At 66.8% G+C, this 54,443-nt stretch carries 58 protein-coding genes (1 of these 58 running past the window's edge); 24 read left to right on the forward strand and 34 right to left on the reverse strand.

Annotation, left to right across the window (positions count from 1 at the left end; translation table 11 throughout):
• Positions 1-335 (reverse strand): Crp/Fnr family transcriptional regulator (locus tag AC3A35_RS25785; RefSeq protein ID WP_487439405.1); only part of this gene is annotated, 335 nt, incomplete at its 3' end.
• 419 nt (positions 336-754) lie between these two features.
• On the opposite strand from AC3A35_RS25785, the gene AC3A35_RS25790 reads away from it, so the two are divergent.
• The gene (locus AC3A35_RS25790) at positions 755-1,063 is read left to right on the forward strand and encodes an IS3 family transposase (protein ID WP_487439462.1); all 309 of its coding nucleotides are present in this window, start codon (positions 755-757) and stop codon (positions 1,061-1,063) included.
• A gap of 401 nt (positions 1,064-1,464) precedes the next feature.
• On the opposite strand, the gene gshA is transcribed toward AC3A35_RS25790, so the two are convergent.
• The 7 genes from gshA to AC3A35_RS25825 form a co-directional block, all read right to left on the reverse strand.
• The gene (gene gshA, locus AC3A35_RS25795) at positions 1,465-3,057 is read right to left on the reverse strand and encodes a glutamate--cysteine ligase (RefSeq protein ID WP_487439406.1); all 1,593 of its coding nucleotides are present in this window, start codon (positions 3,055-3,057) and stop codon (positions 1,465-1,467) included.
• Positions 3,058-3,136: 79 nt separating this feature from the next.
• A complete protein-coding gene (locus AC3A35_RS25800) occupies positions 3,137-3,958 on the reverse strand; it encodes a hypothetical protein (RefSeq protein ID WP_487439407.1) in 822 nt (273 codons plus the stop codon).
• Between the two features lie 71 nt (positions 3,959-4,029).
• Entirely contained in the window at positions 4,030-4,644 is a 615-nt protein-coding gene (locus AC3A35_RS25805) for a glutathione S-transferase family protein (RefSeq protein WP_487439408.1), read from the reverse strand.
• 135 nt (positions 4,645-4,779) lie between these two features.
• Positions 4,780-5,745, reverse strand: a complete 966-nt coding sequence (locus tag AC3A35_RS25810) for a PDR/VanB family oxidoreductase (RefSeq protein WP_487439409.1) — start codon at positions 5,743-5,745, stop codon at positions 4,780-4,782.
• A 70-nt stretch (positions 5,746-5,815) separates the two neighbouring features.
• A complete protein-coding gene (locus AC3A35_RS25815; protein WP_487439410.1) occupies positions 5,816-6,886 on the reverse strand; it encodes a Rieske 2Fe-2S domain-containing protein in 1,071 nt (356 codons plus the stop codon).
• Between the two features lie 34 nt (positions 6,887-6,920).
• Positions 6,921-7,952, reverse strand: coding sequence for a TRAP transporter substrate-binding protein (locus AC3A35_RS25820; RefSeq protein ID WP_487439411.1), 1,032 nt, complete (start codon positions 7,950-7,952; stop codon positions 6,921-6,923).
• Between the two features lie 54 nt (positions 7,953-8,006).
• Positions 8,007-8,765, reverse strand: a complete 759-nt coding sequence (locus AC3A35_RS25825; RefSeq protein ID WP_487439412.1) for a GntR family transcriptional regulator — start codon at positions 8,763-8,765, stop codon at positions 8,007-8,009.
• A 546-nt stretch (positions 8,766-9,311) separates the two neighbouring features.
• On the opposite strand from AC3A35_RS25825, the gene AC3A35_RS25830 reads away from it, so the two are divergent.
• On the forward strand, positions 9,312-10,346 hold the full coding sequence (locus AC3A35_RS25830; RefSeq protein WP_487439413.1) for a porin: 1,035 nt from the start codon (positions 9,312-9,314) through the stop codon (positions 10,344-10,346).
• Positions 10,347-10,469: 123 nt separating this feature from the next.
• Positions 10,470-12,086, forward strand: coding sequence for an MFS transporter (locus tag AC3A35_RS25835; RefSeq protein WP_487439414.1), 1,617 nt, complete (start codon positions 10,470-10,472; stop codon positions 12,084-12,086).
• Between the two features lie 50 nt (positions 12,087-12,136).
• Here AC3A35_RS25835 and AC3A35_RS25840 read toward each other — a convergent pair whose 3' ends face one another.
• Positions 12,137-12,691 (reverse strand): hemerythrin domain-containing protein, encoded by a 555-nt coding sequence (locus AC3A35_RS25840; protein WP_487439415.1) that lies wholly within the window; start codon positions 12,689-12,691, stop codon positions 12,137-12,139.
• Positions 12,692-12,862: 171 nt separating this feature from the next.
• A complete protein-coding gene (locus AC3A35_RS25845) occupies positions 12,863-13,807 on the reverse strand; it encodes a LysR family transcriptional regulator (protein ID WP_487439416.1) in 945 nt (314 codons plus the stop codon).
• A 223-nt stretch (positions 13,808-14,030) separates the two neighbouring features.
• Between AC3A35_RS25845 and AC3A35_RS25850 the strand changes: the two genes are divergently transcribed.
• The 7 genes from AC3A35_RS25850 to hppD all read left to right on the forward strand — a co-directional run bounded on the left by AC3A35_RS25850 (position 14,031) and on the right by hppD (position 21,291).
• Positions 14,031-14,984 carry a hydroxymethylglutaryl-CoA lyase gene (locus tag AC3A35_RS25850; RefSeq protein ID WP_487439417.1) on the forward strand — a complete coding sequence of 318 codons (954 nt, stop codon included), beginning with the start codon at positions 14,031-14,033 and terminating at the stop codon, positions 14,982-14,984.
• A gap of 7 nt (positions 14,985-14,991) precedes the next feature.
• Positions 14,992-16,158, forward strand: coding sequence for a CaiB/BaiF CoA transferase family protein (locus AC3A35_RS25855; protein WP_487439418.1), 1,167 nt, complete (start codon positions 14,992-14,994; stop codon positions 16,156-16,158).
• Between the two features lie 84 nt (positions 16,159-16,242).
• Positions 16,243-17,232 (forward strand): TRAP transporter substrate-binding protein DctP, encoded by a 990-nt coding sequence (gene dctP / locus AC3A35_RS25860; protein WP_487439419.1) that lies wholly within the window; start codon positions 16,243-16,245, stop codon positions 17,230-17,232.
• Between the two features lie 97 nt (positions 17,233-17,329).
• Complete coding sequence (locus AC3A35_RS25865; RefSeq protein WP_487439420.1) at positions 17,330-17,914, forward strand: TRAP transporter small permease; 585 nt, start codon at positions 17,330-17,332, stop codon at positions 17,912-17,914.
• Complete coding sequence (locus tag AC3A35_RS25870; RefSeq protein ID WP_487439421.1) at positions 17,911-19,200, forward strand: TRAP transporter large permease; 1,290 nt, start codon at positions 17,911-17,913, stop codon at positions 19,198-19,200. Before AC3A35_RS25865 ends, AC3A35_RS25870 begins: the two co-directional genes overlap by 4 nt.
• 19 nt (positions 19,201-19,219) lie before the next feature.
• Positions 19,220-19,888 (forward strand): gamma carbonic anhydrase family protein, encoded by a 669-nt coding sequence (locus AC3A35_RS25875; RefSeq protein ID WP_487439422.1) that lies wholly within the window; start codon positions 19,220-19,222, stop codon positions 19,886-19,888.
• A 317-nt stretch (positions 19,889-20,205) separates the two neighbouring features.
• Positions 20,206-21,291, forward strand: coding sequence for a 4-hydroxyphenylpyruvate dioxygenase (gene hppD / locus AC3A35_RS25880; protein WP_487439423.1), 1,086 nt, complete (start codon positions 20,206-20,208; stop codon positions 21,289-21,291).
• A 270-nt stretch (positions 21,292-21,561) separates the two neighbouring features.
• Here the strand turns inward: hppD and AC3A35_RS25885 are convergent, their stop codons facing one another.
• The 5 genes from AC3A35_RS25885 to AC3A35_RS25905 form a co-directional block, all read right to left on the reverse strand.
• Positions 21,562-22,536 (reverse strand): 2-dehydropantoate 2-reductase, encoded by a 975-nt coding sequence (locus tag AC3A35_RS25885; RefSeq protein ID WP_487439424.1) that lies wholly within the window; start codon positions 22,534-22,536, stop codon positions 21,562-21,564.
• Positions 22,537-22,581: 45 nt separating this feature from the next.
• Positions 22,582-23,352 (reverse strand): class II aldolase/adducin family protein, encoded by a 771-nt coding sequence (locus tag AC3A35_RS25890; RefSeq protein WP_487439425.1) that lies wholly within the window; start codon positions 23,350-23,352, stop codon positions 22,582-22,584.
• Positions 23,353-23,428: 76 nt separating this feature from the next.
• Positions 23,429-24,460 carry a TRAP transporter substrate-binding protein gene (locus AC3A35_RS25895; RefSeq protein ID WP_487439426.1) on the reverse strand — a complete coding sequence of 344 codons (1,032 nt, stop codon included), beginning with the start codon at positions 24,458-24,460 and terminating at the stop codon, positions 23,429-23,431.
• A gap of 186 nt (positions 24,461-24,646) precedes the next feature.
• Entirely contained in the window at positions 24,647-25,690 is a 1,044-nt protein-coding gene (locus AC3A35_RS25900; protein WP_487439427.1) for an AraC family transcriptional regulator, read from the reverse strand.
• A gap of 142 nt (positions 25,691-25,832) precedes the next feature.
• Complete coding sequence (locus tag AC3A35_RS25905; protein ID WP_487439428.1) at positions 25,833-26,726, reverse strand: LysR family transcriptional regulator; 894 nt, start codon at positions 26,724-26,726, stop codon at positions 25,833-25,835.
• Positions 26,727-26,842: 116 nt separating this feature from the next.
• Between AC3A35_RS25905 and AC3A35_RS25910 the strand changes: the two genes are divergently transcribed.
• Both AC3A35_RS25910 and AC3A35_RS25915 read left to right on the forward strand, forming a co-directional pair.
• Positions 26,843-27,706: an MBL fold metallo-hydrolase gene (locus tag AC3A35_RS25910; RefSeq protein WP_487439429.1), complete on the forward strand. Its 864-nt coding sequence runs from the start codon at positions 26,843-26,845 to the stop codon at positions 27,704-27,706.
• A 75-nt stretch (positions 27,707-27,781) separates the two neighbouring features.
• Positions 27,782-28,444 (forward strand): DsbA family protein, encoded by a 663-nt coding sequence (locus AC3A35_RS25915; RefSeq protein ID WP_487439430.1) that lies wholly within the window; start codon positions 27,782-27,784, stop codon positions 28,442-28,444.
• A gap of 49 nt (positions 28,445-28,493) precedes the next feature.
• Here AC3A35_RS25915 and gabD read toward each other — a convergent pair whose 3' ends face one another.
• The 11 genes from gabD to AC3A35_RS25970 all read right to left on the reverse strand — a co-directional run bounded on the left by gabD (position 28,494) and on the right by AC3A35_RS25970 (position 38,892).
• Complete coding sequence (gabD, locus tag AC3A35_RS25920; RefSeq protein WP_487439431.1) at positions 28,494-29,948, reverse strand: NADP-dependent succinate-semialdehyde dehydrogenase; 1,455 nt, start codon at positions 29,946-29,948, stop codon at positions 28,494-28,496.
• 33 nt (positions 29,949-29,981) lie between these two features.
• Entirely contained in the window at positions 29,982-30,779 is a 798-nt protein-coding gene (locus tag AC3A35_RS25925; protein WP_487439432.1) for an aldolase/citrate lyase family protein, read from the reverse strand.
• 10 nt (positions 30,780-30,789) lie between these two features.
• A complete protein-coding gene (gene hpaH, locus AC3A35_RS25930) occupies positions 30,790-31,593 on the reverse strand; it encodes a 2-oxo-hept-4-ene-1,7-dioate hydratase (RefSeq protein WP_487439433.1) in 804 nt (267 codons plus the stop codon).
• A gap of 23 nt (positions 31,594-31,616) precedes the next feature.
• Positions 31,617-32,003: a hypothetical protein gene (locus AC3A35_RS25935; RefSeq protein ID WP_487439434.1), complete on the reverse strand. Its 387-nt coding sequence runs from the start codon at positions 32,001-32,003 to the stop codon at positions 31,617-31,619.
• 52 nt (positions 32,004-32,055) lie between these two features.
• The gene (gene hpaD, locus AC3A35_RS25940) at positions 32,056-32,904 is read right to left on the reverse strand and encodes a 3,4-dihydroxyphenylacetate 2,3-dioxygenase (protein WP_487439435.1); all 849 of its coding nucleotides are present in this window, start codon (positions 32,902-32,904) and stop codon (positions 32,056-32,058) included.
• Between the two features lie 112 nt (positions 32,905-33,016).
• Positions 33,017-34,477, reverse strand: a complete 1,461-nt coding sequence (hpaE, locus tag AC3A35_RS25945) for a 5-carboxymethyl-2-hydroxymuconate semialdehyde dehydrogenase (RefSeq protein ID WP_487439436.1) — start codon at positions 34,475-34,477, stop codon at positions 33,017-33,019.
• Positions 34,474-35,259 (reverse strand): fumarylacetoacetate hydrolase family protein, encoded by a 786-nt coding sequence (locus tag AC3A35_RS25950; protein ID WP_487439437.1) that lies wholly within the window; start codon positions 35,257-35,259, stop codon positions 34,474-34,476. Before AC3A35_RS25950 ends, hpaE begins: the two co-directional genes overlap by 4 nt.
• A complete protein-coding gene (locus AC3A35_RS25955) occupies positions 35,256-35,960 on the reverse strand; it encodes a fumarylacetoacetate hydrolase family protein (RefSeq protein WP_487439438.1) in 705 nt (234 codons plus the stop codon). Before AC3A35_RS25955 ends, AC3A35_RS25950 begins: the two co-directional genes overlap by 4 nt.
• A 33-nt stretch (positions 35,961-35,993) precedes the next feature.
• A complete protein-coding gene (locus tag AC3A35_RS25960) occupies positions 35,994-37,325 on the reverse strand; it encodes a TRAP transporter large permease (RefSeq protein WP_487439439.1) in 1,332 nt (443 codons plus the stop codon).
• Complete coding sequence (locus AC3A35_RS25965) at positions 37,322-37,879, reverse strand: TRAP transporter small permease (RefSeq protein WP_487439440.1); 558 nt, start codon at positions 37,877-37,879, stop codon at positions 37,322-37,324. The genes AC3A35_RS25960 and AC3A35_RS25965 overlap by 4 nt, the downstream gene beginning before the upstream one ends.
• Entirely contained in the window at positions 37,876-38,892 is a 1,017-nt protein-coding gene (locus AC3A35_RS25970) for a TRAP transporter substrate-binding protein (RefSeq protein ID WP_487439441.1), read from the reverse strand. Before AC3A35_RS25970 ends, AC3A35_RS25965 begins: the two co-directional genes overlap by 4 nt.
• A 168-nt stretch (positions 38,893-39,060) precedes the next feature.
• Here AC3A35_RS25970 and hpaR point away from each other — a divergent pair, with 168 nt between their 5' ends.
• Positions 39,061-39,636, forward strand: a complete 576-nt coding sequence (gene hpaR, locus AC3A35_RS25975; RefSeq protein ID WP_487439442.1) for a homoprotocatechuate degradation operon regulator HpaR — start codon at positions 39,061-39,063, stop codon at positions 39,634-39,636.
• Between the two features lie 174 nt (positions 39,637-39,810).
• On the opposite strand, the gene AC3A35_RS25980 is transcribed toward hpaR, so the two are convergent.
• Complete coding sequence (locus AC3A35_RS25980) at positions 39,811-40,275, reverse strand: helix-turn-helix domain-containing protein (protein ID WP_487439443.1); 465 nt, start codon at positions 40,273-40,275, stop codon at positions 39,811-39,813.
• Between the two features lie 304 nt (positions 40,276-40,579).
• Between AC3A35_RS25980 and AC3A35_RS25985 the strand changes: the two genes are divergently transcribed.
• A complete protein-coding gene (locus AC3A35_RS25985; protein ID WP_487439444.1) occupies positions 40,580-40,792 on the forward strand; it encodes a hypothetical protein in 213 nt (70 codons plus the stop codon).
• A 91-nt stretch (positions 40,793-40,883) separates the two neighbouring features.
• On the opposite strand, the gene AC3A35_RS25990 is transcribed toward AC3A35_RS25985, so the two are convergent.
• From AC3A35_RS25990 to AC3A35_RS26005, 4 genes are all read right to left on the reverse strand, one after another.
• On the reverse strand, positions 40,884-41,327 hold the full coding sequence (locus AC3A35_RS25990) for a PRC-barrel domain-containing protein (RefSeq protein WP_487439445.1): 444 nt from the start codon (positions 41,325-41,327) through the stop codon (positions 40,884-40,886).
• A 105-nt stretch (positions 41,328-41,432) separates the two neighbouring features.
• Entirely contained in the window at positions 41,433-41,816 is a 384-nt protein-coding gene (locus AC3A35_RS25995; protein WP_487439446.1) for a BON domain-containing protein, read from the reverse strand.
• A 782-nt stretch (positions 41,817-42,598) separates the two neighbouring features.
• Positions 42,599-43,132: a hypothetical protein gene (locus tag AC3A35_RS26000; protein WP_487439447.1), complete on the reverse strand. Its 534-nt coding sequence runs from the start codon at positions 43,130-43,132 to the stop codon at positions 42,599-42,601.
• Between the two features lie 178 nt (positions 43,133-43,310).
• Entirely contained in the window at positions 43,311-43,904 is a 594-nt protein-coding gene (locus AC3A35_RS26005) for an acyloxyacyl hydrolase (RefSeq protein WP_487439448.1), read from the reverse strand.
• Between the two features lie 313 nt (positions 43,905-44,217).
• On the opposite strand from AC3A35_RS26005, the gene AC3A35_RS26010 reads away from it, so the two are divergent.
• Positions 44,218-44,640, forward strand: a complete 423-nt coding sequence (locus AC3A35_RS26010; protein ID WP_487439449.1) for a hypothetical protein — start codon at positions 44,218-44,220, stop codon at positions 44,638-44,640.
• Between the two features lie 64 nt (positions 44,641-44,704).
• Positions 44,705-45,100 carry a HemJ family protein gene (locus AC3A35_RS26015; protein ID WP_487439450.1) on the forward strand — a complete coding sequence of 132 codons (396 nt, stop codon included), beginning with the start codon at positions 44,705-44,707 and terminating at the stop codon, positions 45,098-45,100.
• Here the strand turns inward: AC3A35_RS26015 and AC3A35_RS26020 are convergent.
• Positions 45,097-45,666 carry a DUF2231 domain-containing protein gene (locus AC3A35_RS26020; protein ID WP_487439451.1) on the reverse strand — a complete coding sequence of 190 codons (570 nt, stop codon included), beginning with the start codon at positions 45,664-45,666 and terminating at the stop codon, positions 45,097-45,099. The two genes, AC3A35_RS26015 and AC3A35_RS26020, sit on opposite strands and share 4 nt — an antisense overlap.
• A 111-nt stretch (positions 45,667-45,777) precedes the next feature.
• Between AC3A35_RS26020 and AC3A35_RS26025 the strand changes: the two genes are divergently transcribed.
• A complete protein-coding gene (locus tag AC3A35_RS26025; RefSeq protein WP_487439452.1) occupies positions 45,778-46,599 on the forward strand; it encodes a cytochrome c oxidase assembly protein in 822 nt (273 codons plus the stop codon).
• Between the two features lie 123 nt (positions 46,600-46,722).
• Here the strand turns inward: AC3A35_RS26025 and AC3A35_RS26030 are convergent, their stop codons facing one another.
• Positions 46,723-47,193 carry a hypothetical protein gene (locus AC3A35_RS26030; RefSeq protein ID WP_487439453.1) on the reverse strand — a complete coding sequence of 157 codons (471 nt, stop codon included), beginning with the start codon at positions 47,191-47,193 and terminating at the stop codon, positions 46,723-46,725.
• Between the two features lie 38 nt (positions 47,194-47,231).
• On the opposite strand from AC3A35_RS26030, the gene AC3A35_RS26035 reads away from it, so the two are divergent.
• The 6 genes from AC3A35_RS26035 (at position 47,232) to AC3A35_RS26060 (ending at position 52,154) form a co-directional block, all read left to right on the forward strand.
• The gene (locus AC3A35_RS26035) at positions 47,232-47,405 is read left to right on the forward strand and encodes a DUF1328 domain-containing protein (protein ID WP_487439454.1); all 174 of its coding nucleotides are present in this window, start codon (positions 47,232-47,234) and stop codon (positions 47,403-47,405) included.
• Between the two features lie 294 nt (positions 47,406-47,699).
• Entirely contained in the window at positions 47,700-48,104 is a 405-nt protein-coding gene (locus AC3A35_RS26040; protein WP_487439455.1) for a TraR/DksA family transcriptional regulator, read from the forward strand.
• Between the two features lie 7 nt (positions 48,105-48,111).
• On the forward strand, positions 48,112-49,545 hold the full coding sequence (locus tag AC3A35_RS26045) for a cytochrome ubiquinol oxidase subunit I (RefSeq protein WP_487439456.1): 1,434 nt from the start codon (positions 48,112-48,114) through the stop codon (positions 49,543-49,545).
• A 10-nt stretch (positions 49,546-49,555) separates the two neighbouring features.
• Positions 49,556-50,578: a cytochrome d ubiquinol oxidase subunit II gene (locus tag AC3A35_RS26050; RefSeq protein WP_487439457.1), complete on the forward strand. Its 1,023-nt coding sequence runs from the start codon at positions 49,556-49,558 to the stop codon at positions 50,576-50,578.
• 355 nt (positions 50,579-50,933) lie between these two features.
• Positions 50,934-51,539 (forward strand): NAD(P)H:quinone oxidoreductase, encoded by a 606-nt coding sequence (wrbA, locus tag AC3A35_RS26055; protein ID WP_487439458.1) that lies wholly within the window; start codon positions 50,934-50,936, stop codon positions 51,537-51,539.
• 168 nt (positions 51,540-51,707) lie between these two features.
• The gene (locus AC3A35_RS26060; RefSeq protein ID WP_487439459.1) at positions 51,708-52,154 is read left to right on the forward strand and encodes a CBS domain-containing protein; all 447 of its coding nucleotides are present in this window, start codon (positions 51,708-51,710) and stop codon (positions 52,152-52,154) included.
• A 221-nt stretch (positions 52,155-52,375) separates the two neighbouring features.
• Here AC3A35_RS26060 and AC3A35_RS26065 read toward each other — a convergent pair whose 3' ends face one another.
• Positions 52,376-53,515, reverse strand: a complete 1,140-nt coding sequence (locus AC3A35_RS26065; RefSeq protein ID WP_487439463.1) for an MFS transporter — start codon at positions 53,513-53,515, stop codon at positions 52,376-52,378.
• Positions 53,516-53,691: 176 nt separating this feature from the next.
• Between AC3A35_RS26065 and AC3A35_RS26070 the strand changes: the two genes are divergently transcribed.
• Positions 53,692-54,443, forward strand: partial view of a LysR substrate-binding domain-containing protein gene (locus tag AC3A35_RS26070; RefSeq protein WP_487439460.1) — the 5' portion only. Its footprint extends 169 nt past the window's final position; 752 of the gene's 921 nt are visible here — the first part of the coding sequence; the start codon lies at positions 53,692-53,694; its stop codon lies beyond the right edge, outside the window.

The raw sequence follows: 54,443 nt of genomic DNA on the forward strand, positions 1-54,443 counted from the left end.
TCCTTCAGAATTCGCCCCGAAAGCCGGTAGGCCTGCCCGGCACATTGCACCACGGCCCGGCTGGGGGTGCTGTCACCCCCCATGAACAGCGACACTCCGACCATGCCGTCCCGGCCGACCACCGCGAACTCGGCCGAGGCACCGTCCTCCAGGACGTAAAACAGCGAGATAACTGCATCCGTGGGGAAGTAGACGTGATGCACCGGGACGCATGAGTCGTAAAGCGTCTCGCCCGATGACAACGAAACCCGTTCCAGATGCGGGAGAATACGCGCGCAGTCCCGTGCCGGCAGTGAGGCGAGAAGCTGGTTCTGTTGCGGGTCGGTAGAAGGCACGGGCAATCTCCATGTCATGATCAAGAGCGAGTCAGCTCGTCAGTGTGGATGATTCGAAAAGCATATGCATCGTGATGCTTGACAGGACGCTGCAATCCCCCTACCGCCGGAATTGCAGCGTTATGTTAAGCCTAAGCGCCTCCGGTCAAGCTGCAAACCGGAACACCAGGTCGGTCCTGAACTGGTGCCGGCAGCTACACGATGCGAGCGTTGCAGGCTGAACCTGACCAACATTACTCTCCAGCCCGGAAGAAGCACGGCGAATGCCACAAGGATCCCACTCCATGGTCGCTGCGAACGCAACGTCAAGGCTTATCGTCGACCAACTCCGGCTACGCTGCCCGAGTTGTAATCATTTAATTCATGCTAGTCCAGCGCGCAAAAACTAAATAGGTTCCCGCGAATCGTATTTGATCTGAATCAAACGAAATGGCAGACCGGCCGGTCTTCAGAGTTTCTTCGCCAGTCTCGACTGCGAACTGCTCGACCGGCGCAGTTTCAAGGCCAAGACGGAGGCACGGCTGGCGGGCTTCACCTGGATCGAGGGCTGGTACAACCCAAGCCGCCGTCATTGCGCCCTCGGCAATCTTTCCCCAATGAACTTCGAGGAGAAAAACGACGCCCACATCGCTGCAGCGCCTTGCCCCGAACACAGGTTACCCACCGCGCCGCTCGCCTCCACCATTCAGACTCGAAATGACGAACGACAGCAGCGAAGCGCATTGTAGCCCTTCGGTACACGGGAGCTGAACGGCCGTTCCAGCCGATTATGTAGATGCCTCGATTATGTGGAACTCCACATAAGGCCGATCAGCCGTCCGTGGCGGGCTGAAGCCCGCCCTACGAAAAACGTCGCCGTCGACGGGGTGTGACGGGCCGGTCTCGCTGATCAGAAGGTGAGGGTCTCGATGGTGGCTCGGCAGGTGACAGCGTTGAGCGGTCGTTCAGCTGACCGCTTCGGCCAGCAGGTCAACTGCTGCTGATGGCCGACAGGGTGAGTCGCGGCGCGCGCAGGAAGCAGTCGTTCGGGTCCTGCTCCGGTAGGACCATGGCTGTCTTGGAGCACAAGTCTCGCAGGGCATTCGCGGCCCGGAGCCGTCGATCGAGATCCTCCCTGCAGCAAAAGTGATTAGTGCTCGGTCTCCGTTTCCGTCCCGGTCGCCGCCATATAGCGGGCCACATACTCGCCGAAACTGCCCCGCTGCTCGCGCTCCAGTTGCTCCTGAGCGGCCAGCGAGGTCCGGGCGGCCTGATCGAAGGCCGCCTCGCGCTCGGCATCCAGCGGGCGGTCTCGAAACCACTCGGCATGGCGCTCGGATTGGTGCCGGGCGAAGGCGAAGAAGCTCAGCTTGTGCTCACTCAGGCTCTCCAGTACGCGTGCTGAAGGGGTGAGGCGGGCGTCCTCCAGTTTGGCTCGCTGACTGGCCAGGGCCAGTCCATGCAGGTCGCCGCCGTGGGCCAGATCCAGCTGTTGGGCGCAGGCTTCGATGCGATCCAGCAACTGCAGACCCCAGTCCTTCAGCCCGACCGGCTGTCCCTGGCGGTTGAGTTGCAGGTCGGGCCTGCGTCCCTCCTTGACCGTCAGCGCAAGATTGGTCTTGCAGTCGCGGCATTCGGTGGCCGACAGGCTGGGGCTGTCTTCCAGCGCGCAGTAGAGCAGGAAGGCGTCGAGGAAGCGGGCGGCGGTCAGGTCGATGCCCAGCGGCAGGAAGGGGTCGATGTCCAGGCAGCGCACCTCGACGTACTGTATGCCGCGCGCGCCCAGGGCCTGGATCGGCCGTTCGCCGCTGTTCGCCACACGCTTGGGGCGGATGGTCGAGTAGTACTCGTTTTCGATCTGCAGCACATTGGTGTTGAGCTGCAGCCACTCGCCGTCGCGCTGGGTGCCGATCGCCTGATAGGGTGGATAAGGCGTGGATACTGCCTGGCGAAGGCTGGCCAGGTAACTGTCGAGGCGGTCGTAACAGGGGGTGAGGCTGGCCTGTGCGTTATTCTGGTAGCCGAGATCGCTCATCCGCAGGCTGGTTGCCCAGGGCAGGTACAGCGTGTCGTCACCGAGCGTATCGAGGTCATGCTCGCGCCCCTTGAGGAAGCTCGCGGACACCGCCGGCGAGGCGCCGAACAAATACATCAGCAGCCAGCTGTAGCGCCGGAAGTTGCGGATCAGCGAGATGTAGCACGCCGACTGCCAGGCTTGCGCCGGGAGGCTGTCGCCGTTGTCCTCCCGCAGCAGCGGCCACAGCGCCTCGGGCAGGGAGAAGTTGTAGTGGATGCCGGAGATGCATTGCATGGCCTTGCCATAGCGCAACGCGAGACCTTTGCGGTAGACGTGCTTGAGCCGGCCGATATGGCTGGTGCCGTATTCGGCGATGGGGATGGTCGCCTCGTCTGGCAGGTGGCACGGCATCGAGTGGGTCCACAGCAGCTCGTCGCCGAGGCGGGCGTAGGTGAAGCGGTGGATGGCATCGAGCTCGTCCAGTGTCTGCGCGGGGTCTTCCAGGGCGTCGGTGATGAACTCCAGCAGCGCCTCGGAATAGTCGGTGGTGATGTGCGCATGGGTCAGCGCCGAGCCCAGTGCTCGCGGGTGTGGCGTCAGCGCCAGATCGCCGGCGGGATCGACGCGCAGGCTTTCTTTCTCGATTCCGTGTCGGCAGTGGCGCAGCAGGTCGTACGGTGCTGCACGCTCGAGCAGGAGCAGGCGGCGGAAAAGTGGATCGCTCAAGGCTTGGTTTCCTGATTTGACAGTGACTGCGCGAAATCTTCGAAGTCAGTTGATTCTACGGGGTCGCCCTTGCAGATTCTCAGCCGCGGGGGCCGAACTCTGCGTCGACCTCGTCCTGATTGTCGGCGGCCCATGCAAGAGCACGCTCGGCGTTATCGATGCGCCGATCCAGCAGGTGCCCATCGGCGGCAAGAAGCGCGGCAGCCTCCCCAAAGGCCTTGGCCACATTGGTCAGGGTTTGCACCGCACCGCTTCGGTTGGCGGCCAGCGCTGCATCGAAGGCGGCTTCGTCCAGCACCAGCTGGCCGTCCGCGGTAAAGCTCACGCCCATATCGGTCAGGCCCTGGGCGATACCGCCGTTGCCGACGCCGTGAACGATCGAGCCCACTTCCCGGCGCAGGGAGTAGCGGGCCACCTCGCCGGCCTGGTTGTCGTCGAGCAGGGCGCCGTGCTCGAAGTAGGGGTCGAACTCCGCATCCCAGTCGTTGTAGCGCGTGATGAAATCCTGCAGTGCGGCCTTGATCTCGCCGTTGCTGTCGGCGGTGCCGAAACGTCCCAGCCCCTGGCTGGCCGTGCCCAATTCGGCCATGCGGGCGCTCAGCTGTGTCAGTACCTCGGCTTCGTCACCGATTTCCGCGACACGGGCGTTGTAGTGCCTCAGAAAGGTGGTATTGCTCGCCTGCAGCTGGGCCAGCACGGAGTTCATTCGCGAAGCCTCGCCTACCGACAGGCTATCGGCACCGCTGCTGCCGGCCGCCGCGCCGGGCAAGAGGGCGCTTCTGGCGTTCAGCAGTGCGTTCAGGAAGTCGGTGTTGCCGGCACTGTTTCGTCCGGCCGCTGTGCCCCCCGTGGTCAGGGTGGTAAGCGCGTTGAGGCGGAAGGCGGCGAGGTCGATGTTCATGGCGGGCTCCGCGAAAAGAGGGATCATGCTTCAGTCTGGCCGCCGGCATTCACCAGCGGCGACCTTGATCACTACGCGCCGTGCGTCTGGTAATACTGCGCGATGGCAGGCATCCCGCCGATCCGGTCGAGGTAGGCCCCGAGCTTGGGCGCCACAGTCTCGATCAGGTCGGTTGGAATGTGATCCAGCTTGCCGGAGCCGAGCCAGCGCAGCATGACAAAGGCCTTGAGGTCGGCGACGGTCAGGCGATGATCCGCAAGGAACTCGCCACCGTGGGCTTCGAGCTGGTTCTGCAGCCAGCGCAAATACCGCGGCAAAGTTTCCGCCACCAGGGCCTCGCGGGCGTTCTTCAGCGCGTCACCGGTCATTCCGAAGGTCGCGCCGAGCTTCGTGTTGACGTCCTCCAGCGCGCCCAGCACTTCGTCGCAGAACAGGGCCTGCAGGGCGTCTTCGGGATAGAGTCCGGCCAGCTTGCCGGCATAGCAGGTGATCGCGTCGCTCTGGGTGACCTGCACGTCATCGATGTGAAGCGTCGGCACCTGGTTGAGCGGGGTGGTCTTGCAGACCTCCGGGAAATCGCCCGGCGCAAAACGATGATCCTCGAACGCAATGCCGCCGATGTGCAGGGCCAGCCGCGCGGGTTCTGCGCGTCCGCCGGAAAAGTCGAAATAAGTAAGCTTGAGCATGTCCATGGGTCCTTGTGGCCGCGAGTCTTGCGATTGGGCCAGAGCAAGGCGGGAACTGCAAGGGATACGTACAGACTACGCCGCGTGGACATGAAAGGGCATCCCCCGGCCCTGTGCGTCGCCCACCCGGCCGCGCTAGAGATCCAGCACCAGCAGCGGCGATTTCGAGCGCGAGCAGCAGGGCAGGAACTGGTCGTTGGCGGCCTGTTCCTCCGGGGTGAGGTAGGCGTCGCGGTGATCGGGCTCGCCGGCGAGCACGCGGGTGAGGCAGGTGCCGCACACGCCCTGTTCGCACGAAGTCGGGACTTCGACGCCGGCCGCGGCGAGCGCGGCCGCGACCGTCTGATCGGCGGCGACGGCAATGGTGCGCCCGGAACTGGCCAGGCGGACCTCGAAGGCCGCGTCGGCCGTCGACTTCTGCACTTCGGCGGCGAAGAACTCGTAGTGCAGCTGCGCCTCCGGCCAGCCCTGCGCGCGCGCCGCGGCGAGCACCGCATCCATGAAGCCCTTCGGCCCGCACACATAGAGGTGCACGCCGGGTTCGGGTGCGGCGACCACGGTGGCGAGCTCGAAACGCTGCTCGGCGGCGCCGTCGTCGAAGTGGACCTGCACCCGTGGGGCAAAGGCGGATGCGCGGATGCGCTGCAGAAAGGCAGTGCGCTCCGCCGAGCGCGAACAGTAGTGCATCTCGAACTCGGCGCCGCTGATTGCCAGCCGCTCTGCCATGCACAGGATCGGGGTCACGCCGATGCCGCCGGCCAGCAGCACGCTGCGACGCGCTTCGTGGGCAAGCGGGAAGTGGTTCTTCGGTGCGCTGATCTGCAGCACATCGCCCTCGCGCACCGTGTCGTGCATCGCCAGCGAGCCGCCGCGCGAGGCCGGGTCGCGCAGCACGCCGATGAGGTAGCGGTGGCGCTCGCCGGGGTCGTTGCACAGCGAGTACTGGCGGACGATGCCGTTCGGAAGATGCACGTCGATATGCGCGCCGGCCGAGAACGAGGGCAGGGCGCTGCCGTCGGTGGCGACCAGTTCGAAGGTCTGGATGTCGGTCGCCTCTTCCGCCTTGCGGGCGACGCGGACGCTCAGGGTTGCTGCTGTCATTATTTTCTCTCCATGGCGGGACAGCGGCGGCGCGCTGGCCACCGCTGTCCCGGGAAGGGGGGCGGGGCGCTCAGTCGGCCACGAGCGCTTCGGCGGCGGTCTGCCCGGTGCCGGCCCGTTCCTCGGCGACCAGGCGCTCGATCACGCGGCGCGACTGGACCCCGCCGGTGTCGATGTTGAGCTTGAGCAGGCTGCGCCCGGGCCACTGCAGCAGGTTGCGCTGCTGACGCTCGAGCATCTCGAGGTCCTCGGCGAAAATCTTGCCCTGATTCTCGCGGATGGACGCGGTCAGGGCCTCGTCCGCCGGCTTGAAATGGCGCGCCAGGCCCCAGAAGTACCAGATCGAGGTCTCGGTTTCCGGGGTGACGAGGTCGACCACGATGCCCGACGCCTTCACTTCCGGCGGGGCGTCGTAGCCGCCGCGGCCGGCAAGGGCGACGCCGACGTCGATCATCACCTGTGAGGGCGGGGTGAAGCGGCAGACCTGCCAGCGGTCCACCAGCTGGTCGTTGGGCAGGTTGTTGGCCTGCAGGCCCGTCTTCCAGAACGGCGGGGGCTCGACGCCGTCCATGAAGCGGCTGGTGATCACGCTGTCGCCCTCGGTGCGGGTGGTGCACGGGGTTTCGTCGATCTCCTTCTGGCCGATGCTGGTCGAATGGACGTAGGTCTCGTGGCTCAGGTCCATCAGGTTGTCGATCATCAGCCGGTAGTCGCAGGCGATGTGATACAGGCCGCCGCCGTAGGCCCACTCGGGGTGGTCGGCCCAGAACAGGTCGGGGATGCGCGCGGCGTCAGCCTGCGCCGGATCGCCCGGCCACACCCAGATGAAACCGTGGCGCTCGACCACCGGAAAGCTGCGGATGGGCGGGAAGCCGCGCACGCGCTGCCCCGGCATGTGTACGGTCTTGCCGTCACAGCCCATTTCCAGGCCATGGTAGCCGCACACCAGTTTGCCCTGGTCCACATAGCCCAGCGACAGCGGCGCACCGCGATGCGGGCACCAGTCCTCCAGCGCGGCCACGCGCTCTTCGACGCCGCGGTAGAACACGATCGGTTCGCCGCAGATGCGGCGCCCCAGCGGCTTGCCGGCGATCTCGTCGGGCGTGCAGCCGACGTACCAGGCGTTCTTCGGAAATGTCATGGCGTCTTCCTCCTTTGGTATGGTGGTGCGGCGGTCAAGGCTTGGAGTGGCGGGCGACCAGCGCTGCGGCTTCGTCGTAGCGCTTCTGCCCCTGCGGTACTTCACGGATCCATTCGTCGGTGACGATGCGGGTCGCGGCCTGCCATTTCTTCATCTCCTCGGGCGCGATCGCATACACCGTGTTGCCGCGCGCCACCGTCATCTCGCGCGCGGCGACGTCCGCGGGCGCGAACTGCGCCGAGATCCAGGCCGAGGTGTCGCGGCCGCTGTTGTCGTCGATCACCTTCTTCAGCTCGGCCGGCAGGCTGTCGTACTTCTTCTTGTTCATCACGAAGACCATGGTCGAGGCCAGCATCGCGCGCTCGCCCACCACTTCGGCGTGGAAGCGGGTCAGTTCGTGGGTCTTGGTCGGGGGCACCACCTCCCACGGCACCATCGCGCCGCCGATCACGCCCTTGGACAGGCTCTCCGGCATCTGCGGCACGGGCATGCCGACCGGGGTGACGCCGAGCGCGGCCAGCATCTTGTTGCCCAGGCGCGACGGCGCGCGCACCTTGAGGCCCTTGAGGTCGTCCAGGGTGCGCACTTCCTTGTCGCGGAAGTGGAAGACGTAGGGGCCGGTCACCCAGGTTGCGATCGGCTTGAGGTCGGCGAACTCGCTCATCGCGCTGGTTTCGACGAAGTCCCACAGCGCCCGGGATGAGGCCTCGCGCTCGGTAGTGAAGAAGGGCAGTTCGAACACCTCGGACAGCGGGAAGCGGCCCGGCGTCCACCCCGGCAGCGTCCACGTGATGTCCGACACCCCGTCGCGGGCCTGCTGCAACAACTGCGCCGGTGCGCCACCGAGCGACATCGCCGGGTAGATCTGGCACTTCATGCGCTGGTTCGACTGGGCCTCGATGCGCTCGCACCAGGGGACGATGAAACGCGTGTGCGCGGCCGACACCGGCGGCAGTGAATGGGCCAGCTTGAGCACGATCGGCTCGGACTGGGCGGCGGCCTGCGTTGCGACCGGAGCGCTGGCCAGGACCAGGGCGGCCAGGGCCAGGATGCGGGGTGTCTGCATGGGGTGTCTCCTCTCTTATATGTGGGGTGATGCCAGGTGCTGCGATGGTGCGTATCAGCTTTGCTGCAGGATCAGGCGCCCGCCGGGAACGAGGTCCATCACGCGCGGATTGGCCAGCGTGGCCTGGAGGTTGCGATGGGCGATGCGGGCGTGCTCGCGCATCAGGGCTTCGGCACGTGCGCCCTCGCGCCGGGTGATCGCATCGACCACCGCGCGGTGCTGGGCATTGGCGATCAACAGCGTCTGCAGCGCGTCGGGCGCCGCCGCCTGAACGCGGATGAAGCCGTTGGGCGAGGCGAAGGGCAGGGCGTTGCCACGCGCCACCTGGCGCTGCACGACCTCGCTGCGACAGGATGCGGCGAGCAGTTCGTGAAAGCGCGCATTGGCTTCCACGTAGCCGGCGAAGCGCACCTCGTCCGGATCGCCATGCTCGAGCAGACGGTCGATCGCGTCCACGCAGGCCGACAGCGCTTCCAGGTCTGCCGCCGAGACGCCCCGTTCCGCCGCCAGGCGCGCGGCGAGGCCTTCCAGCGTGCCGCGCACCTCGATCGCGTCGCGGATCTCGTCCACCGAGAACGCGCGCACCCGAAAGCCTCCGGAGCGGATCGGCTCGAGCAGTCCTTCCTCCTGCAGCCGCACCAACGCGGTCCGGATCGGCGTGCGCGAGATGCCGGTGATCTCCGCCACCACCGGTTCGGAAATGCGCTCGCCGGCGGGAAGCTCACCGTCGAGGATCATCTCCCGCAGGCGCAGCAGCGCACGTACGGTTTGCGACGCGGAGGTGTCGGAGGCTTCGGACGACGATGTATCCACGGTTAGCTCCAAGCTTTGGCTTGATGTATACAGCTATGATGATATACGGCCAGAAACATGGTGTAAACGGCCTTTAACTGTTTTAGATGTATACATACTGGCGCAGATCGATAGGATCCAGGGTCGCAGGCCGCTCGCGACGGAGCCGGCCCCGAATTCCACGGTGGCGCACTTAGCCGAGCGCACGAACCTGTGGCCGGGCCTCGAGAGCGGACCGGCTTCAGAGCGGGGCCAGGGTTGCCGCACCTGCCGCGGCGCCAAGCCGAAAGACCCGCGCCATTCCCCGGGTCTGTGTGATGCCGGGCTCAGCAGTTCCGATACGGAACGAATTGGCTTCCGATATTGCGCGATGCAGTCGTTACGGAATGTCTAAAGTGTGTCCGCCGGGTTGCATGATCCCGGAGATGCACAGCCACACAGCAAGCCCGGGCAAACGGGCGCGGCCCGGTCCATGCACCGGCGCCGGTATCGAAGCACCCACAGCCGTCCGTTGCGATCCGGTATCGACGGGCCGGCGTGGATCCATAACAAAAGGAGACACCACAGATGAAGATCCAACATGCACTGATCGGCGCAGGGCTGATCGCGGCCGCCGTAGCCCAGCCCGCCGTGGCCCAGGACAACGTCACCATCTACGGCGTGGTCGACATGTTCCTGGCCAGGACGACCGGGGGAGGTAGCGACATGAATGTGCTCGACGGACGCGGCGGGCTGTCCGGAAGCCGCCTCGGTTTTCGTGGCAGCGAGGATCTGGGCAATGGCCTGAAGGCACTCTATGTGCTCGAATACGCGGTGAGCCCCGACACCGGCGAGGGCCCGGCCCGGGGACGGCAGTCCTGGGTCGGCCTGCGGGGAGGCTGGGGGACGGCGTCTGCGGGCTTCCAGTATGCGCCCGGCTACCTTGTAGGGCCGCGCTTCGATCCGATGGACGGCTCGGGGCTGATTGCGCCGCGCGCGTCGCTCGCGGTCGCCGGCGATTACACGATTTCGTCCGGGTCACGGGCTCGGTGGACCAACTCGGTGCGCTACGCCTCGCCCGATTTCAACGGTTTCGCGGTGCAGGGCATCTTCGCCAACCATGATGACGAGAGTTCCGACCGTCCCAGCGGCGACGACCGCTGGGGCCTGGGTGCGACCTACAAGCGCGGTCCGCTCGACCTCGGTCTGGTTTATCACAATGTCGGCGCCGGCATCGGGGTGGAGGACTCGAAGGAAGTCTACATTGCCGTGTCGTACGACTTCGGGATGGCCCGCGTGATGGGCAGCTGGCAGCAGAAGGATGCCGACGGTTCGACCAGCGCCGACAGCAAGCTGTACTCGGTCGGCCTGGTCGTTCCGGTGACCAAGCTGACCTCGATCGAGGGCGGCTACGCGCGGCTCGATCCGCACGGCGGCGACAATGATGGCAACTCGGTGACGCTCGGCGTGATCCACCACCTGTCGAAGCGGACTTCGCTGTACGCCGCCTACAATCGGCTGCACTACGAGGATCTGGCGGTGCGGCGATCGGGCATCGAGCGCGCGGTCGACGCGGGTGAGACTGCTCACACCATGCTGGCCGGGATCCGCCACAAGTTCTGAGCGGGTCGTCCAGCGCGACAGTCCGCCGGACGAGGATGCCCGCGCCGGCGGGACCCGACATGAAGGAGAGCTGATGTCTGCAAGACGCCCGTTGGCCGTTCGTGTCCCGGGGATGAGCTGATCGTGGCCGCTCCGGACCAGGCCGGTTCGCCGGCGCTCGCCTCCGCCTGGTCGCCCCTGCGCCATGCAGCTTTCCGCATGCTGTGGGGGGCCTGGATGACGGCCAATGTGTGCATGTGGATGAACGATGTGGCGGCGGCCTGGCTGATGACCTCGCTCAGCCCGGATCCGCTGATGGTCGCGCTGGTGCAGGCGGCCTCGACCCTGCCGGTGTTCCTGTTCGGGGTACCGTGCGGGGCGCTGGCGGATATCTTCGACCGCCGCCGCTTTTTCATCGCGACCCAGGTCTGGGTGGCGGGAGTGGCCACCGTGCTGTGCCTGACCGCCTTCACCGGCACGCTCGGCCCGGCCCTGTTGCTGGTACTGATGTTCGCCAACGGCATCGGTCTGGCGATGCGCTGGCCGGTGTTCGCGGCCACCATCCCGGAGCTGGTGCCGCGCGCCGAGCTGCCCGCCGCGCTGGCGCTGAACGGAGTCGCGATGAATGCGTCGCGGGTGCTCGGCCCGGTCGTCGCCGGCGCACTGATCGCGGCCGCGGGCACGGCCTGGGTGTTCCTCCTCAATGCGGTGCTGTCGGTCGCGCTCGCTCTGTTGCTGCTGTTGCGCTGGCGATACGCGCAGCGACGTAGCGCGCTGCCTGCCGAGCGCCTGTTCGGCGCCATCCGGGTCGGCCTCCAGCATGTGCGCCAGTCGCCGCGAATGCTCGCCATCCTGCTGCGGATCGCGATCTTCTTCTTCCAGGCGATGGCGCTGCTCGCCTTGCTGCCGCTGGTGGCGCGCAGCATCCCGGGGGCGGGTGCCGGCACCTTCACGCTATTGCTTTCTGCGCTGGGCAGCGGCGCCGTGGTGGCGGCGATGATCCTGCCGCGGCTGCGCCGACGCCTGGGCTGCGACGAGCTGGTGCGCTACGGCACGCTGGTGCACGCCGCCGCGACGGTGGTGGTGGCGCTCGCGCCCGAACCGCTGTTCTCGGCGCCGGCACTTCTGGTTGCCGGCTGCGCCTGGATCCTGGTCGCCAACTCGCTGACGGTGTCGGCCCAGATGGCCCTGCCGGACTGGGTGCGCGCGCGCGGCATGGCGATCTACCAGATGGCGCTGATGGGCGGTGGCACGCTCGGTGCGGCGCTGTGGGGGCAGGTGACGAGTTGGAGCGATGTCCGCATCGGCCTGATAGCCTCGGCGTTAACCGGGGTGGTGTTGCTCGTGCTGACCCGCCGATCCACGGTCGGCAACCGCGCCGAGGAGGACCTGACCCCGGCCGGGTTGTGGAAGGCGCCGGAGCTGGCGATCCCGGTGGCGCCGCACCAGGGGCCGGTGCTGGTGACGGTCGAGTACCGCATCGATCCCGCCCGTGCCGACGAGTTCGTCGCGGTGATGCAGGAGAGTCGCCGGGCCTGGCTGCGCAACGGTGTACTCGCGTGGGAACTATTGCGCGACATCGGCGACCCGGGGCGCTACTTCGAGTACTTCGTGGACGAGTCGTGGGTCGATTACCTGCGTCGCACCGATCGCGTGGCCGTTTCCTACGCTGCGCTGCGCGAGCAGAAAAGGGCCTTCCACCTCGGCCCGGAGGCGCCGGTGGTGACGCGCTGCGTTGCCGAGAGGGTGGCCCGCGTCTGAACCGTCGCCCGTCTGTTCGACGGGAAGGCGGCGCCCTCATTCCGGCGCCCTTATACGTAGGGCTGGACGGTGTCGCGGCTGTGGCGAATATGGATCGAAAGTCCGAGGGCCGCGAGGTCGCGGCTGCTGCGCCCGAGTATCTCGGCGGCGAGCGGCAGGAACTCGGATTCCTCGAACTGCGCGTGGGCCTTGTAGTCGGCGACAAGGGCCGCGATGGCGTCTGCATCCACCGTCTCTTCGCGGCCGGCGGCGACCCGTTTCAATTGCGGGCGGATGCGGCCCCACAGCGTTTCCAGCGCGCGGTGCTCGTCTACCAGGCGGCGGGCGAGCGCCTCCACCCGGGTCCTTTCGTCGCCCGGCATGGCGCTGGCGCGCACCGCCGGGATCAACTCGCGCTCCTCGTCTTCGTGATGCGGCTCGATCGCCTCGTCGAAGAACTGCAGGCAATCGCGCGCGATGCCACGGGCGCGGAGCGCGGCCTCGACCAGCGCCGGCAACTGATCGAGTGCCTCGAGCCGGGTGAGGATGCCTGCATGGCAGTTGCTGAAACCGTCGAGCGGATCGACGGTGCCCGTGTCGGGCTGGGCAGCGGATTTCGGATTCACACGAGTGTCCTTTTCTTGATCGTCGAAGAGGGCCGGGCGGTCATGGGACGGGTCCGTCGTGCGACCCGGATGACCCGTCGATGCGAGCCGCCCGGCTGCACGCCTAATGTAGGGGTATGGGCGCGGCCTGGTGCTGACGAATGGGAAAGGACAGCCTTCCGCGCGGGAATGTCAGCCCGACGACTCGGCCGCGTTACCTGCAGCCTCCGGGGCTGCCCCTTCCTGTGCGCATTCAACGAGGTGGGACACCAGCAACCGGGCGGGCGCCGTCAGCGCCGCGCCCGGGCGGCTGACGATCACGAACTGGCGTGAGGCCCAGGGGTCGGTCAGCGGGATCAGGCGCAGACCGAGCACCCGGGCCAGCGGACTCGCGATCTCGCACGGCAATACGGCGATCCCGAGGTTGGCGGCGACGATGCGGGAAGCGGAATCGAAGTTCGCGACCTCGACGCGAAAGCGCAATCTTTGTCCGAGGATGGCTGCCTGGCGCTGCAGCATCAGCTGCATGATGCTGCCGGGCTGGACGTTGATCATCTCGAAGTCGAGGGTTTCGGCGAAGGCGAGTTGTTCGCGTTGCGCGAGCGGATGCTCGGCATGGGCGAGTATGCACAGGTGATCGCTGCGGTAGTCGGTCTGGTCGAGGTCGGTCAGGTTGCCCGCGTTCCAGCACACGCCGAGTTCCGCCCGGCCTTCGCGCACGCCGCGGACGATCTCGGTGCTGATCTTTTCCTCGAGGGTGATGCGTACCGAGCTGTAACGGACGAGGAAGCGCGCGATGTCCTCGGGCAGGCCTTCGGCGAGCACCGACAGGCTGGCGAGGATGCGTACACTGCCATGTATGCCGTCCTTGAATTCGCTGAGCTCGGCATGGGTGCGCTCCATCATGCTCAGGATCTCGCGCGCCTGGCGCAGCAGGGTCTCGCCCGCGGCCGTCGGCTCGATGCCGCGCCGCCCCCGGTTGAGCAGCAGGGTGCCGATGTCGTCCTCCAGCGCCGCGATTCGCTTGCTGATGGCGGACGGCACGATCGCCTCGCGCTCGGCGGCAAGGGCGATGTTGCCCTCTTCGCAAACGGCGATGAAAAGGCGCAGGGAAACGGGATCGAAGTGATGGTGCATGTATGTGCGTCCTCAGTTGCGGTGGTGCACTGCAGTGATGTCTGGTGGATATCGGCCCGGTACAAGACATTCCGGATTGGAACTCAAATGCTGCCAAATAGGCGCTTTAGTTTGCTTTTGGGAATGGTTAATGTATCCCAACTCGCCGACGGATGTCAGCGGTGGATGCGATCCGCGTCCTTCGCCGCCAGTCCGAAAAGAGGCATGACCCAAGGAGACATGAATGCCCCTCAGCCCCAACAGCTTGCCCCCCCGGGCGGTGATTCGAGAGGTCGGTCTGCGCGATGGCCTGCAGAGCATCGCCACCATCGTACCGACCGCGCACAAGATGGAATGGATACGCGGGGCCCATGCGGCCGGGCAGCGCGAGATCGAAGTCGGCTCCTTCGTGCCGGCCCGCCTGTTGCCTCAACTGGCCGACACCGCCGAGCTGGTGGCCTTCGCCCGTACGCTGCCGGACCTGTTCGTATCCGTGCTGGTGCCCAACCTCAAGGGCGCCGAGCGGGCGATCGAGACCAGTGCCGACCTGATGATCGTGCCGCTGTCGGCCAGCCACGCGCACAGCGTGGCCAACCTGCGCAAGACGCCCGACGAAGTGGTCGAGGAAGTGGCCCGCATCCGCGCGGGGCGCGATGCGGCCGGCGCGAAGACCATCATCGAAGGCGGGGTCGGCACCGCCTTCGGCTGCACCCTGCAAGGCCGGGTCGAGCCGGCCGAGGTGCTGCGCCTGATGCAGGCCCTGCTCGATGCCGGCGCCGATCGGGTCAGCCTCGCCGATACCGTGGGCTATGCCGATCCGGCGGCGGTGAGTGCCCTGTTCGAGCAGGCGTTGAAGATTGCCGGCGACCGTTTCTGGTGCGGCCATTTCCACGACACCCGCGGGCTGGCGCTGGCCAACGTGCATGCCGCGCTCCAGCTCGGCGTGAGCCGCTTCGACGCCTCGCTCGCCGGCATCGGCGGTTGCCCGCATGCCCCCGGCGCGAGCGGCAACGCGTCGACCGAGGACCTCGCCTTCATGCTCGAGAGCATGGGGGTGGCGACCGGCATCGACCTTCCGGCGCTGCTGGCGCTGCGCGCCAGGGTGGCCGGCTGGCTGCAGGGCGAGGCGCTGCATGGCGCACTGTGGCTCGCCGGTCTGCCCAAGACCTTCCGCCCGATCGAAACCCCCGTTGCCTGAGGCCCCCATGAACAACTCCGCTACTCCTGAACTGAACCTGCCCCTGGCCGGTGTGCGCGTCGTCGAATTCACCCACATGGTCATGGGGCCGACCTGCGGCATGATCCTGGCCGATCTCGGCGCCGAGGTGATCAAGATCGAACCGCCCGGCGGCGACAAGACGCGCACGCTGCCGGGTTTGGGCATCGGTTTCTTCCGCAGCTTCAACCGCAACAAGAAGAGCGTGGTGCTCGACATCAACACCCCGGAAGGACACGCCAGTGCGCTCGAGCTGATCGGCGAGTGCGACGTCATGCTGGAGAATTTCCGCCCCGGCCTGATGGCCAGGCTGGGGCTGGACTACGCGGCCCTGTCCGAGCGCTTCCCGCGGCTGATCTACGTGTCGCACAAGGGCTTCCTGCCCGGACCCTACGAGAACCGCCTGGCACTCGACGAAGTGGTGCAGATGATGGGCGGGCTGTCGTACATGACCGGCCCGGTGGGGCGTCCGCTGCGTGCGGGGACCTCGGTCAACGACATCATGGGCGGTATGTTCGGCGCCATCGGCGTGCTCGCGGCGATCATCGAGCGCGAACGCACCGGGCGCGGGCAGGAGATCCAGAGCGCGCTGTTCGAGAACTGCGTATTCCTGTCCGCCCAGCACATGCAGCAGTTCGCGATGACCGGGGCGGCGCCGCCGCCGATGCCCTCGCGCGTATCGGCGTGGAGTGTGTATGACGTGTTCACGCTGGCCGACGGCGAGCAACTCTTCATCGGCGCGGTCAGCGACAAGCAGTGGCTCACCCTGTGCGAGGTCCTCGAACGGCCGGACCTGGCGGTGGACGAGACCCTGCAGACCAACGCCCAGCGCGTCGCAGTGCGTCCGGCGCTGCTGCAACGCCTGGGCGAGATCCTGAAGCACCGCCGCGCCGACGAGCTGAGTGCCAGGCTCGAGGCGGCCGGTCTGCCCTATGCGCCGATCATGCGGCCGGACCAGCTGATCCACGATCCGCACCTGAAAGCGAGCGGCGGGCTGGTACCGATGCAGGTCGAGGACGGGACGAGCACCGAAGTCGTACTGCTGCCGTTGCTGATGGACGGGCGTCGGCCGCAGGTGCGCCAGCCGCTGGCGAAGATCGGCGAACATACCGCAGAAATTCTGGGCCGCCTCAAACAGGGCAGCGCGGCGGCCTGAGCGAAGCCGGCCGCCAAAGCGGCGGCCGGATGCAGCACACCGATACAACACCATAAGACAGACAACCGGTTCACAGGAGACATCATGAACAACACCGTCAGACTGGCGCTGGGCGCCATCGCCGCAGTTCTCACCGTTCCGGGCGCGCTCGCCGCCGATTACACGATGCGGCTGAGCCACCAGTATCCGCCGACACACCAGGTCGCCAAGGCCATCGAACAGTTCGCCACCGAGGTCGAGAGCAGTACCGGCGGCAAGGTGGACGTGCAGGTATTCGGCTCCGAGCAATTGTTCAAGGCGACCCAGAACCATCCGGCGGTGGCGCGCGGCGAGGTCGAATCGGCGGCGATCGTGAGCTTCCTGTGGGGCGGCGCGATTCCCGAGATGAACGTCATCTCGATTCCCTACCTGATGACCAGCAGGGACAAGCTGGCGAAGTTTCCCAGTTCCGAGGCGGCCAAGCTGCTCGATGCCAGGATGGCCGCGAAGGGTGTGCGGAACATCGCCTGGATGGTCGATGCCAACGACGGCGTCTTCACGTCGGCCAAGGCCCCCCTGGTCAAGCCGGAGGATTTCAAGGGAGTGAAGATCCGCGGCCTGAGCAGGCTGTTCGACAACGGACTCAAGGCGATGGGCGCTTCGCCCTCGGCGATGCCCGGCTCCGAGGTCTACCAGGCCCTGCAGACCGGCGTCATCGACGCCGGCACCACAGGTGTGGCCGCCGCCTACAGCCGGCGTTACTACGAGGTACAGAAGCATGGCGTGGCCTCTGCGCTGACCACGGTTTACGCCAACCTGGTGGTCAATCCGGCGTGGTGGGACACATTGCCGGCGGAGGTGAAGACCGGCATCGAGGCCGCGGCACGCAAGGCCGAGGCGGCTTTGCTGCCGGCAAACGACGGGGTGTCGCCCGCGGACGTCCAACGCCTGCGTGAAAAGGGCATGAACGTGGTGGTGCTGACGTCCGAGCAGGAAAAGGCCATGGCCGACGCGATGCAGGAGCCGGTGATCAAGGCCTTCGTCGACAGCGCCGCCGACGGCGCGAAACTGGTCGAGATCGTCAAGGGCCTGTAATTCGCCGATTGCGCCTGAGCAGTCCGGCCCGGACTGCTCAGGCGCGTGTTGGGGTGGGCACTGCGCACCGTGCAAGAAAATCGAGGAGACGAGGGCTGTGACCAAGATCGACAAGCCGGCTGCAGTGCAGCGGCTACATCCCGCGATCGCGGGGCTCGAACGCGTGCTGGGCATCGTCACCGGAGCCGCGATGGCGCTGTCCGCGACCGGCATCCTGATTGCCTTCGGGCTCGTGATCTATGCCGTGGTGGCGCGTTATGGCTTCAATGCCGCCCCCACCTGGGTGGACGATACCGTGGGTTTCATGCTCGCCGGCATCGTCATGCTGGGCACCGCCACCACCTTGCGCCGTGGCCAGCACGTCAGCGTCGACATGCTCACCGGTGGACTCGCGACCCGCAGCCCGCGGGGCAAGCGTCTGGCGGATATCTGGTCCGCGCTGGCGGTGGCGGTGTTCTCGGTGATGCTGATCTTCAATGGCTGGGAGACCGCGATGTCGTCGCGGATGCTGGGGATTACCACCACCGGCAACGTCGAGATCCCGACCTTCTGGCTCGAACTGCTGCTCCCCCTGGGCGGCGGGCTGATGCTGCTGGTCGCGCTGGAGGCGCTGCTGCGCCTGCTGACCCACTCGCCGTCGCTGGCGACCGGCGGTCACCATCATGAGGATGACACCCAATGACCATCGCACTCATCATGCTCGGGGTGGTCGTGCTGCTGTTTACCGGGCTGCCGATCTTCGCCGGCCTGGCACTGTTCGGCGGCGGCCTGCTGATCGCCACCCAGGGCAACCTCGGCCCGATCGCGGAGGTGATCCTGCACGAGATGGGACGCTATCTGCTGGTGACCATTCCGCTGTTCGCCTTCATGGCGCACATCATGATTCGCGGGCGCATCGTCGACGACCTGTACGGCACCGCCTACACGCTCACCCGGCACCTGCCGGGCGGGCTGAGCATCGCCACCATCACCGCATGCACGATCTTCGCCGCGATCTCCGGCTCCAGCGTCGCCACCGCGCTGACCATCGGCTCGGTGGCGATCCCGCAGATGATCCGCTTCGGCTACGACCCCAAGGCCGCTTACGGCGTGGTCGCCGCCGGCGGCACGCTCGGCATCCTGATTCCGCCCTCGGGGCCGATGGTGCTGTTCGGCGTGGTCACCGAGACCTCGATCGGCGGCCTGTTCATGGCCGGGGTGCTGCCGGGGCTGCTGGTCGCGACCATCTTCGTCGCCTGGAGCATGGCGACCTGCGCGATGGGGCCGAACAAGGTCAAGGTCGAGCCGCGCGCATCGTTCGCCGAGGCCGTGGCCGCAATCCGCAAGTCGGTATGGTCGTTCGCGCTGCCGGTGCTGGTGCTCGGCGGCATGTACGCCGGGGTGTTCACCGCGACCGAGGCGGCGGCGGTCGGCGCGCTCGCGGCGACCCTGGTGGCCGCCTTCATCTACCGCACGATCGGAGTGCGCGACCTGTGGAACGCGGCGACCGACGCCGCGCGGACCTCGTCGCTGCTGTTCATGATCGTGGCCGGCGCCTCGGTGTTCGCCCATGTCATCACCAAGATGCGCATTCCGCAGCAGATCGTGGAGTTCGTGGTGGCGGCGGATGTCGGCGTGATCGGCTTCCTGATCGCGATGATGGCGATCATCTTCGTGCTCGGCATGTTCATGGAGTCGATCGCGATCATCCTGCTGACCACGCCGGTGATCCTGCCGGTGATGATTCACCTGCAGATCAATCCGATCTGGTACGGCGTGCTGCTGGTGATCAACCTCGAACTGGCGATGATCACCCCGCCGGTGGGGATGAACCTCTTCACCATCAAGGCAATCACCCGGGCGCCGATGGGACAGATCATCAACGGCTCGATGCCCTACGTGTTCCTGTTGCTCGTCGGTCTGGCCATGGTGATGATCTGGCCGCAGATCGCCCTGTGGCTGCCGAGCACGATGCTCAATATCCGCTGACCCTGAAGGAGTCCCGACCATGGCTATCTATGCGCTCGACGATGACGAACCCGTGGTACCCGACAGCGCCTATGTGGCGGAGGAGGCGGTCCTGATCGGCAAGGTAAGGCTCGGTGAGCGCGCCAGCGTCTTGCCTGGCGCGGTGATCCGCGCAGACAACGAGCCGATCACCGTCGGCCAGGGCAGCAATGTTCAGGAGGGGGCGGTGCTGCACGTGGATCCGGGCTATGCCTTGGTCATCGGTGCAGGCGTGACCGTCGGCCACCAGGCGATGCTGCACGGCTGTACCGTCGAGGATGGCGCGCTTATCGGCATCCAGGCGGGGGTCTTGAACGGGGCGGTGATCGGTCGCAACAGCCTTGTGGGTGCCGGCGCGATCGTTACCGAAGGCAAGGTCTTTCCGCCTCGCACGCTGATTCTCGGTGCGCCGGCAAAGGCGGTGCGCGAACTGACCGAGCAGGACGTCGCCCGCTTTGCCGAGGGAGCCGACCACTACGCGAACGGGGAGACTTCTACAAGGCCCGGCTGCGCCGCGTGCGCTAATGGAAATCCTGGCTTCCGTCTCCCCGATCGGAATGGGAGCCCGCAGGCACTGCTCGGGCATTCGGTTGCGATCGTGATGGCCATTTTCGCCGAGGTTTTCGCAATCCGGCTGGGGTTTCGCCGGGCGCGCGGCGGCGCGGCGTGATCCAGCTCGGGGCTTGAGTTCCGGACCGGAATGCGAGTCCTGATACATGGGCGCCGAACAGTTGGCTCACGTCGTCTAGAATCGGTCCATAGCACAATGGATCGGGATCCCGAAGCCCGGCAACACCAAGGAGACAGCAGGTGTCGATAACCCGAAAACAATGCGAAGGCTCGGCGGTCCTCAAGGGCAGCCTGCTTTCCATTGGACAGCACCTCGCCCGCAGTGTCCGCGGCAAACCCTGCGCGCCCCCTTCGTTCCGATAGACCGCATCGATCCGGACCCCGGTCCACCCCCGAACATCTATCAGGAGCAAGACAATGGCTGACCTTTTTGAAAATCCGATGGGCCTCATGGGCTTCGAGTTCGTCGAGTTCGCATCGCCCACCCCCAACGTGCTCGAACCCATCTTCGAGATGATGGGTTTCACCCGGGTTGCGCAACACCGCTCGAAGGACGTCACCCTGTACCGCCAGGGCGACATCAACTTCATCGTCAATCGCGAGCCGCGCACCATCCCGGCCTATTTCGCCGCCGAGCACGGGCCGTCCGCCTGCGGCATGGCGTTTCGCGTGCGCGACGCGCACAAGGCTTTCAACCGGGCGCTCGAACTCGGCGCGGAGCCGCTGGACATGCCCACCGGGCCGATGGAGCTGCGCCTGCCCGCGATCAAGGGCATCGGTGGCGCGCCGCTGTATTTGATCGACCGCTATGAGGACGGGCGCTCGATCTATGACATCGACTTCAATTTCATTGACGGCGTGGACCGCCATCCGGTCGGGCACGGCTTCAAGCTCATCGACCACCTCACCCACAACGTATACCGCGGCCGGATGAGCCACTGGGGCAGTTTCTACGAGCGCATCTTCAACTTCCGCGAGATCCGCTACTTCGACATCAAGGGCGAGTACACCGGGCTGACCTCGCGCGCGATGACCGCGCCCGACGGCAAGATCCGCATTCCGCTCAACGAGGAGGCCTCCAAAGGTAGCGGCCAGATCGAGGAATTCCTGATGAAGTTCAACGGTGAGGGCATCCAGCACGTGGCGCTCCTGACCGACGACCTGCTCGCCAGCGTGGACAGGCTGCGTGCCGCCGGCATCCCGCTGATGACGGCACCGCGCGCGACCTATTACGAGATGCTCGACGAGCGCCTGCCCGGCCACGGCGAGAGCGTGACCGAACTCCAGGCCCGCGGCATCCTGCTCGACGGCAGCACCGAGGGCGGCAAAAGGCGCCTGCTGCTGCAGATCTTCTCCGAGACCCTGCTCGGGCCGGTGTTCTTCGAATTCATCCAGCGCAAGGGCGACGACGGCTTCGGCGAGGGCAACTTCAAGGCGCTGTTCGAATCGCTCGAGCGCGACCAGATCCGCCGCGGCGCGATCACTGTTCCCGAGGGCGACTGAGATGCGACAGACTATATGGATTCACCATATGGCCCGCCGCTACAGAAACGCCCGGTAAACCCGGGGCCCCGGGAACCCCGTAGGGGCAGGCCCCCGTGCCTGCCCAGATCGGGCACCTGCCCCGGATTCAGGCGCCTGCCCTGAACCTAGTGCGGGGTCGGTCGGGGTAACATCAGGGCAGCATCGGGGCAGCATCGGGGCAGCCACGGGGGGCTGCCCCTACGGGGTGGCTCGCTAGGAAAAAAGGGCATCCATTGCGGATGCCTTTTTTCAATACAAGCCACGCGTGCGGGCGAACAATCTCACCAGCCCGAGCAGGGCCGCCGTGTTGGGCACCGCGACACCGGCCTTGCCGGCGATCTCATGCACCACCGCGAGCAGGGCGTCGATCTCCAGCGCCCGGCCGGCTTCGACATCCTGCAGCATCGAGGTCTTCATCGCGCCGAGCTTGCGCGTGACCGCATTGCGCTCGGCCGGGCTCTGCGCGACCGGGCAGCCGATGCGTTCGCCGATCACTGCCGCTTCTTCCATCACCCGCACGCAGAACTCATGGACCAGCGCGTCGTCGAGGATGCGGTCGGTGGTGGCGCCGGTGATCGCGGACACCGGGTTCATGGTCATGTTGCCCCACAGCTTGAACCAGATGTCGCGCTGGATGCGCTCGGACACGGTGAGGTCGAACCCGGCTGCGCCGAGCACTTCGGCGACCGCGCGGGTGGCGGGCGAGGCGGGACCGGTCGCGTCGCCGATGATCAGGCCGTTGCCCATCTTGTGCAGGCTCACGCCCGGCGCCGGGGTGGCGCAGGCGATGTGCACCACGCAGCCGATCACCTGCGCCGACGGAATGCGGCTGCGCAGGTCGCCGGTCGCGTCTACGCTCGCCAGTGTGGTACCGGCCAGCGGCCCGGGCAGGCCGTCGAAGAACCACCACGGCACGCCGTTCATCGCCGTCATCACCCTGGTGTTCGGCCCGATCAGCGGCCCGATCGCCTGTGCCACCGAGGCCATCGCCGGCTGCTTGACGGCGACGATCACCAGATCCTGCGGTCCGAGTTCGGCCGGATCGGCGACCGCCTGCACCGGGAAGTGACGCCGACCGTCGGTGGCCTCCAGGCCGAGGCCGTCGCGCTGCAGCGCTGCGAGCGTGGCGCCGCGCGCGACCACCGCCAGCGCCTGCCCGGTGGCGGCGATACGCGCCCCGATCAGGCCGCCTACCGCGCCCGCTCCGTACAGACAGATCTTCATGCTTGCTCCTTCATGTGACAGCGCCGGCATGGTGCGCCGGCATGCTCAATGGCGGAAACCCGGATCCTGATTCTCCACCAGGCGGACGAAGGCGGCGAAGGCGTCCTCGCCGGCGCCGTACTTCGGATCGAAGTTCAGTGAGTCGGCGACGCATTTCTCCAGTACCGGCATTGGCAGCTCGATCACCGGTCCCATCGACTGCGCGGCGAGCTGGATCTCGCAGGCGCGATTGACCAGCCACATCAGCGAGAAGGCCTGTGCCAATGTCGCCCCGATCACCACCGGACCGTGGTTGCGCAGCAGCAGGACCGGCTTGTCGCCGGCGCTGGCGAGGATGCGCTCGCCCTCATCTAGATGCACGGTGATGCCTTCGAATTCATGGTAGGCGATCTTGCCGTAAAGTTGGGCTGCATAGAAGTTGCTGAACGACAGACCGTCCTTGAGGCAGCACACCGCCTGCGTCGCGGTGGTGTGCACATGCATCACGCAGTGGCCGTCGGGCACGCGGGCGTGGATCGCGCTATGGAAGGTGAAGCCGGCCGGGTTGATCGGCCAGTCGGAATGGCCGATGAGCTTGCCCTCGATGTCGACCTTCACCAGGTTGGAGGCGCACACCTCGGAGTAGTGCAGGCCGAAGGGGTTGATCAGGAAGTGTCCGGGCTCGCCGGGCACGCGCAGCGAGATGTGGTTGTAGATCGATTCGTCCCACTTCAGATAAGCGAAGATGCGGTACAGCGCGGCGAGCTGCACGCGGGCCTGCCATTCGGCTTCGCCGAAGCGGGCCGGGTGTTCGTAGTAGCGGTTCGGGTTCGACATGGAAGTCTCCTGTGGGGCGGTGCCGCGCTTGTTGCGCGGCGGGCGGATCGGAACTGGATCAGACGTGGGGCCGGGATCAGGGCTTGACGAGGGCGCCCGGGGCGCGCGCAGCGGCGATCAGCGCGGCGCCGTCGAAGCCCTTGTCTTTCGCTTCGGCGACCCATTCCTGCTCGACCGTCACCGCGCGCTTGCGCATTTCATCGTAGCCGCTGCCTTCGACCAGGGTCACGGTGTGGCCGGCCGCCTTCACCTTGTCACGGGCGGCGGCGATCGCGCCATCCCAGGCCTGGCCGAAGCGCTCGACCAGCGCGAGGCCGCTGTGGCGGTCGATGATCGCGCGCAGATCGGCGGGCAGGGCGGCGTAGCGCTCCTTGTTCATCAGCACGGTGAGCACGGTCGCGCCCATTGCCGGCTGGTCGGCAGGGGTTTCCATGTGGAAGCGGGTGACCTCGTCGAGCTTGGTCGGGACGATGACTTCCCATACCGCCGAGGCGCCGTCGACCACGCCCTTGGCGATCGCTTCGGTCATCTGCGCCGGCGGCATCGCCACCGGGGTAGCGCCGAGTGCGCTCAGGGTGCGCGCGATGGTACGGTTGGGCGCGCGCAGCTTGAGGCCCTTGAGGTCGTCGGCCGTATGTACTGCGGTCTTCGCAGTGTGGATGTTCATGCCGCCGTCGCCGTGCATCGCCAGTACCTTGTAGGCGGCGTATTCGGGCTGCAGTTGCTGCTCGAACACCGACCAGATCACCCGCCCCTGGGCGAGTCCGCCGAGCGGGAGCACACCCGGTAATTCGAGTGCCTCGGTTTTCGGGAAGCGCCCGGCGGAGTAACCCGGTGCAGTCCACACCACGTCGGCGACGCCGTTCTTCACCAGGTCGGGCAGCTGGGCTGGGGTGCCGCCGAGCTGCATCGATGGGAAGAACTGGCAGTTGATCCGTCCGGCCGAGGCACGGCCGAGTTCCTCGCACCAGGGTTCGAGCACGGCCCGTTGGGCGAGGGCCATGCCGGGCAGGAAGTGGGCGACCTTGAGGTTGACTTCCTGGGCGGCGGCGGGCGCGGCGGCGAGGCCGAGGGACAGGGCAATACATGAAAGGCGCAGCGGGTGCATGGTCGTCTCCTGATGTGGAACACCCTCGCGAACGGATGCGCGAGGGGTGTCACCATGCTAGGCAGCGGGGCCGGGCCGGCCTATCCGGGACTGGCAACTCCTGTACGGAATCGGCACCTTTATCGGGGCGGGGGGACGGCCGGTTGCGCCGTGGCGGCCACACGGCTGACCGGGGCGGCTGTGCGTTCAGCCGGCGCGGCGCAGGGTGGCCGAAGGCGGCTCGCCGAAGCGGCGCCGATAGTCGGCGGCGAAGCGGCCGAGGTTGCCGAAGCCCCAGCGCAGCGCGATGGTGGTGACGGTGTCGTCGGCGCCGGTCGTCTGCAGTGCGGCGCGGGTGCCGAGCAGGCGTTGCTCACGCAGGAAGGCCATCGGCGTGGTCTGTCGCGTGCGGCGGAAGCCCTCGGTGAGGGCACGGATGCTCACCCCCGCCGCCGCGGCGATGTCGCCCAGGGTCAGGGCCTCGGCAGCGCGGCTGCGGATGAACTCTTCCGCCCGCCGTACATGGCGTGGTGCGATCTCCGGCGCGGTGCCGGCGAGCAGGGCGCTGCGGCTGTGCGGCACTTCGGTGAGCAGCAAGAGCAGACCGGTCTCCTCGATCTGGCGCAGCAGCAGCGGGCTGCACGGGCGCGGGTCGGTGCCCCCGCTGCCGAGGCAGCCGAGCAGCATCTGCAGCCAGGCCAGCCAGCGCGTCTGGGCGGGCGTGCCCGCAGGCAGCGCCGGGTAGAAGCCGAGCGAACCACCGACGTCGCGGCCGAGCAATTCGGCGCACTTGGCCTCGAGCGCGGCCTGGTCGATGCGCAGATTGATCCGGCAGCTGTCGGCGGAAAAGCGCTTGGTCACCGCCTGTCCGGCCGAATCCAGCACCACCATGCCGACCCCGCCGCCGTGGCGCTCGCCGCCGATGCGGATCTCGGAGTGGCCGCGAACCTGGGTGGTGACCAGGGTGAAGCGCCCGGGGGGCTGCTGCTCGAGTTCGACCTCGGTGCCGAAGCGCAGATAGCCGAGGTCCAGCCGTCCGGCGCGCGCGACCTTCAGGTGCATGTCGAAGCGCTCGTGGGCGCCGAGAAGGCGCAGGCGATGGTGACTGTAGACCGAGCGCAGCTGCGCCGAGGCTTCGTCCGGCCGGCGGCTGCGGATGGCGTGCCCCTCGCGGCGGAACAGCGCGTCGGCGCCCTGCGCCAGGGTGGCGAACTCGGTGGGCATCCGGCGGGTCGCGGCGGGCATCAACATGGAGGGTCTCCTCGGTGGTCCGGGGTGCAGCTGCGGCACCAGACTACTTCGTTAATATATTAGCAAGATAACCCATTGTAGAACATCGCCAGCGGGGGGCAGGGGATTTGCTGAGTCTTCCGACCGCCAGGGCCGACATCATTCAATCAAAAGGACGGCCCTCAAAGCGTTCGATCAAGTAATTCAGCAGTGCCTTGGCCTGTGTCGCCATGCGACGAGTGGTGTACAGGGCATAAATCGTCAAAGCCTGGGGCCGCCAGCCGGCCAGCACGTTCACCAACTGACCGGTGCCGAGCAGGTTTTGCACCAGATACGTGGGCAGCATGGCAATGCCAGCGCCAGCCTGCACCGCTTGCTGCAGAACGGTCGCCTCGTTGGCGGTAAAGCGGGTGCGAACCTGCACGGTCCGGTGCTCGCCATCGCTGTGGGTCAGCGTCCACAAACTGCGCCCGAAATTGGCGTAACCCAGGCACTCGTGCGCGGTCAGATCCTCGGGCCGCTGAGGCGTACCGTGAGCAGCCAGATAGCAAGGCGAGGCGACCAATAACGATTCGCATACCGTCAGCGGACGGGCAACCAGGCCAGGGTCCGGGGTGTTGCTGATGCGAATTGCCAGATCGACGCGGGACTCCACCAGATTCAATGAAGAGTCATTCACGTTGAGGTCGATCTGCAGTTGGGGATGCAGTGCGAGAAAGTCCCTCAGCACCGCAGCCAGGAACGCGTAGGCCAGCGAGGTGCTGCAAGTCAGGCGCAACTGGCCGCGCAGCACGCCGTCGGCGGGCGCTGCTTCATTCTCCACATCCTGCGCCAAGGACACGATCTGTTCGCACCGGAGCAGGGCCTGTTCGCCCGCATGGGTCAGGCTTACACGGCGCGTGGTGCGCTGAAAAAGCCGGACCCCCAGCCACTTTTCCATCTCGCCGATGTAGCGGGTGACCATCGCCCGCGACATCTCCAGCTTGTCCGCAGTGGCCGAGAAGCTGGCGCTGCGGGCGACATCCGCAAAAACCTGCATGGCAACGAGTCTGTCCATAGCTCATCACTTGTCTGAAATTGGAAACAATGATGCGCAATATAGTGGATTTATCTGCGCTGATTCCGCGCATAAAGTTCATCCCACCAACAACCCGCCCCTGACAGGAGATTTCAATGTTCCGCACCTCGCTCATTGCCGCCACCCTTGTCGTTGCCTTCTCCGGCGCACAAGCTGCTCAACCCCTGCAAGTCAAAGTTTACAGCGCCGACGCCACCAGCTTCAGTGTCAACTCCACACTGATCACGGGCGATAAGGAAGCCCTGGTGATCGACGCCGGCTTTACCCGGGCAGACGCCCTGCGCATCGCCGCCAACGTGCTCGACAGTGGCAAGCAACTCACCACCATCCTGGTCAGCCAGGCCGATCCGGACTACTACTTCGGCGTGGAAACCCTGAAACAGATCTTCCCGAATGCCCAGGTGGTGGCGACGCCCGCGGTGCTGGAAAAGATCAGCGCGAAACTTCAAGGCAAGCTCGCCTTCTGGGCCCCCAAGATGGGCGCCAACGCACCGCAAAGTCCCGTGCTGCCTGCCGCCCTGACCGGCAACACGCTCACGGTGGATGGCGAGAAGGTGGAAATCCGCGGCACCCAGGGCATCCTGGCGCACCGCCCGTATGTGTGGATTCCTTCGATCAAAACCATCGCCGGCAATGTCGCCGTATTCGGCAACATGCACGCGTGGACGGCCGACGCGCAAACAGCCGCCGAGCGCAAGGCCTGGGTCGCCCAGCTGGATGAAATGGCCGCTCTGCAACCGACGCTGGTGGTGCCCGGCCACATGAAGCCCGGCACCGCCATGGACGTCAGTGCCATCAACCACACCAAGGCTTACCTGCAAACCTTCGAGAAGAATCTGGCCCCGAGCAAGAACAGCGCCGAACTGATCGAGCGCATGAAGGCCGCCTATCCCGAAGCCAGCGGGGCGATGTCCTTGGACATCGGTGCCAAGGTCAACAAGGGCGAAATGAAGTGGTAAGAGCGGAGGGGCGGCGCATGAGCGACGCCCCCGTTTGTGTCCTCGATTACTCAGTTTCGCAGGAGACTTCATCACATGAACACGCTGCACATCACCTACCTGTTTGATCCGCTGTGCGGCTGGTGCTACGGCGCGTCTCCCGCACTCGACCAATTGGCCGCCGTGCCGCAGGTACGCCTCACCGTGGCCCCCACGGGTCTCTTCAGCGGCACCGGCGCCCGCGCCATGGACGATGCTTTCGCGGACTACGCCTGGGGTAACGACGTGCGTATCGAGCGCATCACCGGCCAAGCGTTCACCGCGCTGTACCGCAAGCAGGTGCTGGGCAACCGGAGTCGGCCGTTTGACTCCGGCCCCGCCACGCGGGCGCTTACCGCTGTGGCGCTGACCGCTCCCGAACGCGAGCGGGATGCCTTGCACGCCATCCAGCACGCGCGCTACGTGCAGGGTCAGGACGTGACCGACACGGCCACGCTCGCCGCCATCCTCGCCGGGCTGGGCCTGACCGATGCCGCGGTGTGCCTTGCCGCCGCAGATGGCGACGACGAGTTGCAACGCGCCACCGCTCGCCGCACGCAGGAGGCGGTGGCACAGATGAGGCGATTCGGTACGCAAGGCGTGCCCTCGCTGTTGGTGCAGGACGACGCTTGCCCCGAGCGTGGCACGCGCCTGGCGAGCAGTGAGGTGCTATTTGGTGGTCAGCCCGAAACCTTGCTGGAGCGATTGCGCGGCGCATGACCGAATCTACCCATCCGGATTCAGGCGGGACGCCCATGGCGGCCTGAAACTACAGCCCGCCGATCGCCAAGTACTTCAGCTCCATGTACTCGTCCAGCCCGTGGCGCGAGCCTTCGCGGCCGAGGCCGGAGCTCTTGACCCCGCCGAAGGGGGCGACCTCGGTCGAGATCAAGCCGGTGTTGATGCCGACCATGCCGTACTCGAGCTTGCCCGATACGCGCCACACGCGGCCGACGTCGCGGGTGTAGAAATAGGCGGCCAGCCCGAACTCGGTGTCGTTGGCCATCGCCACCGCCTCGTCCTCGGTGTGGAAGCGGAACAGCGGCGCCACCGGACCGAAGATTTCTTCCTTCGCCACCGCCATCGCCGGGGTCACGTCGGCAAGGATGGTGGGTTCGAACCAGGTGCCGCCAAGCGCATGGCGTCTTCCGCCGCACACGACGCGTGCGCCCTTCGCCGTCGCGTCGGCGACCAGGGTTTCGACCTTGACCGCCGCGGCCTCGTCGATCAGTGGGCCCTGGGTCACGCCCTCGTCGGTGCCGCGCCCCACCTTGAGCGCAGCCACCGCCGCGACGAGTTTCGCGGCGAAGGCGTCGTACACGCCGTCCTGCACCAGGATGCGGTTGCTGCACACGCAGGTCTGGCCTGCGTTGCGGTACTTCGAGGCGATCGCGCCGGCGACCGCGGCGTCCAGATCGGCGTCGTCGAACACGATGAAGGGCGCGTTGCCGCCGAGTTCCAGCGACAGCTTCTTGATCGTCGGTGCGCACTGCTGCATCAGCAGGCGCCCGACCCCGGTGGAACCGGTGAAGGTGAGCTTGCGCACGACCGGGCTGGCGGTGAGTTCGCCGCCGATCGCACGCGCCTCTCCGGTGACCACGCTGAACACCCCGGCCGGCACCCCGGCACGTTCGGCCAGTTCGGCCAGCGCCAGCGCGGACAGCGGGGTCTGCTCGGCGGGCTTGAGGATCATGGTGCAGCCGGCGGCGAGCGCCGGGCCGGCCTTGCGCGTGATCATCGCCGACGGGAAGTTCCACGGCGTGATCGCGGCGCATACGCCGACCGGCTCTTTTGTGACCACGATGCGGCGGTCGGCGAAGGGCGAGGGGATGACGTCGCCGTAGGCGCGCTTGGCTTCCTCGGCGAACCATTCGAGGTAGGACGCGGCGTAGGCGATTTCGCCGCGGGCTTCGGCGAGCGGCTTGCCCTGCTCGGCGGTCATGATCCGGGCGAGGTCGTCCTGATGCTCCAGCATCAGCTCGTACCAGCGCCGCAGGACGCGTGCGCGCTCGGCGGCGGTGCGTGCGCGCCAGGCGGGGAAGGCGCGGTCGGCGGCGGCGATCGCACGCGCGGTCTCGGCGGCGCCCGCGCGCGGCACGGTGGTGATGGTGGCGCCGTCGGCTGGGTCGGTCACCGGCACGGTCTCGCCGTTGTCGGCGCCGACCCACTGGCCGTCGATGTAGCAGGCCTGGCGCAGCAGGGCCGGATCTTTCAGGTTCAGCATGGCAACTCCGGGTGGGGCACCGGGCCCCGGCAATCAGTAGGCGGCACCGCTACGCGGGGTGTCGGTGGTCTTGAAGCGCTGGGCGAGCTGGACTGCGGCGTTGCGCAGCAACAGGGTATCGACCCCGACCGCGACAAAGCCGGCGCCCGCCTCGCGGTAAGCCTGGGCGGCGGCCGGGTCGGCGGAGAACACGCCGGCCGCCCGACCGGCGGCGACGATGCGCGCAATCGCTTCGGCGACCGCGGCCTTGACCTCGGGATGGCCGGGGTTGCCGAGATGGCCGAGCGAGGCGGCGAGGTCCGAGGGGCCGACGAACACCGCATCGACGCCTTCGACCGCGAGGATGTCGTCGAGCGCGGCGAGCCCGGCGCGCGACTCCACCTGCACGATCAGACACATCTCGGCGTCGGCGCGGGCGAAGTAGTCGTCCACCCCGTTCCAGCGCGCGGCGCGCGCCAGCGCGGTGCCGACGCCGCGGATGCCGTCCGGCGGATAGCGCATCGCCCGCACCAGCGCGCGCGCCTGTTCGGCCGACTCCACCATCGGCACCAGCAGGCTGTGCACGCCGACATCGAGGTATTGCTTGATCCGCGCGGCGTCGTGGTCGACCGTGCGCACCACCGCATGGACCGGATAGGGCGCGACCGCCTGCAACTGGGCGAGCACCGAGCGCGGGTCGTTGGGGCCGTGTTCGCCGTCGATCAGCAGCCAGTCGAAGCCGGTGCCGGCCATGATCTCGGCGCAATATGGATCGACCAGGCCGAGGAACACGCCGACCTGGAATTCGCGCGCGGCGAGCGCACGCTTGAAGCGGTTTTCGGGCATCTGCATGGTGTTTTCCTCAGCCGAATCGGCAGCTGATGCTGCCTATCGGACCGTAATCCACATGGAAGGTGTCGCCCGGATTCGCGGCCACCGGCCGGGTGAAGGAGCCGGCAAGGATCACCTGGCCGGCTTCGAGGGCGACGCCGTGGGGGGCGAACTTCTTCGCCAGCCAGGCGATGCCGTTGGCCGGGTGGTTGAGCACGCCGGCGGCGACCCCGGTCTCCTCGATCACGCCGTTGCGGTAGAGCAGCGCGGCGATCCAGCGCAGGTCCACGTCGAGCGGCTTGATCGGGCGCCCGCCGAGGATGATGCCGGCGTTGGCGGCATTGTCCGAGATTGTGTCCATGACCTTGCGCGGGCGCTTGGTCTCGGGGTCGATGCGGTGGCAGCGCGCGTCGATGATCTCGATCGCCGGGATCACGTAGTCGGTGGCCGACAGCACGTCGAGCAGGCTCACGGCCTCGCCTTCGAGGCGACGGGCGAGGATGAAGGCGAGCTCGACCTCGACCATGGGCACGATGAAGCGGCCGGCGGGGACGGTGGCGCCGTCGTCGAAGAACATGTCGTCGAGCAGGGTGCCGTAGTCGGGCTCGTCGATCTGCGACGACATCTGCATCGCACGCGAAGTCAGGCCGATCTTGTGGCCCTTGATGGTGCGCCCGGCGGCGAGCTTGAGGCGGATGCCCTCGCGCTGCACCGCGTAGGCGTCGGCGATGGTGATTCCGGGGTGATCGAGCGAGGGCGCGCGCACCTGTTCGTGGGTTCGTTCTGCATCGTGCAGGCGCCGGGCGATCGCGGCGATGGTGTCCGGTGGGAGCATGGCGTTCGGGTCCTGTGCGGGGTTCAGCCCTTGCGGTAACGGGCGTGGATGTTGTTGTGCTTCCAGGTTCCGGCCTCGGCGAACTCGATCAGTTCGAGCGACAGCGCGAGGCTGCGGCTGGCGTAGAGCGCGGCGAAGTGCGTCTTCATCATGTCGAACAGCGCGTCGCCGGTCTTCTGCCGCGCTTCGGCGCTGCGCCCGGCGCCGATCTTGACCGTGGCGTGGACGAAGGCGTCGTCGGCGCTGCCGTCGGCGACGCAATAGTCGGCGAGTTCGAGCGCGCGCGAGCGGATGCCGCCGACCGGATACACGCCCTGGGCGATCATGACCTGGTTGGCTTTGTGCAGCAGGCCGGGGATGTCGGCCGCGGCGCCGAGGTTGCGGGTGTATTCGAAGACGAGGTGCGCCATCTGTGCGGGCTCCGTGCGTGGTGTGGGGGCTCTGTCGGGGCCGGTGAGGGGATCAGACCGGGAACACGGCGTTGATCTGGCCGGTGCCGGAACTGCCGAAGAAGGGCGTGACCACCTCGACCTTGCCCTGGTAGGCGTCCCAGCCGAGCGCGCCGAGCAGCATCGCGGTGTCGTGCATGAAGCCTTCGCCGTGGCACTTGTCGGCGTACTCGGGCAGCATCGCGCAGAAGGTCTTCCAGTCGCCGCGCTGCCACATGTCCACCACCGCGTGGTCCATGGTCTCGAGGAAGGGGCTCCACATCTTGTGCATGAACTCCTCGGCGACGCCGTTCTGGGCGAAGCGGTGCGACAGCGAGCCGCTGGCGAAGAAGGCGACGGTGCCATCGTATTGCTCCTCGACCGCGCGCCGCATCGCCGCGCCGAGGCGCACCGAGTCTTCGAGGTTATGCACGGTGCACAGCGCGGACACCGACACCACCTTGAAGTGGCGGTCGGTGTTCATGTAGCGCATCGGCACCAGGGTGCCGTACTCCAGCGCCAGCGTAGTGGCGTCGTGGGCGCGGGTGTGCACGCCGGCGGCGGTCGCCACCTCGGCCAGGATGCGGCCGAGCGCGGGGTTGCCGTCATAGGCGTAAGGCATGTTCTTGATGAAGTGCGGCAGCTCGTTGCTGGTGTAGATGCCTTCGAAGTGCGGCGCGCAATTGACGTGGTAGCCGGAATTGACCAGCCAGTGGGTGTCGAACACGACGATGGTGTCCACCCCGAGTTCGCGGCAGCGGCGGCCGATCTCGATGTGGCCGTCGATCGCGGGCTGGCGGCAGCCCTTGTGCGGACCGTCGATCTCCGACAGATACATCGACGGGACGTGGGTGATTTTTGCGGCGAGGGCCAGTTTGCCCATGGTGTTCTCCTCTTTCTCGAATCCGGAATGGATGCTGCGCTTGTTCTCTCTGCCGGTGCAGGCAGCGGGCCGTGTTCTGTGCGCGGTCCCGCTGCCCCATCGATGTGATGGTTCAGACGCCCCAGCGCGGGATGTGGTGATCGCCGTAGGACACGGCGATGTTCTTGGCCTCGCAGAACACCTCGTAGCTGTAGTGGTTGCCTTCGCGGCCGGTACCCGAGGCCTTGGAGCCGCCAAAGGGCTGGCGCAGGTCGCGCACATTCTGGCTGTTGACGAAGGTCATGCCGGATTCGATCGCCTTCGCGAGGCGGATGGCGCGGCCGGTGTTGTTGGTCCAAAGGTAGGACGACAGGCCGTAGATGGTGTCGTTGGCGATGCGGACCGCATCTTCCTCGGTCTTGAACGGGATGATGCACGGAACCGGCCCGAAGATTTCCTCCTGGGCGATGCGCATGCTGTTGTTCACGTTGGCGAACACCGTCGGCTGCACCCAGAAGCCGTTCCTGAACTTGTCGTCGACCCGCGGCGTGCCGCCACCGAACACCAGCTCGGCGCCTTCCTGCCTGCCCAGCTCGATGTAGTGGTTGACCTTGTCCTGGTGCCCCTTCGAGATCATCGGCCCGATGATGGTGGCGGGGTCCATCGGGTCGCCCACGACGAGCTTCGCCGCGCGGGCGGCGAAGTCGGCGACGAAACGATCGTAGGTCGTATGCTGGACGATGATCCGTGAACCCGCGGTGCAGCGCTCGCCGTTGTTGGAGAAGATCATGAAGATCGCCGCATCGAGCGCGCGCTCGTAGTCGGCGTCGTCGAAGATGATGAAGGGCGACTTGCCGCCCAATTCCATCGAGAACTTCTTCAGTCCGGCGGCCTTGACGATGCGGTTGCCGGTAGCGGTGGAGCCGGTGAAGGAGATCGAGCGCACGTCCGGATGCGACACCAGCGGCTCGCCGGCCGTGTCGCCGAAGCCGTGCACCAGGTTGAACACGCCCGGCGGGATGCCGGCCTCCAGCACCAGCTCGGCGAGCCGGGTGGCGGTCAGCGGCGAGAGTTCCGACATCTTCATCACCGCGGTGTTGCCGAAGGCGAGGCAGGGCGCGGTCTTCCAGGTGGCGGTCATGAACGGCACGTTCCACGGCGAGATCAGCGCGACCACGCCCACCGGCTGCCACAGGGTGTAGTTGAGGTGGCCGGTATCGGAGTCGTAGGTCTCGCCGTGCATGTGCTGGATCAGCTCGGCGAAGTAGTAGAAGTTGTCGGCCGCCCGCGGCACCAGCACGTGCTTGGTCTGGTTGGTCACCTGGCCGCAGTCGGCGGTCTCGAGGTCGGCGAGTTCATCCACGTTGGCTGCGATCAGGTCGCCGAGGCGGCGGACCAGCCGCGCGCGCGCCTTCACCGGCGTGGCGGCCCAGCCGGGGAAGGCGGCCTTGGCGGCAGCCACCGCGGCGTTGACGTCGTCCTGGCCGCCGCTCGCCACTCGCGCCAGCACTTCGCCGGTGGCCGGGTTCAGGGTCTCGAAGCTCTCGGCACTGTCGACCTGCCTGCCGCCGATGAGATGCTTGATGGTGTTCATTGCGCGTTTGCTCCTTGCTTGTCGATGCCGAACCGGGTGGCGTCATCGACGATGGTGTTGGTGAGGCAGCCGATGCCTTCGATCTCGGTCTCGACCACGTCGCCGGCCTTGACGTCGGCCAGGCCCTCCGGGGTTCCGGTCAGGATGATGTCGCCGGGCGCGAGGGTCATGAACGACGACAGGTATTCGATCAGCGTGGGCACGTCGAAGATCATGTCGGCAGTCGTGCCCTGCTGGGTGGTGACGCCGTTGACCCGGGTGGTGAGCGCGAGCTGCATCGGGTCGGCGATGTCGTCGCGGTCTACCAGCCACGGCCCGAGCGGGGTGCAGGCGTCGCGGTTCTTCACTCGCAGGTTGGGCCGGTACCAGTTCTCGAGGTAGTCGCGGATGGCGTAGTCGTTGGCCACGGTGTAGCCGGCGACGTGCGCCATTGCGTCCGCCCTGGGGATGCGGGTGCCGGGGGTGCCGATCACCACCGCCAGCTCGCACTCGTAATGCATGTAGGTGGCATCGGCCGGGCGGCGGCTGACGCTGTGGTGGCCGGTGAAGGTGTTGGGCCCTTTCAGGAACACCAGCGGTGTCTCCGGCGCCTTGAAGGCCAGCTCCCTGGCGTGGTCGGCGTAGTTCAGTCCGAGCGCGAACACGGTGCGCGGGGCGACCGGCGGCAGCCACACGACTTCGGTGTCGGCCACGATGCGGCCGTCGGCCAGGCGCAGATGATGCTCGCCGTGCGGCTCCGCGTCGTGGATGGTGCCCTGCCAGGCAACGCGTGCGCGCCTCATCGTGCGGCCTCCTTCGTGCAGTCGATGGTGAACGCGAGGCTGCCGAGCGGGCCGGCCTCGATCCGCACCCGCGATCCGACCGCTGCCTGCGGCGCCTGGTACTCGACCCCGACCAGCAGCAGGTCGCCCACCGAGAGGGTCATGAACTCGGTGACGTCGGCGAGAAGGCGGGGCACGTCGCGCACCAGTTCGGCAAGCGAACGTTCGCCCACCGCCACGCCATCGACGAAGATGGTGAGGGTGAGCGCGCCGAGCGTGCCGATGCGGGCCGCAGGCACGACCGTGGCGGCGACCGGGCAGGCGCCGTCGAAGCATTTCTCGCGGATCGCCGGGCGGTAATAGCTCGCATGCGGCAGGCTCAGATCGGCCACCAGCACGTAGCCGGCGACGACGGTCGCTGCGGTGTCGGCGATCAGCCGCGCGGCGGGCGTGCCGATCACGATGCCGACGGTGGCGCCGATCTCGACCGCGGACTCGCCCTTGGGCAGACGCACCGTGGCGCCGTCGCCGACCACGGTGTTGGCTGGTTTCAGGTACATCGCCGGGGCTTTCGGCGCGCCCTTGTACGGGGCGGCCTCAAGGGTGGCGCCGTCCAGGGTGGCGCCGAAGCGGGCGAGCGAGCCGCGGTCGTTCAGCACCACGCCGTAGACCGTGCCCCACATCGGGGCCGGCGAGCCGGCGTCAGTTGATCGAATGGTCATGGTTCGAGCTTTCCGTTGTGAGTTTCGAGGTGTTCAGCCGCCGGTTGCGTGCACCAGCCACAGCGAGATGCCGGGCACGAAGATCAGTAGCGCGATGCGGACGAAATCGGAGGCCAGGAACCACAGGACGCCGCTCGCAGTGTCCTTCAGCGGCACGTCGCGGGCGAGCTTGTTGATCACGTACAGGTTCATGCCCACCGGCGGGGTGACCAGGCCGATCTCGACCACCATCAGGGCGACGATACCGAACCATATCGACTTGTCCGAGTCGGTCATGCCGAAGAAGTCCAGGCCCATGATTACAGGGTAGAAGATCGGGATGGTGAGCAGGATCATCGCCAGCGAATCCATCACGCAACCGAGCACCAGGTAGATCAGCAGGATCGCGAGCAGTACCAGCATCGGCTCGAAGCCGCTGGTCTTGACCCAGTTGGCCAGCTCCACCGGCATCTGCGACAGCGCCAGCGCCGAGTTGAGCAGATCGGCGCCGAGCAGCACGAGGAAGATCATCGCGGTGGCATGGGCGGTGCCATACACGCTCTGTACGAAGTCCTTTGCCTTCATCCCGCCCGACAGCGCGGCGATGATCCCGCAGGCCGCGGCGCCGATCGAGGCCGCCTCGGTCGGGTTGGCCCAGCCGCCGTAGATGCCGACGATCACCACCAGGAACACCATCAACACCGGCAGGATGCCGAGCTGAGCGCGCAGCATGGTGCCCAGGCTGGTGCGCTCGCCCGCCGGGCCGGCGCTCGGGTCGCGGGTGACGGCGATGCGGATCACGATCAGGTAACCCAACGCGGCGAGGATGCCCGGGATCACCGCTGCGACGAAGAGCTTGCCGATCGACTCCTGGGTGAGCACGGCGTAGATCACCAGCGGCACCGAGGGCGGGATCAGGATCCCGAGCGTGCCGCTGGCGGCCAGCGTCGAGGTGGCGAGCTTGCCCGAGTAGCCGTGGGCGCGCAGCTCGGGCAGCGCCACCTGGCCCATGGTCGCGGCGGTCGCCAGCGACGAACCGCAGATCGCGCCGAAGGCCGCGCACGCCGCGGTCGAGGCCATCGCCAAACCGCCGCGCCAGTGCCCGATCAGGGTACCGGCGGCGCGGAACAGCGCCTTCGACAGGCCGCCGTGAGTGGCGAACTGACCCATCAGGATGAACAGCGGAATCACCGCCAGATCGTAGTTCGACAGCCGGGCGTAGACCAGATTGTTCATCGTGAACAACAGGCCGGCCGACGCCCAGGCATTGACCGCGAGGTAGATCGCCGCGCCGGCGATGAACATGGCGATGCCGATATGCACGCGCACGACGAGCAGGCCCATCAGGCCGGCAAAGCCGATCATGCCGATGGCAGTGCCACTCATGCCGCACCTCCACTCAACAGGCGACGGCAGGAGAATGCGGTCACGAAGCGGTAGCCGGCGCACACGCCCATCATCGCCAGGCTCGGCACCAGCGCCGCCACCGGTATCCACACCGGCAGCGACACCAGCGCGGTGACTTCGCCGGCCTCGTGGATCGATAGTGCGGCGAGCCCGGTGCGCCAGGCCAGCAGGCCGGCGACCACCGCCACCAGCAGGTCGGCAACGCCGTCGATCCGGAGCTTGAGGCCGGTGCGCATGCCTTCGGTGAAGAAGTCCACCTTCAGGTGTTCGCCGAGCAGGGTGCAGTAGGGCAGGAAGGCGGCGGCCGCCACCGCGGTGCCGGCCTGCATCAGCTCGATGTCGCCGTTGACCGAGCCGAAGCCGAGCTTGCGCCCGACGATCGATACCAGGGACATGCCGATGAGGCCGATGAACAGCGCTCCGCCGGCCAGCGCCATCGCCTTGGCGGCGAGGATCAGGACGTGTTCGATGCGGTTGTGCTCCACCAGTTCGTGGGGCAGGCCCATCGGGTCGTGGGTGGCAGTCATGCTCATTTGTGTGCCGCCAGTTCGCGGCTCGCGGCGGCCAGCATGCTGCCGTCGAGACCCTTGTCGTTCATTGCCTTGATCCACTCCGCCTCGACCGGCGCGGTGGCCTTCTTCATCGCGTTGAACTCGACCGCGGAGAACCGGGTGATCTTGTTGCCGCGGGCGAGCACCTTCTGGCGCGAGGCGATGGTCTCTTCGTCCCACACCCGGCCGAAGGCTTCCACCAGGGGCGCGCCGCTGTGCCGGTCGAGGATGGCCTTCAGATCGGCCGGCAGCGACTCGTACTTCTGCTTGTTCATCAGCAGCGTGAGTACGGTGGTGGCGGGGAAGGGCATGCCCGCGGCCGGCTCGGCGTGGAAGTGCGAGACTTCGTCGAGCTTGGTCGGGGTGACCAGTTCCCAAGCGCCCATGGCGCCATCGACCACGCCCTTGGCGATCGCCTCGGTCATCTGCGCCGGCGGCATCGCCACCGGGCTGCCGGCCATGGCGGCGAGCGTCTTCGCCGCCATGCGGCCGGAGGCGCGCAGCTTGAGCCCGCCGATGTCGGCCAGCCCCTGGATTTCGCGCTTGGAGGTGTGCAGCGCCATGCCGCCATCGACGTGGAAGGCGAGCACCTTGAACGCGTCGAACTCCTTCGTCGCGTGCCGCTCGTAATAGCGCCACGCGGCGCGGCTGCCCGACACGGCGTCGGTGACGACGAAGGGCAGTTCCAGCGCTTCGATGACGGGGAAGCGGCCGGCCGAATAGCCCGGCGCGGTCCACACCACGTCGGCGACGCCGTTCCTGACCTGGTCCACGAGTTGCGGCGGGGTACCGCCGAGCTGCATGGAGGGGTAGAGCTGGCAGGCGATACGGCCACCCGATTCCTTGTTCAGGGTGTCGCACCAGGGCTGCAGTACCTTCTGCTGGGCGGGGGCCACGGCCGGCAGAAAGTGCGCCACCTTCAGGGTGACTTCCTGGGCGCCCGCCGCGAGCGATGCGGCGGACAGCGTGGCAGCAAGCAAAACTCGGACTTTCATGGTCTCCACTCCTTGTGTGTGCCGGGTACCGGCGCCGCCTGTCGTGGCGGTTGTTAATATATTAGCAATTAAACCGCTAACATCTTAGTAAGTCAACCGGTAAAATGGCGTTCACGGGCTGCTACTATCTGTCCCGCTTCGACACCTCTACTGCAAGGAACGCCGGCCATGCCGCGCACGATCGTTTTCCGCAACCTGCCGTTGCTGCTGCTCAAGGCGCGCGAGAGCCTGCTCGCCCACTTTCGCCCCATCCTCACCCACTATGGGCTTACCGAGCAGCAGTGGCGGGTGATGCGTACGCTCAGCGAGCAGGACGAACTGGAGCCGCGGCAGATCTGCGAGGCATGCCAGATCCTGAGCCCCAGTCTCGCCGGGGTGCTCGCGCGCATGGAGGATGTCGGCCTGGTCGAGCGCAAACGGGTGCCCGAGGATCAGCGCCGCGTGCTGGTGCGCCTCACCCCGCACAGCCGCGCCCTGGTGGCGGAGGTCGCGCCGCTGATCGAAGCGCAGTACCACCACATCGAGACCGCGGTCGGCAAGGACATGCTCGATCAGCTGTATGCCACCGTGGACCGCCTGTTGCAGTTCGAGGCCCTGCCGGTGGAGCACGTGGAGCTTCGGGCCACCGCGCTCGCAGCCGACGGGCACAAGGAGACCGGCCGCAAGCGTTCAAACAGTCCGGCCGCCGATGCCTCTGACCGACGGGGCGGCCTTCGTTCCGGCACCGGCGAGGGGAGCCGCTAGGAGGCTGTCGGACGTGAGCGATCGTCGCGAGCCGAGTGGGAAAACGAGGACAGATTCGGCCGTTTTTGAGGCGCATAGTCATTCCATGCAACGAGAAAACGGGCGGATATGGACCGTTTCTCCCTCTGGCGCATTAGACCAGCCTCAAGTCCGACAGCCTCCGAGGTACGAGTCTCAGTCGGGCGGCGCAGCGTCGGGCGGCTCGAACAGGAGCGCCGGCATGATGACCCGCTCGTCGCAGTGCCAGCCGTAGTCGGAGTGGCTGAACACGAGTTTCTGGGCCGGGGCAAGGCACTGCTCGGGAATGTGCGCGACCTCCCGCCCGCACACGGCGAGTGCGTCGCCGCGCAAGCGGTCCAGGGTGGGCGCATCGAGCAGCTCGGCGCCCGTTTCGCACGCGGTGAAGGTGCCGGATTCGAGGCCGAACTGATCGTCGGCCTCATCCTGCGACAGTTCCAGCAGGCGGCGCAGGAAGCGTATGCCGTCCGGCGACAGGCGGTGATGAGAGCAGCATAGCTCGATCACAATGGCCTTGGTCAGGCCTTCGGGGTCTCGATACTTGACGCTGCCGCTACTGCCGGGTTCGTAACCGTTGCGCAACCACAGCTCGCGCAGGCCGCCGATGTGCTCCCGATGCATGCGCATTTCCTCCCCTGGTAACGACGCCCGGAGCAGATAAGCAATTGCCGTTCCGAACCTCGATCGGTGTGCCGCCGTGGCACGAGTGCCGGCAGAAAAGGGGGCCGGCGGGACCGGCCTCGGGCCGATGGCGGTACGGACGATTCCGCCGTGCAGTGTCCGGCACGCCGATTGCATGGACGTCATGCCGACGGCGCGCGGTTCGGGCGCATGCACGCGCGGGCGAAGACGCCACCGCGGGCACAGGATACGCGCCATCAGAACCGCTACGATACATTCCGTTCGAATCACCAAGGAGACGACGATGGCGAGCGATGGCAGCAGGGACAAGACGGGCGGTCGCCGAATCACACCGGAACCGGCGCCGGCGGACGAAGAAGCGCGCATCGAAGATCTGATCGACGAGTCGATCGAGGAGAGTTTTCCCGCCAGCGACCCGCCCGCCGTCTCGCCGGAGAGGGATCCAGTCCGGATTCCGCCCGCTCAGAAAAGGAAGGCCCCACCGAAGAAGCCCTAGCGATTGCTGTGCTTTACCGGTGGGGTCCGACACGTGTCCCCTGCGGCCGTCTCCGGTCCGCCCATGGCGGACGGGAACGAAACCCTCGCGCTCAGAAGGTGCGAGGATCCCAGTACGGCTTGCGCCCGTATCGGGTGTGCAGGTCGGTGGCCCAGCTCAAGTCGGCAAAGGCCGGCCAGTGATCCTTGTCGAAGCCGTCCGACTCCTTCAGCTGGTCCTTGTCCACATCGAGCATGAAGCACTTCCGGTCCGCGTCGAGCGTCAGCGCAGCCCACGGAATGGCGTGCAGCTTCTCGCCGATCCCGAGGACGCCGCCCCGGGCCAGTACCGCATACGCAATGCTGCCGTGACTGACGTCGAGCATGATGTGCTCGATCGTGCCCAGCTTCTCGTCGGCATAGTTGTAGACGTCGTTGTCCTCCAGCGTGTCGGCCGCCATGATCTGCGGGCCCGGGCCGCTGTTGTCCGTGGTGCCACCCATGATGCCTGCACCCTGTTGGGTACCCAATACATCGCCGGTTTCGGTGATTGCCATGATTTTCTCCTGTGCAGGGTCGAGGCTTGCACCCGGCGAACCGGGTGCAAGTCTCGTTTTTTCCCGCGCTGATGCGCCCCCGGCCGAGCCGGGACGCGCACTGTGTTAGCGGGCGGTGAGCAGGTTGCGAACGTCGATGACCCCTTCGATGGAACGGGCCACCGAAGCGGCGCGTTCGGCTTCGACCTGGCTGTCTACTTGGCCGCTGAGAACAACCACGCCTTTGTCGGTATCGACGTTGATGTTCCGGGCTTTGGTTACGTCGTCGCGTGCGAGCGCTGTTTTCACCTTGGTCGTCACCGTTGCATCGTCCACGAATTCCCCGACCGAGCGATCCCGATCGACGGAGCCCGCGCCCGATTGATCGCGATAGGATTTTTCCGTGCCGACGTCACCGGCCTTGGGGGTGTCCCCGCCTGCGATGGCGAGCGGGGCCGCGGAGATGCCGAGTGCGGCGGTGGTCAGGGTTGCGATGAGCATCTTTTTCATGATGCGTCTCCTTTCAAGTGATTGACATGAATGGTTCCGCAGCTTGTGCGGACTTCCGATCGACCCCGTTCGAGCCGTCGGTCTCGCATACCGGCCGCACAGCGGCCCCTGCGAGAAATGGCTGCTCACCCTCGGATGAACAGTGCGATCGGGAAAGAAACCCGTCACGCGCCTTTGCGGTTCGGACTTCCGTTCAGTCGCATCGAGGTCGGCTGGCGGATGGATGCCCCGTTCAGGCCTTCCCGGCTCACACGTCGCAAGTGGCGTGCCCCGAGCATGAATCTGTGCGGCTGTCGAGCCGGAAACAGCAGGAGTACGGGGTCTTGACGGGCTTCGGGCAGGTTTCGGCGGTGACCGGGGGACCACGGGCGGCGATCCGCCACCGGCGTGTAAAACTTTCGGCCTGGCTGTAGTTTTTGCTGCGCGTTCAGCGAAGTGACCGGATCGGCGTCGAGGTCGCCGCCGTAGGCTGTGCACAGCCATGGCGAGAGATCGGCGGCACGGGGATGCCCCGCGGCCATTTCGTTTGCACCGACGACGACGCTATCAAAAAGTCACCGCAGAGGCGGGGACGCACCCATGAAATGCTGCCGCGACAAGCCCGCGCTTCTCCATGAACAGCGCACCGACCTTGCCGAATGTCTTGACCGCCTGGTGTGGGAGATACGTTGTGGAGTGGCGCAGTTCAAGACCTATCGCCAGTTCAAGATGCGCGCACGATCCGTCCAGGGGCCCGCGGCATGGAACACAAGCCTCACCTATCTGACCGCGACCAACATCGTTCAGCGCGGCGAATCCCTGCCCCGGCGGGGGCGATGCGCTATGGCGACGGCAGCAAACAGAGCGGCGGCAAGCCAGCAGGCCGTTTCGAGTGGCGTGAGTCCGGCCAGCACCGAAGCCACCTCCGTCATGCCCGCCGCCAGTGCGACCTGATAGGCCAACCAGAGAAAGAAACCCGACATGGCGGCAAACGCGGACCACTGGCCGAAGAAGCGCCCCGTGCTCTCCCTTTCGCTGCGTGGCTTTTGCCATGGCAAAGTCGACGCCAGCGCCATGCCCAGGCGCTTGCTGGCGCCCTTGAGCAAGCCGGCAAGCATCCCGAGCCAGAACGCGGACTCAACGAAACCAGGCCAGAAGTTCCCTGCGAACTCTGCTCCCGGATGGGCGCTGCCTTTAGGCAGGAGAATGATGAAGATGCCCATGGCCAGCGCGAAGATGGCACCCAGCGCGAGCGAGCTGCGCAATTCCGTCACCCAGAAGTGGAGCTCGCTCCCGGCGTCGTCGTTGATGGGCCAGCTGGAAGGATTCAGATTCATGGCGACCTCCTCGAGGAGTATGGATCACTCAAGCAAGCACCGTTCCGCGTCGGGAAGGCACGGCGGGTTGCATCCCCCATCGACGCTCATGCAGTCGTTCCAAGCCCTCGGTATGGTTCTCTTTCGTCCCGAAAACGTGCCCTTGCCACCATGGTCGAGGGCGTCATGGCTGCATTGCCTAGAATCGATGGCCGAGGATGATCTGGGTTGTTTCCAGACCCGGATTGGGCTTGCGGATGCCGGCGTTCGAGTAGTGCATGATGCGCACGCCGAGCCAAGTCTCGCCTTCGCCGCCGGGGGTGCCGCCCCAGGACACGCCGGCACCGAGTTGCTGGCCGAACTGGAAGCGCGTTGAGTACGATGTCGGCCCCAGCGTTTTGCGCGAGAACACATTGAGACCGAGGCCGAACTCGAGGTAGGGCCGCAGGGTGCGCAGCGGTCGTTCAAAACGGAAGTTCGCAAACACGCCGCCCTGATACAGCGTGTCGCCGTCCCGATGGTGGCGTTGGAGCTGGATCTCGGGGGATCCCGACACTCGCCAGCCACCGGGTTCGGAGCGATACCATGGCGGCAGGGTCCATTGCAGCCCGATGCTGTCCACGTTGGCGCGACTGCCGGCCGCAACGGACAGGCCGTGCTGCGCGAAGCAGGTCGGCGCAGCGGTGGCGAGGATGGCGAAGTACAGGCAGCGTCGCGCCCGCGCCCGCAGGCGCGCGGGGAGCGTGGCAGCCGGTCGGAGCGAGAGGGGAGGGGGGTTCGGCACCATGTTCATGACCGTATTCCTCGTTCTTATTGGCGTCGGTTTTACAGCAAGGAACATACCCGCATTGGGTTTCGGGAGCAACGGGGCCGACGACAGGCGTAGACCACGCGCGCGATGCCGAAAAGATCGATGGCCGGCCGATGATCCAAGTGGTCCGTCCGGGGCGCCGGAGGGGCTGATTCCTTGCCAGCGGCAGGCATTGCCGGTGCGGGTAAAAGTTTGCCGAAGGCTCGCGGCACGCATCACCACCCCGGAACGACGATTGCTCGACCCCGACTGACCCCGCGCATGCGGTCACTTTCATGTCACGAGAGGATGAGCCATGGAAACCACAATGGTAGAGGCCAGCCGTCACGAGGCTGTGGCGGTGGCACGCGCCGACGACTCGACCATGACCGAACTGTTCGCCAGCATCGAACGCGGCGACCGCGATACGGCCATTGCGCTGCTGCGCGACCGTGTCGGATTCACCGAGGAGCAAGCGGGGCGTGCGGTCGATCGGGCGACGGCAATGATCGGGCGCGCGCAAGCCGGAGACGATGCGGCCCGGATCGAGGACGCGGCGCAGGCTGCGTCGGTCGCCAGTACGTGGTTGAGCGTGGCAATCCTGCTGTCCTTGGTTGCCGCGGCCATGGGTAGCCTTCTTGGCGCACGCGGGGCGCGGCGGTGCGCGCTTCCCGGCCATTACGCAGAGGTGCGCGTGACGCGAGCCCATACCATCCCTCCAACCCCGATTGTGGAGTGAGCCGGCAACAGGTTCGGTATCCGAAGTGTCTCCGCGAAGGGCCGACTGACTGGGGAGAGGGCGAATGCCGCTGCTGAAGCTGCTCCATTTCGCTGCGCTGGTGAGCTGGTGCGGCCTGCTGCTTTATCTGCCGACGCTGCTCGCCGCTGCCGCCCGCGACGCTGACCCCGTTCCATCGGGACTGGCGCGACAGTTGTTCGTCACCGCGGCCACCCCGGCCGCGCTTCTTGCGATCGCGACCGGTACCGCGCTGTTTCTGGCCGATGGCATCGTTGCCCTGTGGCTGGTGGCCAAGCTCGGCATGGTCACCGGCATGGTGCTGTGCCACCTGAGCTGCGGTGCGCTGATCCTGCGCGCCGAACAGGCGACGGCGGTGTCACGCGGCCCGGGGATGCTCGGCGCGCTGACTGCGGCATTCGTCGGCGCGACATTGTGGCTTGCGCTGGCAAAACCCTTCTAGGGAGACGGCGGGCCATGTTGGATCCCGACCGCATGTTCATAGACAAGGCGCCCGCCGAGCCAGCCGACAATACCGATCAGCCCCACGGTCAGCAGCGACAGCCCGAATCCGGCGAGGGAGACCACGTCGTGGGTGTAGCGCAGCAGCCAGTTCAGCGAAGCGAGCGACAACATCATCACCGCGCCCAGGGCATGGCACCACGCGGTGATCTTTTCGCGGATCTGCGCCACCGCCACCAGATCGACGAAGCCGGCGGCGCTGGCGAGCCAGCCGCCGAAGGCACCCGTCCCTGCCAGCCACAATCCCGCCCGGCTCCAGAACGGATCCGCGGTATACCAGTGCGCCGCATCCGCCGCCAGCAGGCCGATCAGTGCAGCGACCGGGAAATGGATCAGCACCGGATGAATGGGATGGGGACCGATGGCGGCCCGGCTGATGATCGGTTCGGGCAGTGCCGGTGGCAGGCTGTCCGCTGCGCCGTCGGACAGGACAGCCGCCGGTGCCTCGAGTGGCGGTGCCGCCGGACTCCCCGAGCCCGGCGCGAAAGTCCGGGGCTGATCAACCATCGGAGTCTCCTCATGCCGGAAACCGGCACTCCGGCGAAATGCGCGGAGGCCGCTCCTGTCCGGTGGACAATGCTGAGGCTCACGGTTCCCCGCGCCGTTGGACGAGCCGCCATGGGTACCAATGCCAGCCTTTTGCTCATCGCCCTGTCGTGGGCCATGCCGGCCGCGGCCCATGGCCTGGTCGACGGCAGCTCCCACCTCGATGAGCGCCTGCCGGTGCTCATCGGGGCGGCCGTGTTGTCCGCGATGTGGCTGCTCTATCTGCGTGGGGTCCGCCGATGCCCGCCGCGCGCCGGGGCACAGTTCTGGTTCCACTGTGGCACGGCGCTGGCAGCCATCGCCGCTTTCGGCCCACTGGACCAATGGGCCGAGACCAGCACCGCGATGCATATGATCCAGCACCTGACCTTCATGGTGGTGGTGGCCCCGATGTGGGCCCTGGCCGGCCCGCTGCCGCAGTGGCGCATTGCGGCCGGCGCGCGCTGGCGGCCGCTGTGGCGGGCGCTGATGCGGTTCGGCCGCGAACCGGCAGCGACCGCGCTGGTGCATGGCGCGACGGTGTGGATCTGGCACACGCCGGCGCTTTATGTTGCTGCGCTCGACGACCCGTGGTTGCACCTGCTGGAGCATGCGAGCTTCCTGACTACTGCATGGTTGTTCTGGTGGGCGACGCTGCGTGCCGGTCAGCGCGCCAGGGGGGCCGCACTGCTGGCGATGGGCGTGACGCTGATGCACATGGGCCTGCTCGCCGCCCTGCTGACCTTCGGTACGGTTCCCTACTACGGCGACGATGGCAGTCTCGCCGATCAGCAACTGGCGGGGCTGTTGATGTGGGTGCCGGGCTCGCTGTTCTATCTCGCCGGGGCGGGGTGGATCGCGCTGCGCTGGCTCGGACATGCGTCACCCGGAAACAGCCGGGAGGGGGTCCGCTGAGCCGGGATGCGGTAGCGGCGGGCAGGTCAAACCCTGCGGCCGGCTGGTGTGCAAGGGCAGGCAGGAGATCGCCCGATCTCCGGCAGCGGGCCACGCCCCGGCGCTTGGGGCGGGCGTTCCGGTTCAGTCGCTGCCGGCGGTGGCAGATGGATCCCGCTCCGGCAACGCGTCCAACGCCACGGCGAATGCGTTGTCGCCCTCTGCGAGAGGGGTCGGCGGCGCCAGTTCGATCCGGTGGCCGGCAACGCCGTGGGCAGTGAGGAAGGCGGCCACCGCTTCCCCACGGCGGCGGGCAAGTGCGTCGACTTTAGCGTGCGGCAGGGGCTCGATCAGGCCCTCGGTACAACGCGGTCTCGCCACCGTCGCAACCGCTGCGGCGGTCGATATCGAGTTCGCCCGCGGCATCGAGCGTGCCCCGATCCCGGGAGCGCCACGCCGGGCGGCATGGAGTGGGCGGTGGGGTACGGAACTTGCGTCGACGAAGCCGGTCACGCACCCGTATGGCCGTCGCCTGCCGCCGTCTTCGTCGGCTGCAGGCGCGATCACCAGGTCGGCGTCAGCGGGCGCCGTTTTCCCGTCGACGCTGGCCGCCATCCGGGCCGACGCCAGACAGACACACCGGAGTAGCGAAAATGGTCAAGTGGGCGCTGATTTTCTTCATTATTTCCATCGTCGCGGGGGTATTCGGCTTCACCGGGATTGCCTCCGGCGCGGCAGGGATCGCGAAGATCCTGTTCTTCATTGCGCTGGCGATCTTCCTGATTGTGCTGGTGTTCGGGGTCATGCTGGGGACCCTGGTGTTTTAGCCGCCGCCTCATTCGCCGTGCTCCCGATGGCGAACACGGCGGCGGGGAATGCGGGACGGAAAAATGTGCACGGCGGCGGAAAAAACTACCTGGTGTCGCGGTGTCGAGCACCGAACATGCCGGAGCGGGAAGTCCTCCCGCGCCGCTTGCCCCACCCCGTCGAGCGCCTGTGCAGTCGGGAAAGACAACGGCATCACGGCGGCGACCGGACGGAGGCGTGCATCGTCCTTGCTGCGCCGGGTTCGGGAGCGATCGCGCCTTTCTTGCACGCGTGAGCCAATCAGGGACGAGACAATGAGCCACCTTACCGATGAGCAACTTGTCGTTCTGAGCGATCTGCTCGATAGCCACGAGCGCGAAATCAGGACCGGGGTGACCGAGCATGCCGCGCGACTGCGCGAGTGGACGCCGCCCGGCGTTACGACCCCGGCCGGCGACATGGCCGATCAGGCCGAGGCGGGACAGTTGCGCGACCACGAAAGTGTCGCAATGACGCGCGGGATGCAGGAATTGCGCGCGATCGAGATGGCGCGCGCCCGTATCGCGGAGGGGGCGGCCGGAGTCTGCATCGACTGTGCGGTCGATATCCCGTTCACGCGCCTTCGCGTGCAGCCGACGGCCTCGCGCTGCGTGCGTTGCCAGGACCTCTACGAGCGTACCCATAACGGATCGCCCGAGGCCCTGGGCGGAGACGGGTGAGGCCGACGTGGACGCGCTGACCTCCGATCCGGTGCTGCTGGCGCGCCTGCAGTTCGCGGCCAACATCACGTTTCACATTCTCTTTCCGGCGATCACGATCGCCCTTGCCTGGGTGCTGCTCTACTTCAAGCTGCGTTACGACCGTAGTGGAGAGTCTGCGTGGATGGATGCCTACCGGTTCTGGGTCAAGGTGTTCGCGCTGACCTTTGCGCTGGGCATCGTCAGCGGCGTGACCATGAGCTTCCAGTTCGGTACCAACTGGCCGGGCTATATGGAAACGGTGGGCAATGTCGCCGGGCCGTTGCTGGCCTACGAGGTGCTCACCGCCTTCTTTCTGGAGGCGAGTTTCCTCGGCATCATGCTGTTCGGCATCAACCGCGTGAGCCGGCGCGTCCATACGCTGGCCACCTTTCTGGTGGCGGCGGGGACCACTTTGTCGGCATTCTGGATCCTGGCGCTGAACTCCTGGATGCAGACCCCGGTGGGTTTCGACATGATCGACGGGCGGGCACATCCGACCGACTGGCTGGCGATCCTGTTCAGCCCCTCGTTTCCGTTCCGCTTCACCCATGTGCTGCTCGCCTCCGGGCTCACCGCGGCCTTTCTGGTCGCAGGCGTCTCGGCGTGGCGCTGGCAGCGCGGCGACCGTGGCGACGACGTGCGCGTGGCCCTGGGCGCCGGGGTGCGGCTGGCGGCGATCCTGATTCCGCTGCAGATTCTGGTCGGCGATCTCCATGAAATCAATACCCTGCATCACCAGCCGGCCAAACTCGCCGCGATGGAGGGCATCTGGCAGACGCAGCGCCGCGCCCCCGCGGTTCTGTTCGGGCTTCCCGACGAGGCAGCCCGGATGAACCGCTACGAGGTCGCCATTCCCGGCCTGGCCTCGCTCTATCTGGGGCACTCCGTGGACGCCGAGATCCGCGGACTGAACGACTTTCCGGATGCCCATCCACCGGTGGCGCCGGTGTTCTGGGCGTTTCGCATCATGGTCGGGGTCGGCGTGCTGATGCTGGCGGTGGCGTGGACCGCATGGTGGCAGTTGCGCCGCCACGGCGAGCCCGGCCGGGCAGTGCTCCTGGCGCTGGTGGCGATGAGTTTTTCCGGCTGGGTGGCGGTGGTGGCCGGCTGGTACGTGACCGAGATCGGTCGCCAGCCGTGGCTGGTGTACGGCGTGCTCGCCACCGCCGATGCCGCCTCCACGGTATCGGCGGGACATATCGGACTGAGCCTGACGGTGTATCTGCTGCTCTACGTGGTGCTCCTGTCGGCCTTCGTGTCGGTGCTCTTTCACCTCGCCCGCAAGGCCGGGGTGGACGAACGGGCCAAGTCGATGAACCCGGCAGCCGATCCCTTCCTCGCAGGGGTCGGTGCGGCGACCGCCGAAGCGGCGATCGAAGGCCGCGCGCCCCCGGATGGCGAACGATGCCGGAACGAATAGGAGTACGGTCATGCCCGATCTTTCCGAACCCGCCGGGTGGTTGCCACTGGTCTTCATGATCGTGATGGGACTCGCGATCCTGATCTATGTCGTACTCGATGGTTACGACCTCGGCCTCGGGATCCTGCTCGCGTTCGCCGACGACGCGGAGAAGGACGTCATGGTCGCCTCGATCGGGCCGTTCTGGGACGCCAACGAAACCTGGCTGGTGCTCGGCGTGGGCGTACTGCTGACCGCCTTCCCCCTTGCCCACGGCGTGGTGATGGGGGCGCTCTACCTGCCGGTGACGGCAATGCTGGTCGGTCTCATCCTGCGCGGCGTCGCCTTCGATTTCCGGGTCAAGGCCCTGGCCCAGCGCAAACCGTGGTGGAACCGTGCCTTCTGCGCCGGGTCGCTGCTCGCGGCACTCGCCCAGGGCTATATGCTCGGTCTTCTGGTGGTGGGGTTCGAGCGCACTGGCGTCAATATCGTGTTTGCCGCCTGCATCGGCCTCGGCCTCGCCGCCGGCTACTGTCTGCTCGGCGCAGGCTGGTTGCTGATCAAGACCGAAGGCGCGCTCCAGCGTCGTGCAGTGCGGTGGGGGGCGCGTGCGCTGTGGCTCACCGCAATCGGAATTGCCGCGGTGTCGGTCGCCACCCCGCTGCTGAACACGGCAATCTTCGACAAATGGTTCGCGATTCCCGACCTGTTCCTGCTCGCGCCCATCCCGCTTCTGACCGCAGCCTTGTTCGCCTTCGCTGCAGTGGTGCTGAGGCGGCTGCCGAAACAGCTCGAAAAGGGGGGCGAGGCCTGGGTCTGGGTTCCGTTCGGCGCGACCGTGGCGATCTTCGTCCTCGCCTTTCATGGCCTAGCCTACAGCCTGTTTCCGTGGATCGTGCCCGAGCGCATGGACTTGTGGCAGGCGGCGGCCGCACCCGGCTCGCTGGCCTTCATCCTGGTCGGGGTGATCGTGGTGCTGCCCCTCATCGTGGGCTACACGGTGTTCGCCTACCGCGTGTTCTGGGGCAAGGCAACGGCGCTGGACTATGGCTGACGGCGGGGTGACGCCGGGGCGCGGCGACGCCATCGCGGCCGCGGGTGCGGCCCGGAACGAATTACAGCGGGGCAGTAAAAATTGCATCATGTCCCGCTCGGGCCGGGATAGGTGCGGAACGGCCGCCAGGACGCTTACGATGCCCGGCGGCGTGCCGCGGCCGGGCATGGGATTTGCATGAGTTCAGCGGCTGCCACGAATGATTCTGCCGCGCCTGGCAGTGGGCTCGGGCATGGTGATCCAGGAGGGTTTCCACTGCATCGCCGCTCCCCTCGGGGACGGCGAGCACGCCGGCAGAATGGGGCTGAGCGGCGTGTGCCGTCGAGTTCGCGGCCATTGTTCCAGGAGGTTCAGCATGTCGAAAGTTCTGGTGCTCTACTACAGCATGTACGGTCACGTCGAAACCATGGCGAAGGCGGTGGCGGAAGGCGCGCGCGGTGTCGCCGGCACGGAGGTTGCCGTGAAGCGCGTGCCCGAACTGATGCCCGAGGACGTGGCGCGCAAGGCCGGCGCCAAGCTCGACCAGGCCGCACCGATCGCCACCGTGGATGAACTGGCGAATTTCGATGCGATCATCTTTGGCACGCCGACGCGCTTCGGCAATATGTGCGCGCAGATGCGCAACTTTCTCGATCAGACCGGGAAGCACTGGACCAGCGGCTCATTGATCGGCAAGGTCGCCAGTGTGTTCACCTCTACGGCCACCCAGCACGGCGGGCAGGAAACCACCATCACCTCGTTTCATACCACCTTGCTGCATCAGGGCATGGTGATCGTCGGCGTGCCGTATTCGTGTCAGGCATTGATGAACATGAGCGAGATTACCGGCGGCTCGCCCTATGGCGCCGCCACGCTGGCGGACTCGGACGGCAGCCGCCAGCCGACCGCCAACGAACTCGAGATCGCCCGCTTCCAGGGAAAGCATGTGGCCGCGATCGCCGGAAAACTCGCCGCTCGATAGACCGGGGGGCGGGCCGGTCCGGGCTGGCCGCGGGTCCCGTCCGGTCGCGCCCATGGGCTTCGCAGTGATTGCTGCCGGCATGGGTTGCAGGTCTGCGGCCGGGAGCGGGAATGTGTCTTGCTCGATCGAGCGTGCAGCCGAAGGCTGCATCGACAAGGAGCAAATACCATGAGAGTAAGCGAAGCAATGACCCGCGACGTGCGTATCGCGTTTCCCGAGCAGACCCTGCACGAAGTCGCCAAAGTCATGGCCGACTGCGGCATCGGATCCCTGCCGGTGGGGTCGCATGACCGGCTGGTCGGGGTGATCACCGACCGCGACATCACCGTGCGCGCCGTGGCCGAGGGCAAGTCGCCCGACAGCACGCGGGTGAGCGACGTCATGAGCGAGGACGTGAAATTCTGCTACGAGGACGAAGACATTTCGCATGTGGCGCAGAACATGGGCGATGTCCAGCTGCATCGACTGCCGGTGCTGAACCGCGACAAGCGCCTGGTGGGCATCGTCGCGCTCGCCGACGTCGCCAATTGCGAAGGTGAACGGCCGGCCGGCCAGGCGGTATGCGGCATCTCCCGTGATTCGGGCGCTGCCCGGCAGGCCGCGGCGCGCCATTGAGTCCGGCGTTTCCAGTGCGCCGAAATCCCGGGTCGAGGAGGCGTGAGTTCGGCGCAGGCCGGTTCGCCGGCCGCAAGTCGGTCACGGCCGCAAGTCGGTCACGGCCGCAAACGGGCGGGCAGGCCTTGTCCGCCCGGCTTGTGTCGTTCGCGGTTCCGGCTGGCGGCGCGCGGCCTCCATCGGCACGAACCCTTGTGCCAGCCCTGGGCGAACGCTGCGGGCTAGTGCGGATCGGCCGGCAGCTTTCGCAGGCGCACGGCGATTGCGAGCAGCGCCAGCAGACACAGACCGAGCCCTGCCGCCAGGCCATTCCAGTGCCCCAGACTCCAGGCAATGCCGGACAGGGTTCCGATCAGGCTGGCGCCGAGATAGTAGCAACTCAGGTAGATCGCCGTGGCCAGCCCGCGCCGTTCCTGCGCCCGACGCGCAACCCAGGCGCTGGCGATGGAATGGGTTGCGAAAAATCCGAAGGTGAAGATCCCCACCCCACCGATGACTACGGGCAAGCGCTGGCTGAGCGTCAGCGCGAGTCCGCCCGACATGATGGCCACCATGATCCACAGTATCCGGCGCCGTCCGTGGCGGTCGGTCAGTCGTCCGGCAAATGCGGAAGCCCACGAGCCGACGACATAGAGGAGAAACACGGCGCCGATGGCGCTTTGGCCGAGTGCGAAGGGCGCATCCAGCAAACGGAAACCGAGGTAGTTGTAGGCACCGATGAAGGCGCCCATGGCCAGCAGCGCGGTGGCGAAAAGCCAGGGCAGGCCGGGATCGGCGGCGATCGTGCGGGCGTCCCTGAGGATGCGCGACATCGAGGCCGCGCGCGGACGAAAGTGGGACGAATGCGGCAGGCTGCGCCAGAAAACCAGGGCGGCAATCAGGCCGATCGTGCCCAGCGTCAGCAGCGCGATGCGCCAACTGCCCCAGTCGGTGAGCAGCGCCGCAATAATGCGTCCGCTCATGCCCCCGAGCGCGTTCCCGGCGATGTACAGACCCATCGCCCTGCCTTGTGAGCGGGGCCCGACTTCCTCGCCGAGATAGGCCATCGCGGCGGCTGGCAGTCCGGCGAGCGCAGCCCCCAGCAACGCACGCAGTACGAGCAACTGGCCAAAGTCGCCGACCGCCGCGCAGGCAAGGGCGATGAGGGCCGACAGACCGAGCGACGCCTTCATCACCCGCTCGCGACCAATGCGATCCGACAGCACACTGGCCGGGATCAACATCAGCGCAAGGGCGGCGGTGCCCGCCGAGACGCTCAGGCTGGCGCTCGCCGGGCTCACCTCGAACTCGGCGACCAGCAGGGGGAGCAGGGGCTGGGTGCCGTACAGCATGGCGAAGGTGGCAAAGCCCCCGACGAACATCGCGAGATTGGCCTGCCGAAAGGGAGTCGTACCTGCTTCAAGTTTGTCGGACGAACGTTGGGGGATGGGCACGGCGCGTGAATCCGGAATGGCGACTGAGACGGACCATCATAAGTTGCGCTCATGATCCTGGTCCAATATATTGGAATCGCACAATCAATATATGGAACATATGAATGGAGCTCCGACATCTGCGTTATTTCGTGGCCGTTGCCGAGGAACTCAATTTCACCCGGGCGGCCGAGAGGCTGCATCTCGGCCAGCCGCCCTTGTCGATGCAGATTCGCGATCTGGAGCAGGAGATCGGCGCCCGTCTGTTCGATCGCAGCCGGCGCAAGATTGCGCTGACCCAGGCCGGAAGCCGACTTCTGCTGCGCGCGCGGGACATTCTCGCCGCGGCAGGAGATGCCGTGGACGAGGCGCGCAGGATTGCCGGTGGCGAGGCGGGCGAACTGCGGATCGGCTTCACTGCCTCGCTGCCCTATACCAATACGCTGCCCGATGTGTTGTACGCCTATCGACGGCGCCATCCCGCGGTCAGCCTGCAGTTGCGGGAAATGTTCTCTGCCGAGCAGTTCGTTGCCCTTGGGCGCGGGGCGCTCGACGTCGGTTTCGTGCGTTTTGGCGCCGAGGCCGCGCCCGACGGGATCTCGGTGCGCGAGATTGGCCGCGACCCGCTGCGACTCGTGGTGAACGTGGCGCATCGACTGGCCGCAGAACCCGTCGTGGACTTCGCCACGCTGCGTGATGAGGATTTCATCACCTTCCCGGCCGACGCCGGAACCGGCCTGCCGTCGATTCTGCGGAGCCTGTGTCGTGCGGCGGGGTTCGAACCCCGTGTCGTCCAGCTCGCGCGCGAGGCCACCACCCAGATCGGATTGGTGGCTGCGGGTCTCGGGATCGCCCTGCTGCCTGCTCCACTCGAGTG

Source organism: Azoarcus sp. Soil_N_20 (assembly GCF_057656155.1).

What these genes read in the sequence shown, in the direction of transcription:
- AC3A35_RS26025 (WP_487439452.1), top strand. Translation starts at nt 45,778, where the DNA reads ATGGGTACCAATGCCAGCCTTTTGCTCATCGCCCTGTCGTGGGCCATG.
- AC3A35_RS26010 (WP_487439449.1), top strand. Translation starts at nt 44,218, where the DNA reads ATGGAAACCACAATGGTAGAGGCCAGCCGTCACGAGGCTGTGGCGGTG.
- hppD (WP_487439423.1), top strand. Translation starts at nt 20,206, where the DNA reads ATGGCTGACCTTTTTGAAAATCCGATGGGCCTCATGGGCTTCGAGTTC.
- hpaR (WP_487439442.1), top strand. Translation starts at nt 39,061, where the DNA reads ATGCCGCGCACGATCGTTTTCCGCAACCTGCCGTTGCTGCTGCTCAAG.
- AC3A35_RS25895 (WP_487439426.1), bottom strand. Translation starts at nt 24,460, where the DNA reads ATGCACCCGCTGCGCCTTTCATGTATTGCCCTGTCCCTCGGCCTCGCC.
- AC3A35_RS25845 (WP_487439416.1), bottom strand. Translation starts at nt 13,807, where the DNA reads ATGCACCATCACTTCGATCCCGTTTCCCTGCGCCTTTTCATCGCCGTT.
- AC3A35_RS25960 (WP_487439439.1), bottom strand. Translation starts at nt 37,325, where the DNA reads ATGAGTGGCACTGCCATCGGCATGATCGGCTTTGCCGGCCTGATGGGC.
- AC3A35_RS26000 (WP_487439447.1), bottom strand. Translation starts at nt 43,132, where the DNA reads ATGAATCTGAATCCTTCCAGCTGGCCCATCAACGACGACGCCGGGAGC.
- AC3A35_RS26030 (WP_487439453.1), bottom strand. Translation starts at nt 47,193, where the DNA reads ATGGCGGCCAGCGTCGACGGGAAAACGGCGCCCGCTGACGCCGACCTG.
- AC3A35_RS25885 (WP_487439424.1), bottom strand. Translation starts at nt 22,536, where the DNA reads ATGAAGATCTGTCTGTACGGAGCGGGCGCGGTAGGCGGCCTGATCGGG.
- AC3A35_RS25870 (WP_487439421.1), top strand. Translation starts at nt 17,911, where the DNA reads ATGACCATCGCACTCATCATGCTCGGGGTGGTCGTGCTGCTGTTTACC.
- AC3A35_RS25905 (WP_487439428.1), bottom strand. Translation starts at nt 26,726, where the DNA reads ATGGACAGACTCGTTGCCATGCAGGTTTTTGCGGATGTCGCCCGCAGC.
- AC3A35_RS25855 (WP_487439418.1), top strand. Translation starts at nt 14,992, where the DNA reads ATGAACAACTCCGCTACTCCTGAACTGAACCTGCCCCTGGCCGGTGTG.
- AC3A35_RS25925 (WP_487439432.1), bottom strand. Translation starts at nt 30,779, where the DNA reads ATGCAGATGCCCGAAAACCGCTTCAAGCGTGCGCTCGCCGCGCGCGAA.
- AC3A35_RS26035 (WP_487439454.1), top strand. Translation starts at nt 47,232, where the DNA reads ATGGTCAAGTGGGCGCTGATTTTCTTCATTATTTCCATCGTCGCGGGG.
- AC3A35_RS25850 (WP_487439417.1), top strand. Translation starts at nt 14,031, where the DNA reads ATGCCCCTCAGCCCCAACAGCTTGCCCCCCCGGGCGGTGATTCGAGAG.
- hpaE (WP_487439436.1), bottom strand. Translation starts at nt 34,477, where the DNA reads ATGAACACCATCAAGCATCTCATCGGCGGCAGGCAGGTCGACAGTGCC.
- AC3A35_RS25820 (WP_487439411.1), bottom strand. Translation starts at nt 7,952, where the DNA reads ATGCAGACACCCCGCATCCTGGCCCTGGCCGCCCTGGTCCTGGCCAGC.
- dctP (WP_487439419.1), top strand. Translation starts at nt 16,243, where the DNA reads ATGAACAACACCGTCAGACTGGCGCTGGGCGCCATCGCCGCAGTTCTC.
- AC3A35_RS25875 (WP_487439422.1), top strand. Translation starts at nt 19,220, where the DNA reads ATGGCTATCTATGCGCTCGACGATGACGAACCCGTGGTACCCGACAGC.
- AC3A35_RS25910 (WP_487439429.1), top strand. Translation starts at nt 26,843, where the DNA reads ATGTTCCGCACCTCGCTCATTGCCGCCACCCTTGTCGTTGCCTTCTCC.
- AC3A35_RS25965 (WP_487439440.1), bottom strand. Translation starts at nt 37,879, where the DNA reads ATGAGCATGACTGCCACCCACGACCCGATGGGCCTGCCCCACGAACTG.
- AC3A35_RS25890 (WP_487439425.1), bottom strand. Translation starts at nt 23,352, where the DNA reads ATGTCGAACCCGAACCGCTACTACGAACACCCGGCCCGCTTCGGCGAA.
- AC3A35_RS26065 (WP_487439463.1), bottom strand. Translation starts at nt 53,515, where the DNA reads ATGTTCGTCGGGGGCTTTGCCACCTTCGCCATGCTGTACGGCACCCAG.
- AC3A35_RS25950 (WP_487439437.1), bottom strand. Translation starts at nt 35,259, where the DNA reads ATGAGGCGCGCACGCGTTGCCTGGCAGGGCACCATCCACGACGCGGAG.
- AC3A35_RS26005 (WP_487439448.1), bottom strand. Translation starts at nt 43,904, where the DNA reads ATGAACATGGTGCCGAACCCCCCTCCCCTCTCGCTCCGACCGGCTGCC.
- AC3A35_RS25915 (WP_487439430.1), top strand. Translation starts at nt 27,782, where the DNA reads ATGAACACGCTGCACATCACCTACCTGTTTGATCCGCTGTGCGGCTGG.
- AC3A35_RS25990 (WP_487439445.1), bottom strand. Translation starts at nt 41,327, where the DNA reads ATGGCAATCACCGAAACCGGCGATGTATTGGGTACCCAACAGGGTGCA.
- AC3A35_RS26015 (WP_487439450.1), top strand. Translation starts at nt 44,705, where the DNA reads ATGCCGCTGCTGAAGCTGCTCCATTTCGCTGCGCTGGTGAGCTGGTGC.
- AC3A35_RS26060 (WP_487439459.1), top strand. Translation starts at nt 51,708, where the DNA reads ATGAGAGTAAGCGAAGCAATGACCCGCGACGTGCGTATCGCGTTTCCC.
- AC3A35_RS25935 (WP_487439434.1), bottom strand. Translation starts at nt 32,003, where the DNA reads ATGGCGCACCTCGTCTTCGAATACACCCGCAACCTCGGCGCCGCGGCC.
- AC3A35_RS26050 (WP_487439457.1), top strand. Translation starts at nt 49,556, where the DNA reads ATGCCCGATCTTTCCGAACCCGCCGGGTGGTTGCCACTGGTCTTCATG.
- AC3A35_RS25980 (WP_487439443.1), bottom strand. Translation starts at nt 40,275, where the DNA reads ATGCATCGGGAGCACATCGGCGGCCTGCGCGAGCTGTGGTTGCGCAAC.
- hpaD (WP_487439435.1), bottom strand. Translation starts at nt 32,904, where the DNA reads ATGGGCAAACTGGCCCTCGCCGCAAAAATCACCCACGTCCCGTCGATG.
- wrbA (WP_487439458.1), top strand. Translation starts at nt 50,934, where the DNA reads ATGTCGAAAGTTCTGGTGCTCTACTACAGCATGTACGGTCACGTCGAA.
- AC3A35_RS25995 (WP_487439446.1), bottom strand. Translation starts at nt 41,816, where the DNA reads ATGAAAAAGATGCTCATCGCAACCCTGACCACCGCCGCACTCGGCATC.
- AC3A35_RS26020 (WP_487439451.1), bottom strand. Translation starts at nt 45,666, where the DNA reads ATGGTTGATCAGCCCCGGACTTTCGCGCCGGGCTCGGGGAGTCCGGCG.
- AC3A35_RS25830 (WP_487439413.1), top strand. Translation starts at nt 9,312, where the DNA reads ATGAAGATCCAACATGCACTGATCGGCGCAGGGCTGATCGCGGCCGCC.
- AC3A35_RS25955 (WP_487439438.1), bottom strand. Translation starts at nt 35,960, where the DNA reads ATGACCATTCGATCAACTGACGCCGGCTCGCCGGCCCCGATGTGGGGC.
- gabD (WP_487439431.1), bottom strand. Translation starts at nt 29,948, where the DNA reads ATGCTGAACCTGAAAGATCCGGCCCTGCTGCGCCAGGCCTGCTACATC.
- AC3A35_RS25805 (WP_487439408.1), bottom strand. Translation starts at nt 4,644, where the DNA reads ATGCTCAAGCTTACTTATTTCGACTTTTCCGGCGGACGCGCAGAACCC.
- AC3A35_RS25985 (WP_487439444.1), top strand. Translation starts at nt 40,580, where the DNA reads ATGGCGAGCGATGGCAGCAGGGACAAGACGGGCGGTCGCCGAATCACA.
- AC3A35_RS25970 (WP_487439441.1), bottom strand. Translation starts at nt 38,892, where the DNA reads ATGAAAGTCCGAGTTTTGCTTGCTGCCACGCTGTCCGCCGCATCGCTC.
- hpaH (WP_487439433.1), bottom strand. Translation starts at nt 31,593, where the DNA reads ATGCTCCCACCGGACACCATCGCCGCGATCGCCCGGCGCCTGCACGAT.
- AC3A35_RS25810 (WP_487439409.1), bottom strand. Translation starts at nt 5,745, where the DNA reads ATGACAGCAGCAACCCTGAGCGTCCGCGTCGCCCGCAAGGCGGAAGAG.
- AC3A35_RS25815 (WP_487439410.1), bottom strand. Translation starts at nt 6,886, where the DNA reads ATGACATTTCCGAAGAACGCCTGGTACGTCGGCTGCACGCCCGACGAG.
- AC3A35_RS26040 (WP_487439455.1), top strand. Translation starts at nt 47,700, where the DNA reads ATGAGCCACCTTACCGATGAGCAACTTGTCGTTCTGAGCGATCTGCTC.
- AC3A35_RS25800 (WP_487439407.1), bottom strand. Translation starts at nt 3,958, where the DNA reads ATGAACATCGACCTCGCCGCCTTCCGCCTCAACGCGCTTACCACCCTG.
- AC3A35_RS25900 (WP_487439427.1), bottom strand. Translation starts at nt 25,690, where the DNA reads ATGTTGATGCCCGCCGCGACCCGCCGGATGCCCACCGAGTTCGCCACC.